This window comes from Bosea sp. BIWAKO-01 (genome assembly GCF_001748145.1).
In the GTDB taxonomy this organism is placed as follows: domain Bacteria; phylum Pseudomonadota; class Alphaproteobacteria; order Rhizobiales; family Beijerinckiaceae; genus Allobosea.
In genome coordinates this window covers 5,942,180-5,998,123 of the sequence record NZ_BCQA01000001.1, presented here as the reverse complement: position 1 = coordinate 5,998,123, position 55,944 = coordinate 5,942,180, and the positions used below count along the sequence as shown (strand labels likewise).

Annotated in this window: 52 protein-coding genes and 1 pseudogene (2 of these 53 only partly in view); 33 read left to right on the top strand and 20 right to left on the bottom strand. The window is 65.5% G+C overall.

All coding sequences use genetic code 11. The features are described from left to right. A protein-coding gene (locus BIWAKO_RS27940) for a LysR substrate-binding domain-containing protein (RefSeq protein ID WP_069882864.1) crosses the window boundary here: on the bottom strand, positions 1–383 show its 5' portion. Its footprint begins 511 nt before the window's first position; only the first 383 of its 894 coding nucleotides appear in the window; its start codon is at positions 381–383; its stop codon lies off the left edge, out of view. Positions 384–537: 154 nt separating this feature from the next. On the opposite strand from BIWAKO_RS27940, the gene BIWAKO_RS27935 reads away from it, so the two are divergent. Continuing rightward, positions 538–1,578: an aromatic ring-hydroxylating dioxygenase subunit alpha gene (locus BIWAKO_RS27935; protein ID WP_069881427.1), complete on the top strand. Its 1,041-nt coding sequence runs from the start codon at positions 538–540 to the stop codon at positions 1,576–1,578. A gap of 10 nt (positions 1,579–1,588) precedes the next feature. Beyond that, positions 1,589–2,701 carry a 2Fe-2S iron-sulfur cluster-binding protein gene (locus BIWAKO_RS27930; RefSeq protein ID WP_069881426.1) on the top strand — a complete coding sequence of 371 codons (1,113 nt, stop codon included), beginning with the start codon at positions 1,589–1,591 and terminating at the stop codon, positions 2,699–2,701. Between the two features lie 124 nt (positions 2,702–2,825). Here BIWAKO_RS27930 and BIWAKO_RS27925 read toward each other — a convergent pair whose 3' ends face one another. The 3 genes from BIWAKO_RS27925 to BIWAKO_RS36130 form a co-directional block, all read right to left on the bottom strand. Further along, entirely contained in the window at positions 2,826–3,302 is a 477-nt protein-coding gene (locus tag BIWAKO_RS27925; protein WP_069881425.1) for a GNAT family N-acetyltransferase, read from the bottom strand. 109 nt (positions 3,303–3,411) lie between these two features. Beyond that, positions 3,412–3,864 (bottom strand): DUF2721 domain-containing protein, encoded by a 453-nt coding sequence (locus tag BIWAKO_RS27920; protein ID WP_069881424.1) that lies wholly within the window; start codon positions 3,862–3,864, stop codon positions 3,412–3,414. 576 nt (positions 3,865–4,440) lie between these two features. Next, positions 4,441–4,809 carry a hypothetical protein gene (locus BIWAKO_RS36130; RefSeq protein WP_176733419.1) on the bottom strand — a complete coding sequence of 123 codons (369 nt, stop codon included), beginning with the start codon at positions 4,807–4,809 and terminating at the stop codon, positions 4,441–4,443. A 206-nt stretch (positions 4,810–5,015) separates the two neighbouring features. Between BIWAKO_RS36130 and BIWAKO_RS27905 the strand changes: the two genes are divergently transcribed. The 10 genes and pseudogenes from BIWAKO_RS27905 (at position 5,016) to BIWAKO_RS27865 (ending at position 14,701) form a co-directional block, all read left to right on the top strand. Beyond that, positions 5,016–5,798, top strand: a complete 783-nt coding sequence (locus BIWAKO_RS27905; RefSeq protein WP_069881422.1) for an alpha/beta fold hydrolase — start codon at positions 5,016–5,018, stop codon at positions 5,796–5,798. Positions 5,799–6,458: 660 nt separating this feature from the next. Next, complete coding sequence (locus BIWAKO_RS27900; protein ID WP_069881421.1) at positions 6,459–7,376, top strand: MBL fold metallo-hydrolase; 918 nt, start codon at positions 6,459–6,461, stop codon at positions 7,374–7,376. A gap of 147 nt (positions 7,377–7,523) precedes the next feature. After that, positions 7,524–8,276, top strand: a complete 753-nt coding sequence (locus BIWAKO_RS27895) for an SDR family oxidoreductase (RefSeq protein WP_069881420.1) — start codon at positions 7,524–7,526, stop codon at positions 8,274–8,276. A gap of 62 nt (positions 8,277–8,338) precedes the next feature. Continuing rightward, on the top strand, positions 8,339–8,764 hold the full coding sequence (locus BIWAKO_RS27890) for a cupin domain-containing protein (protein ID WP_069881419.1): 426 nt from the start codon (positions 8,339–8,341) through the stop codon (positions 8,762–8,764). A gap of 99 nt (positions 8,765–8,863) precedes the next feature. Then, positions 8,864–9,811: a mechanosensitive ion channel family protein gene (locus tag BIWAKO_RS27885; RefSeq protein ID WP_069881418.1), complete on the top strand. Its 948-nt coding sequence runs from the start codon at positions 8,864–8,866 to the stop codon at positions 9,809–9,811. Between the two features lie 241 nt (positions 9,812–10,052). Continuing rightward, positions 10,053–11,063: pseudogene (locus BIWAKO_RS37585) on the top strand (PAS domain-containing protein); the annotation flags it as partial. Further along, positions 11,037–12,995 carry a PAS domain-containing protein gene (locus tag BIWAKO_RS27880; protein ID WP_465247429.1) on the top strand — a complete coding sequence of 653 codons (1,959 nt, stop codon included), beginning with the start codon at positions 11,037–11,039 and terminating at the stop codon, positions 12,993–12,995. The pseudogene BIWAKO_RS37585 and the gene BIWAKO_RS27880, both read left to right, overlap by 27 nt. Beyond that, a complete protein-coding gene (locus BIWAKO_RS27875) occupies positions 12,985–13,626 on the top strand; it encodes a response regulator transcription factor (protein ID WP_069881416.1) in 642 nt (213 codons plus the stop codon). Before BIWAKO_RS27880 ends, BIWAKO_RS27875 begins: the two co-directional genes overlap by 11 nt. Before the next feature lie 2 nt (positions 13,627–13,628). After that, the gene (locus BIWAKO_RS27870) at positions 13,629–13,991 is read left to right on the top strand and encodes a response regulator (protein WP_069881415.1); all 363 of its coding nucleotides are present in this window, start codon (positions 13,629–13,631) and stop codon (positions 13,989–13,991) included. 17 nt (positions 13,992–14,008) lie between these two features. Next, a complete protein-coding gene (locus BIWAKO_RS27865; protein ID WP_069882863.1) occupies positions 14,009–14,701 on the top strand; it encodes a response regulator transcription factor in 693 nt (230 codons plus the stop codon). 133 nt (positions 14,702–14,834) lie between these two features. Here the strand turns inward: BIWAKO_RS27865 and BIWAKO_RS27860 are convergent, their stop codons facing one another. Then, a complete protein-coding gene (locus tag BIWAKO_RS27860; protein WP_069882862.1) occupies positions 14,835–15,572 on the bottom strand; it encodes an SDR family NAD(P)-dependent oxidoreductase in 738 nt (245 codons plus the stop codon). A 274-nt stretch (positions 15,573–15,846) separates the two neighbouring features. Here BIWAKO_RS27860 and BIWAKO_RS27855 point away from each other — a divergent pair, with 274 nt between their 5' ends. Continuing rightward, positions 15,847–16,830, top strand: a complete 984-nt coding sequence (locus BIWAKO_RS27855) for an alpha/beta fold hydrolase (protein ID WP_371332103.1) — start codon at positions 15,847–15,849, stop codon at positions 16,828–16,830. A gap of 100 nt (positions 16,831–16,930) precedes the next feature. Here BIWAKO_RS27855 and BIWAKO_RS27850 read toward each other — a convergent pair whose 3' ends face one another. From BIWAKO_RS27850 to BIWAKO_RS27840, 3 genes are all read right to left on the bottom strand, one after another. Beyond that, positions 16,931–20,131 (bottom strand): efflux RND transporter permease subunit, encoded by a 3,201-nt coding sequence (locus BIWAKO_RS27850; protein ID WP_069881413.1) that lies wholly within the window; start codon positions 20,129–20,131, stop codon positions 16,931–16,933. Between the two features lie 8 nt (positions 20,132–20,139). Beyond that, entirely contained in the window at positions 20,140–21,252 is a 1,113-nt protein-coding gene (locus BIWAKO_RS27845; protein WP_141740416.1) for an efflux RND transporter periplasmic adaptor subunit, read from the bottom strand. Between the two features lie 107 nt (positions 21,253–21,359). Further along, the gene (locus BIWAKO_RS27840) at positions 21,360–21,932 is read right to left on the bottom strand and encodes a TetR/AcrR family transcriptional regulator (RefSeq protein ID WP_069881411.1); all 573 of its coding nucleotides are present in this window, start codon (positions 21,930–21,932) and stop codon (positions 21,360–21,362) included. 364 nt (positions 21,933–22,296) lie between these two features. Between BIWAKO_RS27840 and BIWAKO_RS27835 the strand changes: the two genes are divergently transcribed. Continuing rightward, positions 22,297–23,283 (top strand): ABC transporter transmembrane domain-containing protein, encoded by a 987-nt coding sequence (locus BIWAKO_RS27835; RefSeq protein WP_176733418.1) that lies wholly within the window; start codon positions 22,297–22,299, stop codon positions 23,281–23,283. A gap of 296 nt (positions 23,284–23,579) precedes the next feature. On the opposite strand, the gene BIWAKO_RS27830 is transcribed toward BIWAKO_RS27835, so the two are convergent. From BIWAKO_RS27830 to bcsA, 5 genes are all read right to left on the bottom strand, one after another. Continuing rightward, a complete protein-coding gene (locus BIWAKO_RS27830; protein ID WP_069881410.1) occupies positions 23,580–24,248 on the bottom strand; it encodes a GGDEF domain-containing protein in 669 nt (222 codons plus the stop codon). Positions 24,249–24,369: 121 nt separating this feature from the next. Then, complete coding sequence (locus BIWAKO_RS27825; RefSeq protein ID WP_069881409.1) at positions 24,370–26,166, bottom strand: hypothetical protein; 1,797 nt, start codon at positions 26,164–26,166, stop codon at positions 24,370–24,372. Further along, the gene (locus tag BIWAKO_RS27820) at positions 26,157–27,329 is read right to left on the bottom strand and encodes a family 8 glycosyl hydrolase (RefSeq protein ID WP_069881408.1); all 1,173 of its coding nucleotides are present in this window, start codon (positions 27,327–27,329) and stop codon (positions 26,157–26,159) included. The genes BIWAKO_RS27825 and BIWAKO_RS27820 overlap by 10 nt, the downstream gene beginning before the upstream one ends. Continuing rightward, positions 27,329–29,698, bottom strand: a complete 2,370-nt coding sequence (locus BIWAKO_RS27815) for a cellulose biosynthesis cyclic di-GMP-binding regulatory protein BcsB (RefSeq protein ID WP_084651914.1) — start codon at positions 29,696–29,698, stop codon at positions 27,329–27,331. The genes BIWAKO_RS27820 and BIWAKO_RS27815 overlap by 1 nt, the downstream gene beginning before the upstream one ends. A gap of 76 nt (positions 29,699–29,774) precedes the next feature. Further along, complete coding sequence (bcsA, locus tag BIWAKO_RS27810; RefSeq protein WP_074471620.1) at positions 29,775–32,003, bottom strand: UDP-forming cellulose synthase catalytic subunit; 2,229 nt, start codon at positions 32,001–32,003, stop codon at positions 29,775–29,777. Positions 32,004–32,650: 647 nt separating this feature from the next. Between bcsA and BIWAKO_RS27805 the strand changes: the two genes are divergently transcribed. Then, positions 32,651–32,998, top strand: coding sequence for a GNAT family N-acetyltransferase (locus BIWAKO_RS27805; protein ID WP_084651912.1), 348 nt, complete (start codon positions 32,651–32,653; stop codon positions 32,996–32,998). Positions 32,999–33,212: 214 nt separating this feature from the next. Here BIWAKO_RS27805 and BIWAKO_RS27800 read toward each other — a convergent pair whose 3' ends face one another. Then, entirely contained in the window at positions 33,213–34,058 is an 846-nt protein-coding gene (locus BIWAKO_RS27800; RefSeq protein WP_069881405.1) for an alpha/beta hydrolase, read from the bottom strand. Positions 34,059–34,360: 302 nt separating this feature from the next. Here BIWAKO_RS27800 and BIWAKO_RS27795 point away from each other — a divergent pair, with 302 nt between their 5' ends. From BIWAKO_RS27795 to BIWAKO_RS27785, 3 genes are all read left to right on the top strand, one after another. Beyond that, the gene (locus BIWAKO_RS27795; protein WP_141740260.1) at positions 34,361–34,681 is read left to right on the top strand and encodes a hypothetical protein; all 321 of its coding nucleotides are present in this window, start codon (positions 34,361–34,363) and stop codon (positions 34,679–34,681) included. Positions 34,682–35,142: 461 nt separating this feature from the next. Continuing rightward, complete coding sequence (locus BIWAKO_RS27790; RefSeq protein ID WP_069881403.1) at positions 35,143–35,685, top strand: P-loop NTPase family protein; 543 nt, start codon at positions 35,143–35,145, stop codon at positions 35,683–35,685. Beyond that, positions 35,682–36,059 (top strand): nuclear transport factor 2 family protein, encoded by a 378-nt coding sequence (locus BIWAKO_RS27785; RefSeq protein ID WP_069881402.1) that lies wholly within the window; start codon positions 35,682–35,684, stop codon positions 36,057–36,059. The genes BIWAKO_RS27790 and BIWAKO_RS27785 overlap by 4 nt, the downstream gene beginning before the upstream one ends. A 152-nt stretch (positions 36,060–36,211) precedes the next feature. Here BIWAKO_RS27785 and BIWAKO_RS27780 read toward each other — a convergent pair whose 3' ends face one another. Both BIWAKO_RS27780 and BIWAKO_RS27775 read right to left on the bottom strand, forming a co-directional pair. Continuing rightward, the gene (locus BIWAKO_RS27780; protein WP_069881401.1) at positions 36,212–36,904 is read right to left on the bottom strand and encodes an acid phosphatase; all 693 of its coding nucleotides are present in this window, start codon (positions 36,902–36,904) and stop codon (positions 36,212–36,214) included. A gap of 186 nt (positions 36,905–37,090) precedes the next feature. Beyond that, positions 37,091–37,435, bottom strand: a complete 345-nt coding sequence (locus BIWAKO_RS27775; protein WP_069881400.1) for a hypothetical protein — start codon at positions 37,433–37,435, stop codon at positions 37,091–37,093. A gap of 873 nt (positions 37,436–38,308) precedes the next feature. On the opposite strand from BIWAKO_RS27775, the gene BIWAKO_RS27770 reads away from it, so the two are divergent. The 9 genes from BIWAKO_RS27770 (at position 38,309) to BIWAKO_RS27730 (ending at position 46,631) form a co-directional block, all read left to right on the top strand. Next, entirely contained in the window at positions 38,309–39,028 is a 720-nt protein-coding gene (locus BIWAKO_RS27770; RefSeq protein WP_069881399.1) for an amino acid ABC transporter permease, read from the top strand. Further along, positions 39,025–39,681, top strand: a complete 657-nt coding sequence (locus BIWAKO_RS27765) for an amino acid ABC transporter permease (RefSeq protein ID WP_069881398.1) — start codon at positions 39,025–39,027, stop codon at positions 39,679–39,681. The genes BIWAKO_RS27770 and BIWAKO_RS27765 overlap by 4 nt, the downstream gene beginning before the upstream one ends. After that, positions 39,678–40,406 (top strand): amino acid ABC transporter ATP-binding protein, encoded by a 729-nt coding sequence (locus tag BIWAKO_RS27760; RefSeq protein WP_069881397.1) that lies wholly within the window; start codon positions 39,678–39,680, stop codon positions 40,404–40,406. Before BIWAKO_RS27765 ends, BIWAKO_RS27760 begins: the two co-directional genes overlap by 4 nt. A gap of 9 nt (positions 40,407–40,415) precedes the next feature. Next, entirely contained in the window at positions 40,416–41,012 is a 597-nt protein-coding gene (locus BIWAKO_RS27755; protein WP_069881396.1) for a helix-turn-helix domain-containing protein, read from the top strand. 121 nt (positions 41,013–41,133) lie between these two features. Next, complete coding sequence (locus tag BIWAKO_RS27750; protein ID WP_069881395.1) at positions 41,134–42,204, top strand: NAD/NADP octopine/nopaline dehydrogenase family protein; 1,071 nt, start codon at positions 41,134–41,136, stop codon at positions 42,202–42,204. A 53-nt stretch (positions 42,205–42,257) separates the two neighbouring features. Then, positions 42,258–43,127: an amino acid ABC transporter substrate-binding protein gene (locus BIWAKO_RS27745; protein WP_069881394.1), complete on the top strand. Its 870-nt coding sequence runs from the start codon at positions 42,258–42,260 to the stop codon at positions 43,125–43,127. A gap of 253 nt (positions 43,128–43,380) precedes the next feature. Beyond that, positions 43,381–44,394, top strand: coding sequence for a hypothetical protein (locus BIWAKO_RS27740; protein ID WP_069881393.1), 1,014 nt, complete (start codon positions 43,381–43,383; stop codon positions 44,392–44,394). A gap of 29 nt (positions 44,395–44,423) precedes the next feature. After that, on the top strand, positions 44,424–45,620 hold the full coding sequence (locus BIWAKO_RS27735) for a M23 family metallopeptidase (protein ID WP_069881392.1): 1,197 nt from the start codon (positions 44,424–44,426) through the stop codon (positions 45,618–45,620). A gap of 183 nt (positions 45,621–45,803) precedes the next feature. Beyond that, the gene (locus tag BIWAKO_RS27730; protein WP_069882859.1) at positions 45,804–46,631 is read left to right on the top strand and encodes a universal stress protein; all 828 of its coding nucleotides are present in this window, start codon (positions 45,804–45,806) and stop codon (positions 46,629–46,631) included. Positions 46,632–46,750: 119 nt separating this feature from the next. On the opposite strand, the gene BIWAKO_RS27725 is transcribed toward BIWAKO_RS27730, so the two are convergent. Beyond that, positions 46,751–47,917 (bottom strand): ATP-binding protein, encoded by a 1,167-nt coding sequence (locus BIWAKO_RS27725; protein ID WP_069881391.1) that lies wholly within the window; start codon positions 47,915–47,917, stop codon positions 46,751–46,753. Positions 47,918–48,414: 497 nt separating this feature from the next. Here BIWAKO_RS27725 and BIWAKO_RS37175 point away from each other — a divergent pair, with 497 nt between their 5' ends. Next, the gene (locus tag BIWAKO_RS37175) at positions 48,415–48,540 is read left to right on the top strand and encodes a hypothetical protein (RefSeq protein ID WP_274533596.1); all 126 of its coding nucleotides are present in this window, start codon (positions 48,415–48,417) and stop codon (positions 48,538–48,540) included. 279 nt (positions 48,541–48,819) lie between these two features. Here BIWAKO_RS37175 and BIWAKO_RS27720 read toward each other — a convergent pair whose 3' ends face one another. After that, entirely contained in the window at positions 48,820–49,002 is a 183-nt protein-coding gene (locus BIWAKO_RS27720) for a hypothetical protein (RefSeq protein WP_141740259.1), read from the bottom strand. Positions 49,003–49,089: 87 nt separating this feature from the next. Then, positions 49,090–49,470: an ACT domain-containing protein gene (locus BIWAKO_RS27715; protein WP_069881389.1), complete on the bottom strand. Its 381-nt coding sequence runs from the start codon at positions 49,468–49,470 to the stop codon at positions 49,090–49,092. Positions 49,471–49,802: 332 nt separating this feature from the next. Here BIWAKO_RS27715 and BIWAKO_RS27710 point away from each other — a divergent pair, with 332 nt between their 5' ends. Next, complete coding sequence (locus BIWAKO_RS27710; RefSeq protein ID WP_069881388.1) at positions 49,803–50,306, top strand: YciE/YciF ferroxidase family protein; 504 nt, start codon at positions 49,803–49,805, stop codon at positions 50,304–50,306. Positions 50,307–50,441: 135 nt separating this feature from the next. Here BIWAKO_RS27710 and BIWAKO_RS27705 read toward each other — a convergent pair whose 3' ends face one another. Continuing rightward, positions 50,442–51,464: a methyltransferase gene (locus BIWAKO_RS27705; RefSeq protein WP_069881387.1), complete on the bottom strand. Its 1,023-nt coding sequence runs from the start codon at positions 51,462–51,464 to the stop codon at positions 50,442–50,444. 352 nt (positions 51,465–51,816) lie between these two features. Here BIWAKO_RS27705 and BIWAKO_RS27695 point away from each other — a divergent pair, with 352 nt between their 5' ends. The 4 genes from BIWAKO_RS27695 to BIWAKO_RS27680 form a co-directional block, all read left to right on the top strand. After that, positions 51,817–53,445, top strand: coding sequence for a peptide ABC transporter substrate-binding protein (locus BIWAKO_RS27695; protein ID WP_069881385.1), 1,629 nt, complete (start codon positions 51,817–51,819; stop codon positions 53,443–53,445). 185 nt (positions 53,446–53,630) lie between these two features. Further along, entirely contained in the window at positions 53,631–54,410 is a 780-nt protein-coding gene (locus tag BIWAKO_RS27690; protein ID WP_201788658.1) for an ABC transporter permease, read from the top strand. Further along, positions 54,403–55,314, top strand: coding sequence for an ABC transporter permease (locus tag BIWAKO_RS27685; RefSeq protein ID WP_069881384.1), 912 nt, complete (start codon positions 54,403–54,405; stop codon positions 55,312–55,314). Before BIWAKO_RS27690 ends, BIWAKO_RS27685 begins: the two co-directional genes overlap by 8 nt. 5 nt (positions 55,315–55,319) lie before the next feature. After that, positions 55,320–55,944, top strand: partial view of an ABC transporter ATP-binding protein gene (locus BIWAKO_RS27680; RefSeq protein WP_244523567.1) — the 5' portion only. It continues 413 nt past the right edge of the window; only the first 625 of its 1,038 coding nucleotides appear in the window; the start codon lies at positions 55,320–55,322; its stop codon lies off the right edge, out of view.

The following is a 55,944-nucleotide window of genomic DNA, read 5'->3' as shown; positions in this document are numbered from 1 at the left end:
TGGTGCAGGACGGGCTCGGCCTCGGCGCCGATCAACCGAACCCTGGCGGCCGGATGCAGGGCGTGCCAGTCGAAGAGTTTGGGGCCGATCCAGCGGCTTGCCACCGACGCCAGGCAGCTCACGACGAGGCCGGCATTCGCCCGTGCGCGATCAAGGGCGGCATGGGTCTGGCGAAGATCGTCGAAGGCCGCGGTCAGGCCCTTCTGGTACATCCTTCCCCAGGAGGTGAGTTCGACCCCGTTGCCGCTCCGCTCGAGCAGGCGCAGCCCGAGATGTTGCTCCAGCTTGCGGATCTGCTGGCTGATCGCGCCGGGCGAGACGCCGAGTTCAAGGGCAGCCTTGGTGACGCTGCCATGTCGCGACACATGTTCGAAGGCCTGCATGGCTTTCAAGGGCAGCTGTTTCTGCACGGCTTCCCTTTCAGCGGCGGCAGTCCTTCATTTTAGTTTTTCTAACAAGGAACGCAATTCATAACGCTTCGTCAGCGACAGCGGCGCGCATAACAATTGGCGTGTCAATGGGGTGGGAAAAGCCGACATGTTCCTGAAAAACGCTTGGTACGTCGCTGGCTGGGATCGGGAGATCGTGGATCAGCTGCATCCGACGACGATGCTCTCTGAGAACATCGTCCTGTATCGCCGAAGGGACGGCACATTGGCCGCGCTGGAGGATGCCTGCCCGCATCGCAAGCTGCCCTTGTCGATGGGGCGCATCAAGGGCGACACGGTCGAGTGCGGCTATCACGGGCTGACCTTCGACGGCAGCGGCACCTGCACCCGGGTTCCGGGCGCGGAGCGCATCCCGCATGTGGCGCGCGTCCGTTCCTACCCGGTGGCGGAGCGCTACGGGCTGGTCTGGGTCTGGATGGGGGATCCGGCCCTGGCCGACCCTGCCACGATCTTCGCCGTCGATCACTGGGGCGATCCGGCCTGGGGCATCAACCAGGGCGACGGCATGACGATCGACTGCAACTATCTCTACATGACCGACAACCTGCTCGACCCTTCGCATGTCGCCTGGGTTCACCAATCCTCCTTCGGCGGCGCCGGAACCGAGGAGACGCCGCTCGAGACGACGGTCAACGAGGACGGCGTCACCGTCTGGCGCTGGATGCCGGACGCGCCGCCCGCGCCCTTCTACGCACCGTTCCTGAAGTTCAGCGGGCATTGCGACCGCAAGCAGCATTACGAAGTGCGCTATCCCAGCAACGCGATCATCAAGGCCATCTTCGCGCCGGCGGGGACCGGCGGCGAAGACCGGCCATTCCACCAGGACGTCTTCCTGATGGACAGCTATAATTTCATGACCCCGATCGATGAGCGCCGGACCCGCTATTACTGGTTCCAGATGCGCAATTTCGCGCCGGACGATGCCGAGATTTCGGCACGGTTCGCGGCCTCGGTCAGGGGCGCCTTCGAGGAGGATCGCGCTGTGCTGACTGCGGTGCAGAAGGGCATGGACGAGAAGCGCACACCGAATCTCGACCTCAAGATCGACAAGGGCCCGCTGCGCTTCCGCCGGAGGCTGGCGCAGCTCATCGAGGCCGAGCAGGCCGCTTCGCTCGCCGCCGCGGAATAGGGCGTCATCGGTGAACGCGCCTCTGACGAGCGGCTTTCGCGAGCTCGCGGTTCTCGCCAAAAAGCGCGAGAGCAGCACGATCACGTCCTTCGAGCTCGCCCCGGTCAAGCGGGAACAATGGCGCCCGTTCAGGCCGGGCCAGTTCCTTGTGCTGCGTTGCGCGTCTCCCTCCGAGGGTCGGTTCGTGCCACGCACCTACAGCGTGTCGTCGCCTCCGGCGGAGACGGGGCGCTACCGGATCACCGTGAAGCGCGAGGCTGCTCCATCCGCGGGGCTGCCTGACGGGATCGGTTCCTGTTTCCTGCATGACGAGGTCGAGGTCGGCGATATCCTCTTGGCGGATGGGCCACGCGGAGACTTCGTCCTGCGCGAGGACAGCGCGCGTCCCGTCCTGCTGCTGAGCGGCGGCGTCGGGTTGACGCCCCTGGTCTCGATGCTGCACGCGCTCGCCGCCGATGCCGGCAGGCGCGTCTTCTTCATCCATGCCTGCGACAATGGCGAGGTCCATGCGCTAGCCGACGAGGTCGATGCCATCGCGGCGCAGCATCCCCATGTCGGCGTGCATTGTTGCTACCGGTTCCCGACGGAAGCCGACCGGAGGGCTGGCCGCTTTCACAGCGAAGGCCTCGTCTCCCGCGAGCTGCTCCAGAGCCTGCTGCCGCTTGACGATTACGACGTCTATCTCTGCGGGCCACCGCCCTTCATGGACGCCATTCATGGCCTGGTCCGCTCGCTCGGCATCGCGCCGGATCGTATCGCGACCGAGGTCTTCGGAGGCTCCGGCCGCGCAGGCGCCGCACGGGCCGCCAACGGGGCAAGCAGCCCCGACACTGCCGCTCCGCCGGTTGCATCGCCTGCGGAGGCAACCGGGCCGCTCGTCGAATTCCGCAGGTCGGGCCGCAGCGTCGCATGGAACCCGGCAGCCGAATCCCTGCTGGCCTTCGCGGAGGACAGCGGCCTCGACCCTGAATTCTCCTGTCGCTCGGGGATCTGCGGCACCTGCCGGACCGGCATCATCGCAGGCGAGGTCGACTATTTCGAAGAGCCGCTCGACCCGCCCGGCGATGGCCAGATCCTGCTGTGTTGCGCACGGCCGAAGGGCAACCTCGTGCTCGACCTGTGAACCCGAAGTGCCGACAGGCAAGCCGGTGATGCAGAGAGCCCGGGCAGTCGCGGCGGGCCACCTGAAGGCATGCGCGGTCTGGACTGCCGCCAAGGCAATCCAGACCGCGCGACCGGACCAGTAATCAGGCGGGGCTCTGCGCAGCGGGACGCTCCAGGAAGCAATGGATCTCCGAACGGCCGGTCTCGACAAAGCCATGCCGCAGGTAGAGCGAGCGAACCGGGTTCCAGTGCAGGTGTTCCAGCCGCACGGGCAGGGCGCGTTCATCCGCAAGCGCCAGGCAATGGCGCAGGATGGCCGTACCGGTGCCGCGCCCGTGAAAGGCCGGAAGCAGATAGAATTCCCCAAACCTGACATGGTCCGGCATCAGCATCAGGGACAGCGTCCCGATCGCTTCACCCGCGCGCATGATCATGAAGAACGGCTTGGCCTGGAAGTGACGCTCGTGCAGATCCCGCTGGAATGCCTCATCCCAGGCCCAGCGGCGGCGGATATGCGGCCCCATGGCCGCCCGCTTGGCCTCGAACGCGGCGTCGCTCGCCTCCCGGGTCCGGGACAGGCGGGGAAACGTGTAGGCAGGCGGGAGATCGGGCAGGTCCATGAGGCGGAAGCCTAGCGCTGTTTCAGGATTGCCTGGGGGGCCTACCTTTGCCCGTATCCGACCCCGACGAACCTCGGCAACCTCTCTCGCGCGCCGTCCCGGACAAAGATCAGTCCTGTCTCGCCGTTGCGCGGGCTATTTTCATCTGCCGTACCATGTTCCTTGCCGAAAAAAGCAACTCAACCAGGAATGCGGCAAGAGACCCAATGAGCAGGACTATAGATCCGCCAAAAAACCAGAATACATTCTCTTCGCGGAACCCAAATTGCAGCGCTCCTGCAAGCAAGTTCAGGATTGCTCCACCAGTGAAGAACCCTGACGAAACCCCCAATACCAGCGCAATTTCAAGTGCGAGCACACGTCTCTGCAGATATGAGAGCTGCACGAGCGATATCTTGTCCTGTTCGCTCCGGTCCGCGATATCGTTCAGCCGGTCGGATACCCGTCCAAGGCGCGCTGCGAACATATTCACGAAACCTGCCGTGCCCGCCAATAGGAACACGGGAGCAAGAGATGTTTGTATGATGGAGGCGAAGTCTCTGACGACGGTCGGTGTGTTCATTGGTGCGTTTTACCGCGCGCCCATGTGTAGGGCAAAGGTGCGTAATGCTTCCAGGTGGGATGCCCTGCGCGCGTTTCTCTTTGACCATCCGAAAAAGGCTGTTCCCCGGGCAGGCACGGCGGGCCGAGAGGCTGGCGCTACCGTTTGCCGGCGATGTTGCGAGCGGTATTATCAGGCGGCGCTCGATACTGGCGCATGGCCTGCCTATCGCTCAAACCCGCCGATACCCTGCACCCGATAGCCTGCTGCCGCCGTGCTTGCCGAGAGCCGGAAGGACGGCCACGGGCGGGGGCGGCGAGCCCTGCGCAGGGCTTAGCGCTGTCGACCCTATGCCAAGGGATAGGCCAGCCTGACATTTATCGAGAATGGACGCCGGCAGGCCCAATGGTGCTCCAGGCTTTTGGCTTGAAGAATTCCTCTCGTTTCCCGGCGCTGCCAGCCTGCTCCGCGCTGTTCCCGGCGGCATGGTGGCCGGCGCCCTTCAGCGAGAGGCGACGATGAAAGAACTCTTCATGAGCGAGGCCATCCTGCCTCCCAACCGGGTCGCCCCTGCGGCGGTCATCACCATGGTGGCCTTCAACGGGATAATTCCTGTCCGCGAATGGCCTCTTCATGCTCATCGCCCCCCTGGCCTGGTACGAACTGGTGCCGGGCGTGACCGACACCGGCTTCTTCAACCAGCATTTCGTTCGCGACATCGGGATGATCCAGCTCTTCCTCGGCGTCGCCTTCGGTCTCGGCCTGGTCCTGCCCGAGCGACGCCTCGGGTTGTGGGCCCGCCGCCACGTCCTGGGTTTGCGCGCACGCGCTCTTCCATTTCTGGGAGGTTGCGGTCGGGATCTGCTCGCCCGCGGTGATTCCGCGGGACTTTCCGGCGGTGACGCTTCCGGCTCTTCTCGGATTGGCGCTGACCTTCTGGGCGCTACGGCGCTCCCCGGCAGGCAAGGCGGCGGCCGCCTGAGGTGGGGCGCTTCCAGCCGGCCGATCGTTGCGCCCCGTCCTGTCCTGCCATCGGTCCAGCAGGACCTGGATCTTCGGATGGGTTGGCCAACTCCCTGAACAGATAGGCGCTGCCACGCGCGGTGCCCATGCTCATCCCGAACCTCGGACAATTCAGGAGAACACCCATGAGCAGGAGACCATCGATGAGAATGAATGTCTTCGTCCTGGCCGCCGCCGCGACGCTGGCCGGAGCGGCAGGACAATCGGCGCAGGCGGCGCCGCAGGCCAGGCCGACCATCATCCTGGTGCACGGCGCCTTCGCCGAATCCGCGAGCTGGAATGCGGTGATCGCGCGGTTGAACAGGCGCGGCTACGACACCATCGCCGCCGCCAATCCGCTGCGCAGCGTGAAGGGGGACGCGGCGGAAGTCGCAACGATCATCCGCTCGATCCCTGGCCCGGTGGTGCTGGTCGGCCATTCCTATGGCGGCCCGGTGATCACCGAGGCTGCGAATGGGCAAGCGAATGTGAAGGCGCTGGTCTATGTGGCCGGGTTTGCGCCGGAGGCGGGGGAATCCAGCCTGTCCCTCTCCGGCAAGTTCCCGGGAAGCACGCTGGGAAGCGCCCTCCAGCCCGTCGCATTGCCGGGTGGTGGACGCAATCTCTATATCAGGCCGGACACGTTCCGGGCGCAGTTCGCGGCCGATGTTCCAGGCGGGCAGGCGGCACTGATGGCCGCGACCCAGCGCCCCGTCGCCGAGGCCGCGCTGACGGAGCCCTCCGGCGTGCCGTCGTGGAAGGCGCTGCCGTCCTACATGATCTACGGCACGGGTGATCGGAACATCCCGCCGGCGGTGATGGATTTCATGGCGCAGCGCGCGCGGTCGGTGAAGACCGTTGTGGTCAAGGGCGCGTCCCACGCCCTGATGATATCGCGTCCCCCCCCCGCCGAGGTCGCCGCCCTGATTGAGCTGGCTGCCTCGCCGCGGTGAACCGGCGGCTGCGGGGGCGGACCCCCGCAGCCCTCGCGCCCTCAGCCCTGCCGGTCAATCGGGCCGGGCTTGCTCGATCGATATCGGGGCGCCCTTCCAAAGCCGATAAGCTTTCCAGGCAATGGCCTGGACGCCATGGAACGTCATCGCGCTCCCGCGCCGAAACACAATCAGGCGGTGGCAATCCCAATCCCGCTTGGGTGTCATGACGCTTAGTCGCGGCTGCCGGCTGCCCTCCGGCCGCGCAATCCGAACCGTCTGCCGGCGTTCCAGGGCTGGATCAGCGCAGCTGGCGCCAGGACGGGCTGCGTCGCGCCGGCTCAAAGCCCAACCATCCCCCAACATTCAAACCAAGCCGCTCGACGAGGGCGGATCATCGCCGCTTCGGGTCGCAGGCGGCGCATTCTGATGGCGCTCTCCGAGGCTGCCAGCTGATGCCGCGTCTGACGCTCCGGTTTGCATTCCGTCGATCGCCATTCGCGATTGATGGTCCGCCGCCGTGCCGCAGAATTCGCCCAGTATTCGACACCCCATCAACTGATGATGCGGACCTATAACATGGTATGGTTCACCCTATCCTCAGACCCAATCGACCGCTTGGACGGCTCAACCTAGCGTCGTCGATGCCGTGAATGGAACGGTGGTCAGTAGGAGACAGACATGAGCCTGGACATCGCCTCACGCCCCGCCACGCCGGGGCCCGAAGAATTGGTGCCATCGCGCTACGCGGTGCGGATCGGCGAGATTGACGTGCTGGTGGTCAGCGACGGGGTGCTGCCGCTTCCCACCAAGATGCTGGGACACAACGCCGAGCCGGCCGCGCGGGCGGCCTGGCTGAACGACATGTTCCTGCCGCCCGACGCTTTCGACTGGTCGCTGAACGTGGTCGTGGTCCGCAGTGGCAGCCAGACCATCCTCATCGACGCCGGGCTGGGCCTGGACCCGAACCTGAACCTGCCGCGGGCAGGGCAGCTGGTCAGGCGACTGGAGGCGGCCGGCATCGATCTCGCATCGGTCACCGACGTGGTGCTGACCCATATGCACATGGACCATATCGGCGGGCTCCTCGTCGACGGGGTGAAGGACCGGCTGCGTCCGGACCTGCGGATCCATGTGGCGGCGGCCGAGATCACGTTCTGGGAGTCGCCCGACTTCACCCACGCCGTCATGCCGCCGGGGTTCCCGGACGCGCTCCGGGCAGCCGCGAAGCGGTTCGCGCAAGATTATCGCGAGCAGTTGCGGCCGTTCGATGAGACGCACGAGGTGGCGCCAGGCGTGGTTGTTCATCGCACCGGAGGCCACACGCCCGGGCACAGCGTCGTCCGCCTGGCATCCGGCGCAGACCGCCTGACATTCGCCGGAGATGCCGTTTTTGCGGTCGGGTTCGACCACCCCGACTGGCACAACGGTTTCGAACACGCCCCCGAGGAGGCGGCCCGCGTTCGTGTCCGTCTCTTGACGGAGCTCGCCGCGACCGGCGAACAGCTGGTCGCCACCCACCTGCCATTCCCCTCCGTCGGCCGCGTGGCGGTCGAGGGCGATGCCTTCCGCTTCGTCCCGGTCTTCTGGGACTACTGACGACCTCTTTGGTCGGGGCCGAACCAGGGCGTGCAGCCTCCGAGCCCATGCCCGGTTTGGCCGACGAGCCCGGCCTCGATGAGGCCGCTCGCCCTCAGGGCCTATCGAACGGCGTGCCGCATGGACGGCCGCGAAAGGAGACATCTCATGAAAATCGTCATCATCGGTGGCACCGGCCTGATCGGTTCCAAGACCGCGGAGCGCCTGCGCAAGCAGGGGCACGAGGTCATTGCGGCGGCCCCCAATACCGGCGTCAATACGATAACCGGTGAAGGCTTGGCGGAGGCCCTCAAGGCGGCCGAGGTGGTCATCGACCTCGCGAACTCGCCATCCTTCGAGGACAAGGCCGTGCTCGAATTCTTCCGGGTTTCGGGAGGGAACCTGATGGCTGCGGCAAAGCAGGCCGGCGTGAAGCACCATGTCGCGCTCTCCATCGTCGGCGCCGACCGGCTGCCCGATAGCGGCTATCTCCGCGCCAAGGTCGCGCAGGAAAAGATCGTCAGGGAATCCGGCATTCCCTATACGATCCTGCGGTCCACGCAGTTCCTGGAATTCCTCGGCGGCATCGCCCAGGCCGGCACGGTCGGCGACACGACCCGCCTGTCGACGGGCAACCTCCAGCCGATCGCGTCCGACGATGTCGCCGATTTCGTGGCGCAGGCCGCCCTGGCCGCCCCGGCCAATGGCATCATCGAAATCGCCGGCCCGGAACGCGCGCGGCTTTGCGATTTCGTCGCGCGCTACCTCAAGGCGATCGGAGACAGCCGCGCCGTCGTCGCAGATCCCGATGCCCAGTATTTCGGGACCAGATTGGAGGACGGCTCACTCGTCTCCGACGACAAGCCCCGCCTCGGCCGCATCGATTTCGAGCGCTGGTTCGCGACCGCTCCGCGCAAGTAACCGCCTGCGCATGGGCCGCATCCGATGCGGCCCGGTGCCTGAACCATGAAAGGACGCTGGATATGATCAAGCTGTTAGGGTCTGCGGTCGTGTTGACGGCCCTTCTGTCGGGGCCGGCCCTGGCGCATGACACGCCCGGGGGCGGGGAGGGCGCAAAGGTCACGTTGGTCTATGACCATGTCCTGCCGAACGTGCCCGGTAAGAGCATGAGGGGCGTTCTCGTGGAGTACGCTCCGGGCGGCTTTTCGGAGGGCCACACCCATCCGACCTCCGCCTTCATCTACGCGACCGTCCTCGAAGGGGTGATCCGCAGTCAGGTCAATGATGGCCCCGTCAAAGACTATCGGGCCGGCGAAAGCTTTTCGGAGCTGCCGGGAGACCGCCACGGCGTCAGCGAAAACGCCAGCAAGACGCAACCCGCAAAACTGCTCGCTGTCTTCGTGGTCGATACCGCCCAGCAGGAGCTGACATTCCCGCTCAAGAAATAGAGGAACAGGCCAGGTGCACGATCCGGTTGCACGATCCGGCAGCCCGATCCGGTGCCTGGCCGCCCTTCGGCATGACCAACCGCTATCGGTGAATCCCCCATGTTCGGTGATGACCACTTCCTGTCGCTTGTCCTGATCAACGTGCTCGGTGCTGCCGGCATCGTCGTGTGGCACGTTCAGGGCTGCAACCGGCCGACCGGTCGCCTGATCGTCCAGATCCTGTTCTTCACCGGCATGAGCCTGATGCTCAGCATTGGAGACATCGCTCCACATCAGCCCGATCGCATCTACACCGAGGGTTTTGCTCCGCTGCTCGCCAAATCGGCGCTGATCCTCTGGTGGACCCATCTCGCGTGGACGATCATCGGCTTCATCCACATCTATGTCAGGCTCAATCGCAAGCCGAGGGAAGCGCATCTCATCCTGGATATGGCCGTTGCCGTCATCTATCTCGGCGTGGCGCTGTCGGTCATGGGGTTCGTCTTCGGCATGCCGATAGCCACCCTGGCGACGACCTCGGGCGTCGTCGCCGTCATCCTGGGCCTGGCGTTGCAGAATACGCTCGGCGATGTCTTTTCCGGCATCGCCCTGACGCTCGGCAAGGCCTACGCGATCGGTGACTGGGTCCAGTTGAGCGACGGCACTGCGGGCCGTGTCACCGAAACCAACTGGCGCTCCACCAACCTGCTGACCGGGGTGAACAATGTCGTCGTGCTGCCGAACAGCGTGCTCGCCAAACAGAGCCTGACCAGCCTGAGCCGCCCTGACGAGTCGCACCTCATCACCCTGAGTCTGCGCTTTGCCGCGGGGCAAAGGCCATGCGTCGTCGAAGAGGTCATGCGCTCCGTGCTCGAGACCAGTACCCGGATCGTCAAGGACCCGGCGCCGGCCGTTGCCCTGAAGGCCATCGATGCGGCTGCGATCGACGTGGAGTTGCAGTTCCGTGTCGCGAGCCTCGCCATGGGGATATCCGCCAGGAACGAGATCATCGACCTCATCCATGACCAATGCGGTGCACGCGGTCTTTCGCTGGCGATGCCCGCTTAAGGCCGCAGCAGGGCGCCAGCGGAAACTGGCGGCGGGCATCCTGCGCGTGCTGGCGCGCGCCCGTCCGATGCGACTTGCAACCCGCCTGCACAGCGACGTGCAAGTCATGGATTTCCATAAGTGCGGGCGAGGCGTCCCGGCGTTAGGTTTTCCTGAGTTTGCCAGCCGTGTCTTCGAGGACTGGTGCTAGTGAAGCTGTGACGGTTTCCAGGCATTCCGTCCCCGGAGGGAGCAGCCGACCATGATCGCAGCGCTTCATCGAACGCCGTCGGCCCTGATCGTCGGGACGCTGGCTCTGGGTTTGTCAGCTTGCTGGCTGGCCGGAACTCCCTTCGGCCTCCTGGCTCCGCTCGGCGCAGTCTTTCTCCATGCGCGCGGCCATCTGCTTGTGTCGCTCTGGGCCGCGCTGCTCGCCGCCCTTGCCGGGGCGACCGTCGCCGCGCTTCTGTATCCGGGCGCCATTCGGGAGGCCGCGCTGTCGCTCGGGGCCTTCCTCCTGGTTGCCGCTTGCATCGGCGTGCTGGTTTTCCGCGAGCCGGCCCGCCCCAACGCTCGGGTCGGGACAGTGCCGCGGCAAGCGCCTGGCGGTTCGGACGGGTTCGGAGCTGCTCCGGGCGAGGCGGCCGAGAGTGCCGTCCACCCGGAGGACAGGGCTGCGATCGCACAGGCGGGGGCCTACGCATTCTGGACCGGTGTGCCCCAGGTGACGAGCTATCGGCTGCGCCAGCCGGACGGCAGCTATCGCTGGGCCGAGCTGCGTGCCGAGCCGGGCTATGGCGTCAGCGTGAATGTCGACGCCATGGTCTCCAGGCCGGGCGACCGCTGGACCATCGCGCAATCCCTCGGCGAGACCGTGGACGCGGTCAGTGCAGCCAAGGTGATCGAGAGCCTGCACGGCAAGGCCTGGGCCTTCGACGCGATGGGCAAATTCACCTATGTGACGCCTGCCGCACAGGTCGCCATCGACATGGCCCTGGAGGATCTCAACCGCCGTCTCGGCGAGCGTGAATTCATCGATGGCGGCGAGGCCGGCTGGATGCGCGGCGTCCATCCCGAGGATGTCGACAGGGCAGCCTCGACCCTGCGCCATTGCCTGAAGACGGGCGAGCCGTGGAACATCGAGTATCGGATGCTGCGCGCGACGGGCCACTATGTCTGGCACCGCATCTCGGCGCGGCCGACGCGGGATGGCGAGGGACGCATCACAGGCTGGTTCGGCACCTCGATCGACATCGACGTCTACAAGAAGACCGAGGCCGCCCTGCGCGAGAGGGAGCAGCATCTCGCGCAGTTGATCGACACGGTCCCGGCCATGATCTGGAGCATGACGGCGGAGGGCCGGCCCGCCTATCTCAACAAGCGGATGATGGAGGTGACCGGCGCCACGCTAGACACGGTCACCGCGCCCGATGGGGCTCTGTCGCTGAGAAAGATGATCCACCCCAACTATCTGGAGCTGGCGGAGCAGACCTTCATCAAGTCCGTCGTGACGGGCGCTCCGTACGCCATGAAATACCTTCAGCACCGCGCCGACGGCACCTATCGATGGACCGAGACGCGTGCGGAAGCCTTGCGTGACGATACGGGCAAGATCGTTCGGTGGTACGGCGTATCCGTCGATATCCATGATCTGATCACCACGCAGACGGAGCTGAATTTCCGGAAGCAGGAATTGACGCGGCTGGTCGATCTGGTGCCGAGCTTCATCTGGCGGCTGACGCCAACGGGCGAGCCGAACTTCTTCAACCGCCGCTTCACGGATTTCCTGGGTCTTGACGATGGCGGCCTTGAACAGCCTCGGACGGAGCCATACGCGGCGGCCCTGAAGGCCGCCATCCATCCCGACGACGCCGATCGCCTCTGGGCCGAACTGAAGCATTGCCTGCGCTGCGGCCAGGCCTTTTCGATGCGCTACCGCCTGCGCCGCCATGATGGCGTCTATCGCTGGATGGACGGGCGCGCGGAGCCGCTCCGCGATGAAGGCGGCGGCATCGTCCAATGGTACGGCCTGTCCCACGACATCGACGATCAGCTTCGGGTGGAGGAGGCGCTCAGGGAGAGCGAGCGTTCGCTGCGTCAGCTGGTCGAGACGCTGCCTGCCCTCATTTACTGCGCCGCACCGGACGGGGCGCCGATCTACCGAAGCGAGAAGCTGCGCGAATTTCTCGGCTTCGGGCTCGGGGACAAGCTCGGCGACGAGGATGACGAGGGCAGGGCAGGCCTGGCCGGTACCCTCGAGGCGATCATCCATCCCGACGACCTCCCCGACGTCAAAGAGAAATATGGGTTCTCGCTGGCGACGGGCTCCTCCTATGCGATGAAGCACCGCCTGCGCCGGGCGGATGGCGCGTTTCGCTGGGTCGAGACGCGAACCGCGGCGATGCGGAATGTCGAGGGGGAAATCGTCCAGTGGAACGGCATCTGCTTCGAGATCGAAGATCAGGTGCGTGCGCAGGAGGCGCTGACATTGACGCAGGAACGCCTGGCGCGCGCAGCCCAGGCCGCAAGCCTTGCAGAGCTCTCCGCCTCGATTGCCCATGAGGTCAACCAGCCGCTCGCCGCCGTGGTCGCCAATTCCCATGCCTGCCAGCGCTGGCTCACCTCGGACCCGCCCAATCTGGAGCGGGCGCAGAAGACCGTCGAGCGCATCATCCGCGACGCGAATTCCGCCGCCGACGTCGTCGGTAGGGTCCGCGCCCTGTTCAGGCAGACGGGCGAGGCGCGAGACCCCTGCCAGCTCGACGCCATTCTCCATGAGGCCCGGGGCTTGATGACGGAAGAGGCGACCCGGCGCCGCCTCCGCATCGAGGTCGATGTCGAGGCCGGGCTTCCGCCGCTGGACCTGGACCGGACCCAGATCCAGCAGGTTCTCGTCAATCTGATCCGCAACGGCCTGGAGGCGATGGAGCCGGCGCAGCGCGGGGTGCTTCGCATCCGATGCCTGCGCGCCGGCGATCAGATCCGCACCGAAGTCCGGGACACGGGTGCGGGTATCGCCGCTCCTGAAAGGGTGTTCGAGCCCTTTTTCTCAACGAAACCCAATGGAATGGGCATGGGCTTGGCCATCTCTAGAACAATCATCGAATCCCATGGCGGGCGTCTCTGGGCCGAGAACAATCAGCCCGGCGGGGCGACGTTCATCTTCACCCTGCCCGTTGAAACGAAGGCGGATCATGACCGCTGACGATATGATCGTGTTCATCGTCGACGACGACGCCGCTCTTCGGGAGGCGCTGGGCGAGCTGCTGGCGGCCAACGGCGTCCCGTCCATCCCGTTCGAGACGGCCGGCGACTATATCGGCGCGGCCAAGCCTGATCTCCCGGCCTGCCTGATCCTCGACGTCGAGCTTCCCGATATCAACGGGCTCGCGCTGCAAAGGCAGATCGCACAGGGAAATCATCCGCCGATCGTGTTCATCACGGGGCATGGCGACATTCCGTCGTCGGTCGCCGCCATCAAGCATGGCGCCGTCGATTTCCTGACCAAGCCCTTCAGCGATGTGGCGCTCATGAGCGCGATCCGCGCGGCGATCGCGCAGGATCTGGAAACCAGGGCGAAGCGCGGCGAACTCGCACTTCTGAGGCAGCGCTATCGCGAGCTCTCCCCTCGGGAGCGCGAAGTCCTGCCTCTCGTGGTGAGCGGGCTCCTCAACAAGCAGGCGGCGGCCGCGCTCGGCATCAGCGAAGTCACCCTTCAGATCCACAGAAGGAACGTCATGCAGAAAATGTCGGCGTCATCGCTCGCCGACCTGGTGCGAATTGCGGAGCGGTTGGAAATCCCGATCCAGCATTCGCGCCGGATGGGAGGAGCCTGAGCGTGAGCAAGCAGAGACATGTCGTGGCCGTGGTCGATGACGATCCGAGATTGCTCGAGTCGCTCGAGGACCTGCTCGAGTCGGCCGGCTATGCGGTTCGCAGCTTCCCCTCCGCGGCAGGGCTGATCGGGGCGGGCCTCTCCGGGCTGGATCTCCTCATCACCGATATCGGCATGCCGGGGATGGACGGCTTCGAGCTGCGTGACCTCGTAAACCGGGAACGCCCGAACCTGCCAGTCTTTCTCATCACCGGGCGCCACGAGATCGCCGGGCAGATCAGGGCGCGCGCCGTGGAGAGCTTCTTCTGCAAGCCCTTCGACGGCCAGGCCCTGCTCACGGCGATCGCGAGAGCCCTGCGTCAATAGAGAGGTGGAAGGTGGACATGATCATTGACCGCTCGCTTGCCCGAAATTCCATGCAGCGCTTGGCCCAGCGCCAGGCCGAGACGGAGCAGCCCCTCGTCATCATCGTCGATGACGACGCTTCGGTGCGAGAAGCGTTGTCCGAGCTGATGCTGTCGGCCGGCTTCGAGGCGGTGTCGTTCGGATCGACACAGGCCTTGCTGGAGAGCGGCGCGCTCGACAAGCCGGGGTGCCTGATCCTTGACGTGCGCATGCCCGGCTCCAGCGGGCTCGACCTCCAGCGCCAGCTGACAGCGAATGGACATCCCAAGCCGATCATCTTCCTGACCGCGCATGGCGACATCCCCATGACCGTTCAGGCCATGAAGGCCGGCGCGGTCGACTTCCTGATGAAGCCGGTCCGCGACCAGACGCTACTGGACGCCGTCAGCGCCGCGATTGCGCTGGATGCGGCGCGACGGGCGGAAGCGGCGAGGGTCAAGGGCCATGCCGAGCGCCTGCGGACCCTGACGCCGCGGGAGCGCGAGATCATTCAGGAGGTCGCGCGCGGCCGTCTCAACAAGCAGATTGCCTTCGACCTCGGCATCAGCGAGGTGACGGTCAAGCTGCACAGGGGCAACCTGATGCGGAAGATGGAGGTCGCCTCCATCGGCGAGCTGATCCGGGCCTGGGAGGCGCTCCCGGTCGGACTGCGCGAGGCGCAGGCAGCCTAGGCGATGCGGAGCTGAAGCACCGCTCCCGGGGATGCTCCAGTCTTGGCGAAGGTGGCGGCGTGGTCATCCCGCCGCCGCGCCGCGATCATCGAGATTTGCGGCGCGAGGGAGGCCGCAGGAGCCTCTGCGGCGATCAGGTCAGCGAGATGCCGCCGTCGACGGCGAGGTTGACGCCCGTGACGAATGCGCCCTCGGCGGAGCAGAGAAAGAGGGCTGCCTGCGCGAGCTCCTCGGCCTTGCCCATCCGGCCGAACGGGATCATCCGCGCGGCCTGCGGCTGCGCTTCGGGAGCGACGCCGAGCTTTGCGAGGATCGGCGTGTCGGTCGGGCCGGGGCTGAGCACATTCACGCGGATGCGCCGATCCTTGAACTCCAGCGCCCAGTTGCGGGCGAACGCCTCGATCGCGGCCTTGCTGCCGGCGTAAACCGCGTGGCCTTCCAGCACCTTGCGGCTCGCGATCGAGCTCGTCAGCAGGATCGCGCCGCCGTCACGCAGCAACGGGGCCATCGTCTGCACACCGAAGAAGGTACCGCGCGCATTGGTGAGGAATTGCGCGTCATAGTCAGCCATAGTCACGGCGGAACTGGGCTGAATACGGATGCCGCCCGCATTCGCCACATAGATATCGGCCTGTCCGAACCGCTCCGCGACCAGCGCGGCGACACGTTCATGCGTGGCGAGGTCGGCAACGTCACCGGCAAGGCCTATGACCTGACGCCCCAGTGCCGTGGCCGCTTCGTTGACGGCGGTTTCGCGCCGTCCGACGATTACGACCTTCGCGCCTTCGGCTGCGAAGAGGCGCGCCGTCGCGAAGCCGATGCCGCTATTGCCGCCGGTGATCACGGCGATCTTGTTCGACAGTTTTCCCATGTGGACCTCCATTTGGATGATCCGAAGCTGGGCCGGTCTGCGCCGAAATCAAATCATGCGGAAGGTATTATATCCTATACCTCCGTATAGAGTGGATCGACCTGGGGCGTATTGATCGGAAACGATAATATTTTCAGGATTGAATTGCCTCGAAAGCCACCAGTTGCGTGAGTCTTTCTACGGTTTCGGGGTCGATGCCTCGGGATATCCGCGATGAATTCGTCTTCCTGAAGTCTTCAGGTCGTTGCTGAATATTTTAGCCTTGGAGGCGTCAATGCCGAACAAAGCCTTTGCCTGCACGCCCGACCTCACTCGGCGGGATCTCCTGCGCGGCACGGCCGGCGTGGCAGCGGCCGGAGCGCTTCCGTTCCCGGCTTTCGCACGACCCGCCATCGCGTCCCCTCACAACAGCAGAAGGAGCCAACGCATGAACTATGTGACGACCAAGGATGGCGTCGAGATCTTCTACAAGGACTGGGGCCCGAAATCAGCCCAGCCGCTGGTCTTTCACCATGGCTGGCCGCTCAGTTCGGACGACTGGGACGCCCAGATGCTCTTCTTCCTGGCGCAGGGCTTCCGGGTCGTCGCTCACGACCGGCGTGGACATGGCCGCTCCAGCCAGGTCAGCGAGGGCCATGACATGGACCATTACGCCGCCGACGCCGCGGCCGTCATCGAGCATCTCGACCTGCGCAATGCCGTCCATATCGGCCATTCCACGGGCGGGGGCGAGGCGACGCGCTATGTCGCGCGCCATGGCCGAAGCCGCACCGCAAAGCTCGTCCTGATCGGTGCGGTCCCGCCGATCATGGTCAAGACGGAGCGCAATCCTGGCGGCCTGCCGATCGAAGTATTCGATGGCCTTCGGAGCAGTCTCGCTGCCAATCGCAGCAAGTTCTACACCGATTTCGCGTCGGGACCGTTCTATGGCTTCAATCGGGCCGGGGTCGAGACGGATCCCAGCATCGTCCAGAACTGGTGGCGCCAGGGCATGACGGGAGCCGCCAAGGCCCACTACGAGGGCATCAAGGCCTTTTCCGAGACCGATTTCACCGAGGACCTCAAGATCATCGAGGCGCCGACTCTCGTGATGCATGGTGATGACGACCAGATCGTGCCGATCGGCGATAGCGCGCCTCTCTCGGCCAAGCTGCTGAAGCGGGCAACGTTGAATATCTACAACAAGTTGCCGCACGGCATGGCGACCACCCACGCCGATATTGTCAACAAGGACATCCTCGCCTTCATCCGAGGTTGACGATCGAGGACGAGGCGGCGAACGAAACCGCCTCGTTCTCGTTGCAGTCCCCGGGCGTCAGGCGCGGCTCTCCGAAGCCGGGCGCGACCTCGCTCGCAGGTCAGGCCGAGGAGCTTGCCGGCGCGACCGCCGCCCCACCGACTGGCTCCTGAGACCGGGCAGCCGTTGCTGCTGCGGCGGCCTCTGCGTCGCCGTCCTCCTGCTCGCCCGGCCGCTTTGTCCTGAGCAGCTTGAGAACGAACACGAAGAAGACCGGGACGAAGAAGATCGCGAGCACGGTGGCCGAGATCATGCCGCCAAGCACGCCGGTGCCGAGCGCGTTCTGGCTGGCGGCGCTCGGGCCGGTCGCCATCGCCAGCGGCACGACGCCGAGCGCGAAGGCAAGCGAGGTCATGATGATCGGCCGGAACCGGACCTTGGCCGCGTCCGTCGCCGAATCCAGCAGCGACCGGCCCTCCGCATAATAATCCCTGGCGAACTCGACGATCAGGATCGCGTTCTTGGCGGAGAGGCCGATGATCGCGATCAGGCCGACCTTGAAGTAGATGTCGTTGGGCATCCCGCGCAGCATCACGGCGAGCACGCAGCCGATGATGCCGAGCGGCACGACCAGCATCACCGAGAGCGGGATCGACCAGCTTTCGTAGAGACCGGCGAGCAGCAGGAAGACGAACAGGATGCTGAGCGCAAACAGCATGGGCGCCTGCGAGCCGGACTTGATCTCCTCCAGCGATTGCCCGGTCCATTCGAAGCCGAACCCGCCCGGGACTTCGGCGACGAGCCGCTCCATCTCCGCGATGGCTGCGCCCGAGGACTGGCCGGGAGCCGGCTCGCCGGTGATCCGGACGGTCGGATAGCCGTTATAGCCCACGATCTGCGGAGCGCCCTTTTGCCACTGCGCGATCGCGAAGGATGACAGCGGAACCATCCCGCCCTGCGCGTTGCGGACGTTGAGCTTGAGCAGGTCCTCCGTCTGGAGGCGGTCGCGGTCGCGGCCCTGGACGATCACCCGCTGCATGCGTCCGGCGTTCGGGTGGTCATTGACATAGGACGAGCCGAGATTGGCCGTGATCGTGGTGTTGATGTCGGTGAAGGTGACGCCGAACGTGTTGGCCTTCTCGCGGTCGATGACGAGCAGAAGCTGCGCGGCGTCGGGCATGCCCTCGACGCGCAGGCCCGTGACGACCTTGCTCTTGGCGGCCCGGGCAAGCAGGTCCGCGGCCGCATTGGCGAGCGCCCGCTGGCCGGCGCCGGCGCGGTCCTGGAGGCGGAAGGCAAAGCCGTTCGTCGTGCCGAAACCTTCGATCGGCGGCGGCGACAGGGCAAAGGTCGTTGCATCCTTCAGGCTGAACAGCTGGGCATTCGCGCGGTCCGCCACGGCCTGGGCCGTGCTGTCGGCGCCACGTTCGCTCCAGTCCTTCAGCGTCACGAAGGCAAGCGCGGCGTTCGCGCCATTGCCGGAGAAGCTGAAGCCCTGGATCGCCACGACATTGGCGACGGCGGGGTCGGCCTGGAAGATGCCTTCGATCTGCTTGATCGAGGCGAGCGTACGGTTGGCGCTTGCTTCCGGCGGCCCTTGGATGTCGACGATGACATAGCCCTGGTCCTCGTTTGGCACGAAAGCGCTGGGCAGCTTGACGAAGAGGTAGCCGAGCCCGACGACGAGCGCGAGATAGACCACCATGACGCGGCCGGCCCGCTTCGCCAGGCTGACGACGCTGCGGGAATAGCCCGCGGTCATGCGCTCGAAATTGCGGTTGAACCAGCCGCCGAGCCCCTTCTTCTCGTGATGCCCCCTGGCGATTGGCTTCAGGAACGTCGCGCACAAGGCCGGCGTCAGCGACAAGGCCAGGAAGGCCGAGAACAGGATCGAGACGACCATGGTCAGGCTGAACTGGCGGTAGATGATGCCGGTCGAGCCGGGGAAGAAGGCCATCGGGATGAAGACGCTGGCGAGCACGAGCGTGATGCCGAGGATCGCGCCGGTGATCTGGCCCATGGCCTTCTGCGTCGCCGCGCGCGGGGACAGGCCTTCCTCGGCCATGATGCGCTCGACATTCTCGACGACGACGATGGCGTCGTCGACGAGGATGCCGATGGCGAGCACCATCGCAAACATCGTCAGCACGTTGATCGAGAACCCGGTCGCGTACATGACCGCGCAGGTGCCGAGCAGCGCGACCGGCACGACCAGTGTCGGGATCACGGTGTAGCGGATGTTCTGGAGGAAGATCAGCATCACGATGAAGACGAGCCCGACCGCCTCCAGCAGCGTGAACAGCACCTTCTTGATCGAGGCCGAGACGAAGGGACTGGTGTCGTAGGGAATCGACTGCTCGACGCCCTTGGGGAAGAAGCGCGAAAGTTCGGCGAGCTTGGTGCGGATCGCCTGCGAGGTCGCGACCGCGTTGCCGGTGGACGAGAGCTGGATGCCCACCGCCGCGCTCGGCTTGCCGTTGAGACGGCTGCTGAAATTGTAGTTCTCCGCGCCAAGCTCGATGCGCGCGACGTCGCGAAGGCGAACGGTGCTGCCGTCGGCATTGGCACGCAGCACGATCTCGCCGAACTCGTCCGCATTGGCGAGCTGGCCCTTGACGAGCACGGTCGCGGTCAGGTCCTGGCTGACCGGGTTCGGCGCGGCGCCGATCTGGCCGGCCGCCACCTGGGCGTTCTGCGCGCCGATCGCGGCCGTGATGTCGTCGGCGGTCAGTTTCAGGCCGACCATCTTCACCGGGTCGATCCAGACGCGCATGGCGCGCTGGGCCGCGAAGAGCTGCGCCCGGCCGACGCCCTCGATGCGCCGAAGCTCGCCGAGCACATTGCGGTTGAGGTAGTCGCCGAGCGCGACCTCGTCCATCTGCCCGTCGAGCGAAGTCAGCGAGACGATCATCAGGAAGCCCGCCGACGCCTCCTCGACGGAAACGCCCTGCGTGGTGACAGCCCGCGGCAGCCGGGATTCGACCCGCTTGATCGCGTTCTGGACCTTGACCGAAGCCTGGTCGATATCCGTGCCGGGCTGGAAAGTCGCGTTGATCGAGACCGAGCCGGAGGTATCCGAGGTCGACTCGAAATAGATCAGCCCGGCGACGCCGTTCAGCTCTTCCTCGATCAGGCGGGTCACGCCCTGGTAGATCTCCTGGGGCGAGGCGCCGGGATAGGCGGTCGAGATCGAGAGCTGCGGCGGCGCGACCTTGGGGTACTGCGCGATCGGCAGGAAGGGCAGGGCCAGCGCGCCGGCAATGCAGATGAACAGCGCGAAGACCCAGGCGAGGATCGGCCGCCGAATGAAGAACTGTGCCATGTCAGGACCTATCGGCTCTTCGAGCCATCGGCATCGGTCGCGGGCGACCAGGGCTCCGGCGCCAGTTTGGCGCCGGGCTGGAGTTTCTGGACGCCGTCGACGGCGACCTTCTCGCCGGCCTTGAGGCCGGACAGGACAAGCCAGTCGGAGCCGATGGCCTCGCCAAGCTCGACGTCGCGCGCCTCGGCGGTATTGTCAGGCGTGATCACGTAGACCTGGGCTCGGCCCTCCTGCGTGCGGAGGATGGCGCGCTGCGGCACGGTGATCGCGCCCTCGCGGACCGCCTGCTCGAGGCGGACCCGGACATACATGCCGGGCAGCAGATCGCCCTTCGCATTCGGGAACTCGGCACGCAGCGTCACCTGGCCGGTCGTCGCATCGACGCTGGCACTGGCAAACAGCAGGGAACCGGCCTGCGCATAGGTCGCGCCGTCGTCGAAGACCAGCTCGACGCGGGCCTTGCCCGGCTCCGGGCTGGCGAGCTTGCCGGCATCGACCGCGCGCTTCAGCGCCAGGAGTTCCTGCGCCGACTGGGTGAAATCCGCGTAGACCGGGTCGATCTGCTGGATCAGGGCCAGGTTCTGGGTGGCGTCGGCGGTGACGAGCGCTCCCTCCGTGACCAGTGCTGCCCCGATGATGCCGGTGATGGGGGCCCGGACCTGCGTGTAGTCCAGATTGATCTTCGCCTCCGCCAGCGCGGCCTCGGCCAGCCCGACATCGGCGTTGGCCTGGGCGAGCGCCAGTTCCGCGTTCTCGAAATTGATCCCGCTCGCCACCTCGCGCTCGCGCAGCGTCTTCTGGCGCGCGAGCTGCTGCTCGGAATTGGCCTTGCCGGCCTTGGCCTTCTGGAGGGCGGCCTGCGCGCTCGCGACCCTGACCTCGAAGAGTTTTGGATCGATCCGGTAGAGCACGTCGCCCTGCTTGACGAGCGTGCCCTGCTGGAAGACGCGCTCCAGCAGGATGCCCGAGACCCGGGCGCGGACTTCCGCGACACGCGTCGCGGCAATGCGGCCGGGCAGGTCGCGGACGACCGGAACGGCGCGCGGCGCGATCTGAAGGACGGCGACGGCCGGCGGCGGCATCTGGGACGGGTCCTGGGCGCTCGCCGTCGCCACCGTCATGGACAGGATGAGCGCGAGGGCTCCAAGCCGACACAAGAGGGGGCGGCGCAAAAGGGATTGCTCCCCGACCTTCGACAGGCGGGAAGGGGCAGAAACAGAGTGGGAATTCATGGGGAAGCCGGATTCTCGGAGATGCGTTCGAAGATGCTTTTGATGCCGTTCAGGATGGCGGCGCGTTCGGATGGCTCGAACTCGCGGAAGCCCTGATATTCGATGGATGAGAGCCCGAAGAGGGCGAGATAGGCCATCAGGGAGGCGAAGGGCTTTTCGGTCCCGGTCTGGATCGCGTCGAGGTCGCGGGAGAGCCAGTCGCGCATGCTGCGCTGAAAGGCATCCTCATGGGAGGCCGCCGCGCTGACCGCCATCGCGATGGCGCGTTCGTCTTCGGAAGGCTGGCCGGCGGCGGTGGCCTCGATCCTGCCGAACAGTTCTGGATTCGGGGTGGCAGCGGCTGCCACGACCGCAGCGGCAACCTTCGTCTCGTCGGCCTTGATGATCCGCTCGATCAGAGCCTCCAGCACGGCGCCTTTGGACTTGTAGTCATAGAGGACGCTGGATTTTGCGATGCCCGCCTCCTTGGCGACGGCATCGATCGAGAGGCCAGCCGCGCCGCGGCTGAGCACGACCCGCTCCGCTGCGTTCAGGACCTCTTCCGGATCGTGCTTTCTGTGTCTGCCCATGGCGTTCCCTGGCAAAGGCGCGAAACCGGCTTGCCCTCAATACGTGATTTATATACGAACGTTCGTACGGAAAAACAACCCTTTCCGCGAAAGAGGCGAGGGGCGGGAATATGGTATCGCGCGGCCCGATTTCCACGCGCGATGAGGGACTGGCCCGTCCATCGCCCCATGCGGCGGGCCAGTCCCCTTGATCAAAACACTTGGATTGCCCGAACATTGCCGAACGGGTCGAGGGTGGAAGACGCTCGGCGTGTCTTGGAGTATCCTCGTTCGGGTGTGGGCGTGATGCGACAAACCCCCGAGGCGGGGAACATGTCTGCCGGGCCGTTCGTTCCCTGTCGCCCAGGCTTCGACAAGGTCCCCCGTGAGCAGCATCCTTCTTCCCCTTCTCAGGCGGATCAGGCCGAGCGAGGCCTCCACCGCGACGATCGCGTCCGACCAGACGCTGAGCCGTTTCGTCTGGCGCGCCAGCGGCGTCCATCAGTTCTATGTCGGGCTGATCGCGATAGCGGTGGCCTTGCTGAATTTCGCGCCGATCGATCTGCAGAGGCGGATCGTCGACGTAGCGATTGCCGACAGGGATGTCCGGATGCTGCTGCTCTTCGGCCTGCTCTATCTCGCGATCGTCCTGATCCAGGCTGCGCTGAAATATGCGCTTCTCGTCTATCAGGGTTGGGTCAGCGAAAGCGTCGTGAAGAACTCGCGCGACCGGTTGACGATCGTCGCATCGAAGCGGGCCTCTCCGGACGACCACACCAGCGGACAGACGGTCAATGTCATTGGCCGGGAGATCGACGGTGTCGGCGGCTTCGTCGGGGTCGGCATCTCGGAATTCGTGGTCAATCTGACGTTTCTCTGCGTGATCATGGCCTATATGCTCTACATCCAGCCGCTGATTGCGCTGATCAGCCTGGTCTTCCTGCTGCCGCAGGTCTTCCTCGCGCTCTACATGCAGGCCGACCTCAACATCCTGGTCGAAAGGCAGGTCGGGCTGGTCCGCAAGCTGGGCGATGAAACCGTCGCCCAGACCGGGAGCCACTCCAGGGAGACCGCGAAAGAATCCGCCACGATCCGTGCGATCTTCCGCAATCGCATCCGGTTCTATTTCCTGAAATACGGCCTCAAGACCTTGCTCAACATCGCAAACGCGATCGGACCGCTGATGGTTCTCCTCGTCGGCGGCTGGATGGTGATCCACGGGCGGACCACGATCGGCACCGTCGTTGCCTTCATGTCGGGCCTCGAGCGCCTTTCGAACCCCTTGCGCGACCTGCTCAGCTTCTACCGGGAGTACCAGCAGGCGAAGGTCCAATACCAGATGATCGGACGCTGGGTCGAAGGCAAGACATAGAGCCGGACGGAAGGCCGTTGCGCGCTCCCTCCCTGGTCAAGGCACGGGCAATCATGTGACTAAGCTGCCGATCGCCCGCTCGCGCCGCCGCGGAGCTCGGTGAGATCGACCGACTTCTGCCATGCTATGCTGTCGTGCGAGACCGTCCGACCTGACGCCCGGCCAGCGGATCCGGCTCTGGTGGCTCCCGCTGTGCGAGACGTTCAAGCGATCAGGATGGGGCCGGTCCTTGGCGCTTGACGGCCATGTGTCGGCGGCCCTGCGTGCGGATGCCCGGCCTGCGACCAGGCCTCCGCTCAGCCGAGGACGTAGATCGTTCGCGAGGCGCGCTTCTGGCGATACATCGCCTGGTCGGCCTCATGCAGCGCACACTGCCCCTTGTTGGGCTCGATTGCGGAGACCCCGACGGAGACCGGCACCGGGATCACGACGTCGCCCAGGCGGTATTCCAGCCGCCCCACGGCCTCGCGCAGGCGTTCGGCGCGCAACCGCGCACCCTCCAGGTCGATATTCGCGAGAATGATCGCGAACTCGTCGCCGCCGGTCCGGGCGACGAAATCCGATGCCCTGACCTGGCTTCGCAGGCATTGCGCGACCGCAACGATGACGCCGTCGCCGACGCCATGTCCGTAAAGATCGTTGATTGCCTTGAAGCGGTCGATGTCGAAGATGGCGACCGCCGCAGCCGTGCCGTAGCGCGCGGCACGGTCGACCGTCCGCCGCATCTCGTCGTCGAAGGCGCGGCGATTGGCGAGGCCGCTCAAGGCGTCGATATGGGCCAGCCGCGTCATCTCATCGAGACGCTGCCTTGCCTCCCGGAGTTCCAGTTCGAGCTGGAGGATGCGCGCCGCCTGCGTCTCGCCGGCCAGCCTGCGCAGGGCGGCGAGCGACGGAATCTTGCTTCTGGCCTTGCGCGAGGCTCGGATGGCTTTGGAGGCGAAGCCTCCGACGGACTGTCCACGCATGACATCAACCCTCAGGCCTTGCTCTGGCGCCGGCTGTTCGCTCGCAGGGCGAGACATCGTCTCGCCCTGCGCCCGGGATGTGTCGCGATCCGACCCGGGATTTCGAACGGGTTCCCTCTGGTCAGTCATACCAGCGGTGAGCCATGCTCTTGTTGGCGATATAGGAGAGGAACGCGCCATGATCGGCGCCCTTGGCACTGGCGTTCTGCTTGAAGATCTTCTCGGAGTCGGCAAAGTTGTTGGCGTTGAAATGCGCCCAGCCGCGCAGAATCTGCATGCCCTTGTCGAGGCGCTGCTGGTTGCGGTCCATCAGCGCGGCCGCTTCCTTGTAATTGCCCGTCTCGTAGAGCTTGACCGCCTCGCGAACGACGCCCGAGGGGGCACCGCCACCACGCCCGCTCGATCGCTTGCCGCTGGCCACGACACGGCCATGATCGACCTGCGCCAGCTTGGCGATGGCGGGGAAGCGTTCCTTGTTGGCGGCCACGAAGGCGGCATAGTCCTTGCGGTCCCCCAGCCTCTGCATGCTGAGCGCGAGACCGAGCACATTCTCCTCGCTTTCGCCCCAGCTCACCGATTTCTCGAACCAGCCGCGGGCCTCGCTGAACTTGCTGCCGTGAAAATAGTACCAGCCCAGCGCCTGCGCGCCGTTGCCGGATTTCTCGCCGTCGACGACCTCCTCGATGCGCCGGATTTCGTCGGCGGCAGAAGGTGGCGCATCGGGCTTCGTCAGCGCGGTCGCGGCGATCTCGATATAGGCCTTGCGGATCAGCGGCCCGACGCTGCGGTTCTGGTAGGCGAGGCTGCGCGCCTGTGCGAGTTCACCGAGATTCCTCAGGGCCAGGATATGGCCTTCCAGAAGCTTGGCATCCTTTGATGCGTCGTAGCCGAGCTTGAACCAGTCGCGGGCCTTCGCATAGTCCTTGGCCTGGAAGGCATACCAGCCGAGCAGGCCGGCATCATTGGCATTCTTGCCGCTGCGGGCGGAGGCCTCGATCAGCTTCAGCTCGCGCTCGGACGGTGTCGGCGCCGTCTGCCCGGCTGTGATCGCGCCGATATCGCGGCGGATCATGTCGAGCCTGACCGTGTCGAACTCGCCGCCGCCATTGCGGCCGCGCTTGCCCGCGGCGATCAGCTTGTTCAGGTCCTCCTCGGTCAGGATCAGGGCGGCTTTCTGCACCGTCGCCAGGCGCTGGCCGGCATTGTCGCAATTCGCCAGGATATAGCGGTAGGCAGTCATCGCCTGATCCCGGTCCGCAAGCGAGCCCGAAGCCTCCGCGACGCGCCAGAGCACATCGATCTCGCGGCAGGTCAGGAGGTCCTGGCTCTCCATGGCGAGCGCCACGACCTGTTCCCAGTCGCGCTCCTCCGAGGCCGCGACGATGGCCTGGCGCCGCTCGGCGCTGTTGACCTTGGCGGCGAGGTCGACCGAAGGCGAATAGTCGGGATACTCGGCCTTCAAGGCCTCGATCTGTTCCCTGAGTTCGCCGAGCTGGCCCTGGGCATAGAGGTCCCAGAGGCGCTGCTCATCGACCTGCGTTGTCCTCGCCGCAAAGAGGTCCTCCGGCGGCTGCCAGCTCGGGGAGAGCGTCTTCAGGCGCCGGATCTCGGCTGCGACACGGGCCGTCTGCCCCTCCGATGCGTAATAGCGCAGCGCGCTTTCATCGACGAGTTTTTGCGCGGGCGCGGCCGGCCTGGCCTCGCTCTGCTGCGGCCGCACGAGCTTGAGGCCCTGCTCGTTGCGTGGCAGGGCGGCCGTGCGGGCCGGGGTCGCCATGGGCAGCGGCGCAGGGTCCCTGGCCTCGCGGCTCGCGGGGGCGGCGCTAGGAGCGATGGCAAACGGAGCGGTCTGCGCCATGGCGAGGCCGAAATAGCCCACCATGGCGGTTGCGACGAGAAGCGTTGACCTCAGAGACATTGCGGCCTCCTTTCACTGATCGCTAACAGGCTGAGTAATCCGAGAGTAGAGGGGTAGTAGAGTTCGTTGTTCCGCGTAGCGAGCTCGGTCGGAACCGGCTTGTTGTTTGCGACGCATTGAACAAGTGCGAAGACCATCTTGTATCCGGCCGCGTCGAGGGGCTCCCTGGCCTTCCCGTCGTCGATCTCGATGACGAAGGGCCCGATATTCTCGTTCTGGTTCCACATCGTGAGATAGGGCAGCAGATGGTCGGTCGCCGCACGCGACGACCAGGCGAGATAAAGCGGGATGCGGATGGCGTTGTAGCCGAAGCTCCGCTCGAATTGGGCCGCCGGCGCAGAACGCTGCGCCCCGACGGAGAGCCATTCCGGTGGCAGTTTCAGCGGCCCGAAGCGGCTCTCCCGCAGCAGCGCCAGCCCGGAGCGGCGCAATGCCGCCCAATCCTGTGCGGGGTCGAGCTTCTGCAGGCGGTCGATTGCCGGGAAGATCCAGTAGGACAGATTGACGATCGGCCCATCGGGCTGTTCCTTGGCCCCGAAGCCGACCGCGCCGGGGAGAAGCACCGGCCCGACGCGACTGCCGACGACGTTCTGCCTGAACACAGCCGCCGTGATCTTCTGCATCGCCTGCGTGTAGCGCGGCTCCTCCCAGCGGATTCCCGCTTCGCCCAGCGCCCAGGCGATCAGGATGTCGCCATCGCTGGCGTTGTTGGTATCCGTCACATTGGGCTTCGCATCGGCCTGCCAGCGCCACGCGGAGAGCCCGTCCGGGCGCACGCCGAGCTCCCGGGATGTCCAGGCCCAGAGCCGGTCGAAGGTCTCGCGGTCCTGGGCTGCCGCCGCCAGGACCATGGCATAGCCCTGGCCCTCGGAATGAGAGATCCCGCCATTGCCATTGTCGATGACGCGCCCCTCGGGCGTGATGAAGCGGTCGCGATAGGCCGGCCACAGCCGGACCAGAAGCTCGGCGCCGCGCGGCTTGGCGGGGAGGGGCGCTGCACTCCTGGTCGTGCTTGCCTTGGTCATGTCCGTTTTGGCCGCCGCCAGGCCGATCGTCGCCTTGTCGTCCTGCGCCGTCCCGCTCGCGTTCAAGGGGCTGGCCAGGCAAAGCCCGGCCAGCGTTGCGCCGCCCAGCATCCGCGAGAGGCCCGAAAGGCGTCGCATCACGCCCGCCTTGCGCGCAGCGCAATGGTTGTCGTCAGGGCCAGGAGCGCGACAAGCCCCCCGAGGATCGCCAGGTAATAGGACGGGTTGAGCGAGAGCCAGCCAGCCGCGACGAGGCGGATATTGCCCGGCGAGCGGTCGCTGATCGCCGAATAGACCCGCTCCTGCACACCGAGATTGGTCGGCCCCCAGTCATCGATCCGCACGCGGGCGGCCTCGCCGTTCAGGCGCGACCAGAATTGATCGGTGGTCGCCTTTTCCACGAGGGCGACGAAGGCGGCCGGGTCGGCGCCGAGCACGGCGGTCTGGACGACGGGCCTGGTCGAAGGCTCGAAGAAGGCGCTGAGCGCCGAGCTGCCACCATGGCGCTGGGCGGTCTGCCTGATCTCCAGGGCATCGGTCGTGTCGTCGAAGCTGCGCGCCGCGTTGCCGTCGCGCGCCTTGTCGAGCAGGCCGAAATTCTCCAGCCATGTCGCGATGCCACGGAGATCGCTGGCTTTCGGGAGCCAGTTGCGGGACGCCCCGTCGGTCGCGCCGCCCGCGCTCCTGACGAGATCGGAGGCGGTGGCCGGGCTGCTGATGCCGGGGATCAGCGACTGGGCGGTGCCATCGGTCTGCGTCGTGCCCTCTCCGGCGGCGGCGGCAAGGCGCGTGCGGGCGGTGGCCACGTTGGCCGGCTGGTCGCCGGCGCCTCCGGCGACGGGCGTGCCCAGCCCGCTCGGCTCGCGCGGGGCCTCCGAGGGCGCGCCGAAGAAGATGCCGGCTTCGGCGGCATTGTCGAGCGGGCGGAACCGGAAGCTCGTGTTGAGCGGCATCTGGGCGCTCGCAACCATCCGCCCGATCATGGTCAGGGCGCCGTCGAGATAGGCGGGATCCCTGGCGGAAACCCCGATCGCGAGCGGCGTGTCGGCATCGGTATAGGGCAGGCTGAGGCCGAGCGTCGCCGAGAGATTGGGATAGGAGGCAGCGCGCGCCAGCCTGTCGAAGCTGATGCTGCTGCCAGCCCCGATGATCAGCCGCGCGGCCGGGGCATGGGCGAGCGTCGCGTCGCAGGCGGCTTTCGCATCGCTCATCAGCGCCTCGACCGTGACGATGTTCGCGCCGGGCTTGAAGCTTTCGAGCGGCAGCTCGATCGTCCGGCCGTTGAGACCGCCGCGGCCCGGATTCATGATCGGTACGATCGCGGCCACCTGGTCGTTGATGCTGACGCTGATGCGCTGGTCGAGGCTCGCCCTGCCGGCAAAGCTGCTATCCAGCGTCAGGCGCGCGGCGCCATGGGGCGCGGGAAAGAAATCGGCCGGCAGCACGAGCCGCGAACTCATCTGCATGAGATGGCCGTCGAAGGCGCGGGTCTCCAGGCCGAGATCGCCGAAGGTCAGGCTGCTGCCATTGCCGATCCGGCGGCCGATCAGGTTGGCGAGCGCGCGCTGGCCGGCCCGCGAGCCGGGCCTTTCCGCCTGCGCAGCAAAGGCCTCGAGGCGCCGGATGCTGAGATTGAGGTCGATCTCCGGCGAGCCGATGATCGAGACGACCGCACGCGACGGGTCGCTCTCCTGGTTGATGTAAAGGCCGATCTCCGGCGCCAGGCGCAGCCCTGCACCGGCCGGGGAGACGCCGCCCAGAACGAGATCGATGCCGGGGCCGGTGCCGGGCGTGGAGGCGACCTCGATCGAGGGATGCATGATGGCGCCGGCGAGGATCAGGGCGTTCGCCGCCCGCATGGCCTGGTCGAGCGCGGCGGTGTCGAACCCGTCCGGCAGGCGCAGGCGGATCGGCGTGCGCCCGGCCGCCAGCCCTGCGAGCATCGGCAGTTCGGCCAGGCCGCGCACGGACGGGGTCGGCGCGATGTTCACCAGACCGGTATGGGCCGGCGAGATCTGCGTCCACAATTCATAGGTCGCGTCGATGCTGCAATCGACGCGGTGGCGCTGGTTGGCCGTGAAGCGGATGGCGTTGACGCCCGGCACGAGCACGCCGGGCGGAATGGCAAAAACGGCCTGTCCGGTTTCCGTCGTCGCATTCAGCGCGATGTCGCCGATCAGCTGGTCATTGATCCGGACGGACAGCCGCGAGACCTCGGGAAGGTTCGAGACCGTATTGGAAAAGCCGACCCGGAAGGCCTGGGCGCGCAGGGCATCCGTCGGCGACAGGAAGACCGTCCGTTCGGTGGAAGCGAATTCGCCGCGAAGGGTAAGGTCCTCGGCGGAGGCCGCGATCGACCGGAACGGCAGGTCGGCGGGAGGCTTGGCCGCCAGGCGCGGCTGCGGCGCGCGTGTCCGCATGGGCGCTGCATCGGCCTGGGCATGGGCCCCCTGCGAGGAAAGCCCGACGGCGCCGGCAATCAGCAAGGCGCTTAGACGCGTAACCATGGTGAGAACTCCACGACGATGATCGGCTCGGTGGCGGCGGGCCCACCTGGCGGGGCCCGCCGGAGCGAAGGCGTGGTCAGGAGCGAACGGGCACACCGTCTGCGCCCATGGCCACCGGCCGGATGGGGATGGCTGGGACGGCAGCCTGCGTCGGCGGATTGCGCCGGAACGCGGCGAAGAACAGCCCGCGCAGGGTCTGGGTGAAACTCCAGCCCAGCGTCTCTGCGCTCACGAGCACCAGGTTGCGGCGCTTGTGGCGGCGTGCGCGCATGGCCCGCATCGACGAGAGGTCGGCATAGGCGACATCGGCGATCAGCCGATAGCGATCGGCGCCGATGCCGGTGAAGCGCACGCCATAGACACGTTCTCCCTCGGTGCTGACGGCCGAGGCGATCAGGACCGGCACCTCGTAGGATGCGCCGGCGCCGTCGGCCGCCACCCGCAGCGTCGCTGCCTGGCGCCCAGGGGCGATCGGCTGCTTCAGGATGCCGCCGGCCAGAAGCCTGACGCCGCCGATCGAGGCATCCGTCAGCCGCACCGGCACGGCTTCGCCATTGACGATCAGTTCGCCGGTGCGATCGGTGGCCAGACGCTGCACCTTGCGGCGCTCGCGACGCTCCGAGACCGCGCCGAGCGCAATGCCCGCCAGGACCAGGTTGAAGATGTTCCAGGCGCCCACGACCAGGAGCAGGCCGCGCGAGGCCGGCTCGTTGATATAGCGGATCACCGTATAACCGGCGCCGGCCGCGAGGATGCCGAACATGATGTAGAAGGGCAGCGCCAGGCCCGAGAGATGGTCGTCGTCGAGGACGGCGCCCTTCTGCGTGACGTTGAACTTCGGTGCGCGCGGGTTGACGATGACGCCGGCCAGCGCCCTGACCAGATAGAGCGACTGCACGTATTCGTAGAGTTCCGAAACCCAGGGCCATCGCAGCCGGCCATACATGTAGTTCTGCATCATCATGACGGCGACGATGTAGAACGCGGTATAGGCGACGAATTGCTGCGGCGACGTGTGGTAGATCTGCATGTTGAAGAAAATGAAGAACAGCGGCGAGATCATGAACGCCAGCCGCGGCAACGGAAACAGCCAGAAGAGATTGCTCGAGGCGTAGCAGAGCTTCTGGGGCAGGTTCAGTCCACGATTGAGGAGCGGGTTCTTCAGCATGAAGATCTGCATCATGCCCTGGCACCAGCGCGAGCGCTGGCCGATGAAGGATTCGAATGTTTCGGGCTGCAGGCCCGCGATCAGCGGCGTCTCGACATAGAGGCTCTTCCAGCCGCGGGCATGGAGCTCGAGCGCCGTCTCGCAATCCTCGGTGATCGAGACGCCGGCAAAACCGCCGACCTCCTCGAGCGCCGAGCGCCGTAATACGGCAGCCGAGCCGCAGAAAAAGGCCGAGTTCCAGCTGTCGAGCCCCCGCTGGACCTCGCCATAGAACATCTCGTTCTCGGAGGGCATGCGGCTGAAGGTCGAGAGATTGCGCTCGATCGGGTCGGCATTGATGAAGAAATGCGGCGTTTGGACCAGGAACAGCCGAGGCTCCCTGGCGAAATGCCCGACCGTCTCGCGCAGGAACTCGCGGGCCGGCACGTGGTCGGCATCGAAGACGACGACGAGATCGGAGGTCGAATAGGCGAGGCCGTTATTGAGATTGCCGGCCTTGGCGTGGACATTGCGCTCGCGTGTCAGGTAGCGCACGCCGAGTTCGACGCAGAGCTGCTGCATCGAGCGTCGGCGTTCGGCCGCTTCCGCCGCCTTCCCGGCGTTCGCCGAGTAGACCTTCTCGTCCGTGCCGCCATCGTCGAGCAGATAGACCGTGAGCCGGTCGCTGGGGTAGTCCATGCGCTTGGCAGCGGCGAGCGTCACCGCGACGAGATCGCGCTCCTCGTTATAGGATGGCACGAAGACATCGACGCTCGGCAGTTCGTTGCCCGGAAGCTGCGGTGCTCTGGGACGCCGGATCGACTGGGCATTGACGAACAATCCGAGCCCGAGGATCACGATGTAATACAATTCCGCCGCCAGCAGCAGGATAGCTGGAACGAAATCCCAGACCTGATCGACGCTCGGAAGCGTCTCGGTCAGGCGCCAATGCAAGTATCTGATGATAACGACCGAGGCCGATGCCAGAAAGACATGCCGCCAGAGACCAGTCAACCGGAGCGTGCTGATGGTGAACATCACGGCGATCATCAGAAGGCTGAGCGCAAATTGAAGCTTTATACCGGTCGGCTGCGTCAAGAATATCGCGAAGAGGGCGGCAGCTACGAGCCATGACATAAATATGACAGATCTAAACAAGATCGCCTCCCGCTTACGTCGCGAAATTTCGAAATTACTTCGATATTGTTTTTATCGTTTCTTTTGTGCATCTGCGAAAGAGCAAAAATTAAGCAGATGTTAATCGCTGATCATATGGGTTAACTGTGGAGATGCTGAAATTATTGGTATTGCATTCCGAGCGTAATGGATGTCGATATAGTCGGATCGTGACGCGGCGATTCAAGATATGTTGCGATGCAGCATGTAGTAACACTCGATTGTTGTGAAGCGTTATGGATAGTTATTTCGTTCACGCATATGTTGTTCGGCGCCGTCATGTCATTTTTATTTCTTCAAGGAATCTCTTGTTTGATTCCTGCTTCGAGCCAACGAGCGTAGAATCAGACATTAATTCGCTGCGAATTCACGGGTCCGTAATTGAAGCCAGCTAATATACAGTTTGCCTAAAATTTAATCTGAATTGACGTCTTATTGACGCTTGCCGTTCCCTGCGACAGAAACGCGCCGAAGCACCGGGATGGTCGACGATCTCCATCAGGCGTCCTTCACTTTCACGGGCAGGCCGTCCGCCCGGCTTCCGTCCCGGCACAAACTGCGCGGCCGGCAGGGAACTCGTGCGGCGAGCAGGGTTCATCGCGAATGGTGTCCGTGCCGACGGAGAGAGCATGCCGAGCGAACCGATGAGCCAGGCCCCACCTTCGATCCGCGACGAGCCCGGGCATAATCGCCTGGTCATGGATGTTCCCGGCGGCCAGGCTTTCGCGACATACCGGCGTATCGACGGCTATCTCGTGGTCTCGCATACCGAGGTTCCACCGGCTCTGCGCGGTCGAGGCCTCGGCTCCGAACTGGCGCGCGGGGTGTTCGAGTTTGCCCGCGGCCGGGGCGAGAAGATCGTGCCGGTCTGCTCCTTCCTGGCGAACTGGGCAAGCCTCCATCCGGAATACCAGGACGTGCTCGCCGGCCGTGCGGAGCAGCGCGATGATCGATCACATCTCGGTGGGAACCAATGACGTCGCCCGGCCCGCGCCTTCTATGACGCGGTTCTGGCGGAGCTTGGACTGCGGCTGCTGAGCAGCAGCGAGCGTGCCGCCGATTATGGCGTGAGTTCGATCCTGTTCAGCATCGAGACACCGCATAACGGCCAGCGAGCAATGGCAACGGAAGCAGTATTGCCTTCTCCGCCGGCCAGCGTGCCATCGTCGATGCCTTAAGGGCGTCGTCGGATCAGCCGCGCGCGCTGATGAACCCGACGACGTCATCCAGGACCGGTGCGCGCCATCGCAGCGCCACGGACATCGCTGCAATGGTGTCGGCGTGTCCGAGCCCGGGATAGATTTTCAACGCAACGGTTTTCGCCCCCGCCTTGGTGAGCGCGTCGGCAAGTTGCTTGCTGTTGCGCGGCGGAACCGTGGTGTCATCGGAACCAGTTGCCAGGAAGATCGGGGGCGCATCGCGACGGGCAAAGCTGATCGGCTGGGTTTGGGCAGGGTCCCGGGCATTCCCGAACGCGGCCCTGGTGACATCGATAACGAGGGGCAGGAAATCATAGGGCCCGGAGAGCCCGACGGCCGAGCGGATAGCGCTTGGGCTAAGTCCGGCGGCCGCGAGATATCTCCTGTCGAGAGCGAGCATCATGGCATTATAGGCACCGGCCGAGTGCCCGACGAGTTCGATCCGTTGCGGCGCACCGCCGTAACGGGTGATCGTGTCGTGCACGACGCGGAGCGCCCGCGCGCCGTCCTCGATGAAGGCGGGGAAGCGGACTTCGGGAACGAGGCGATAATCAGCGATGACGGTGACGAAGCCGCGCGCCGAGAACGCGTCCCCGACGAAGGCGTAGGTCTCTTTCTCGCCAGTGGCCCAGGACCCGCCGTGGATGAAGAAGATCACGGGTCTGGCCGTGCCGCCGCCCTGGGGGACATAGATATCCATCCGCTGTCTGGGATGGCGACCATAGGGGATATCGCGCGCGTCTTCCGTCAGAGCGCCCGGGCGGAGCGCGGCGCAGCCCGGAAGTGCCGCAGCCGTGAGAAGGGGGACGAGCGCACGGCGGGAGAACTCGGTCGTCATGGTCGCTACCCCTCACGCCCCGTCGGCGAGAAAACCGCCTTCTAAGTCATTGGTTCCAGTCATATTTGTTCTTTCACGGAAAGCGCTTTGCGCTGCGCCGCATCGCGCCTGACCGGGTGCGGTCCGCTCCGAACGAGTCCGGCCCGCCCATGGCAGAAGAAGCGCGACCTTTGATGGAACCGGTGAGGGGTCACGACGTTTCGTCGACGTACGGCCTCTCGCTCTCCCGTGGGCCGTGCGGCCTAGGGCTCCGCCGAGATTGCCATCCGGCGGAGCCACTCCTTGCAAGCATGGGGCGCGCGATGGTTCCTTCCCCCAGTGAAGCTGCCGAGATCTGGTCGAGCGAGGTCCTTATCCCGATTGCGGGGCGACACTTCCTGTCTCGGCTCGAGGCGATGGAGCGCTGGCTGGGCGAGTGGAACATCCCCTATCAGGTCGTTCCGCCGGTGCCGCATGATGCAGCCCTCGTGCTGCGTTTCCCCAGGGATCGGTTCGCCCGCGCCTTTGCCGCCATGCAGCGCGGAATGCGGCGCGAGGAAGACGCTAGGGCAAGCCGGAGTGGACGGTGTTCGCGGATTTCAAGCTGGACGACATCGATGTCGACGGTGTGCGGCTGCGCGTGAGACGGTCACTCCCTGGCAGATTGCTCCAGCGCCTCCTCGTCGCTGAGACTGCGCCGCCCATGCGAGAACGCGACAATGCTGTCCTTTGGGATGCTAAGCCGGCGAAGAAACGCGGTGACCGCCCGATAATCCGCGAATTCGCAGCCGACCCAGGCGAACATCCCGGCCGTGCCAGCGCCCCTAAGAGCGCGATCATAGGGGGCGTCAGGCGAGGTGCTTGAGCAACGCCGCCACGTCGAGCTGGTCCATGGGTGGCCGGGCAGCATGCGGACGCGGCTTCCGGCTATGATCGCGGCGTTCGTCGGCAACCCGGGCGCCAGCTCGACACCTTCCTGAGGGATCCGGAAGCCGGATATGCCCTGGGCGTCGCTTGCAGGACAAATCGCACAGGCTTACGGACGCTAGCCGCCCGATCCGGCTGGTGCGTGAGCGGGTCGAAACGAGGGAAATGGCCTGCGCCGATGCGACGGATCGTGATCCTGGGGAATGCCGGCAGCGGCAAGTCGACGCTCGCGCGGGCACTGGGCGAGCGTCTCGCCTTGCCGGTCGTGCATCTCGATCGCCTGTTCTGGGAAGCGGGCTGGACGAAGGCCGAGCCCCGGCTCTTTCGGGAGCGGGTGCGGGACGCGCTCTCCGGCGATGCCTGGATCTGCGAAGGCAATTACTCCAGCCAGACCTTCGAACTGAGGCTGCCGCGCGCCGATATCGTCATCTGGCTCGACACCCCGCGGACGACCTGCCTGGCCCGCGTCCTGTGGCGCAGCATCCTGAACCGGCCGCGGCCCGATCTCCCCGATGGCTGCACCGAAAAGCTGGATGCGGAATTCCTGGGCTTCCTCAGATATGTCTGGGCCTTCGATAGGGACAAGCGACCGCAGATCGAGCGCGAGCGGATCGCGACGGCCGCCCATGTCCCTGTGGTCTATCTCCGCGACGTCGGCCAGAGCTCGGCATTTGTGAACGCGGCATCGGTCGGGCAGGGCGGCGCGGGGAGGGCACGGTGAAACAGGATCTCGAGCTGATCAGGGGGCTGGAGGAAGAGCTGTTCAAGCCATCGGTTCGAGCGTCACCTGAAGCGCTTGATCGGCTTCTGGCGGATGGCTTCGTCGAATTCGGTCGATCGGGCGGCGTGTACGAGAAGGCCGCGGTGATCCGAAGTCTGGTCGGGGACAGCTCCGAGCAGCGGGACGTGCCGGCCGCCCGGGATTTCGTTCTCCGATCGCTGGCCGATGACGTGGTTCTGCTGACCTATCTGAGCTTTCGCGTCGCGAATGGCAGGGAAGAGCGGCACACGCTGCGAAGCTCGATCTGGCGGTTCATCGACGGCCGCTGGCAAATGGTCTTTCACCAGGGAACGCCTGCTGGCCCGCAGACCTGACGGGGGCTTCGCGCCGGGGGTTGAGCAGCTTGATGGGGCGCTACCGGCGCTCCTCTTGGACAGCGCGATGACGGCTTCGTCTGCTGGCCGATCGACTGGCACGGGTTCGGAAGGGGAGAGACCCGCCGCCGAACCCGCCTCTCGCTGATCGCTCAGAGGCCGAGCACCTTGCGCAGTTCCGCCTTGGCCGCAGTGAACTCCGTCTGGAAGTCCTGCTGCTCCATGATGCGCGCAGCGATAACCGAGCCTGCGATGCGGCCGGCGTCGATATCGGAGCGATAATGGATGCCGCCGATCACGCGGTTCCAGCCATAGACCCAGGCCCTGTCCATGATCTCGGCGCGCTTTTCCGGAACCATGTTCGACAGCACGATGCCCATCAAGGTCCCCACGGTGGTGTGGCCTGAAGGATAGGCGCCGGAGTTCGAAACCTTCACGACAGGCTTGACCAACGGGCTCGCCTGATGCGGCCGCGGCCGCTTCCAGCTGTCCTTGGCCGGATCGACCACCGCGCCCTCGGTCGCGACGATGCGATCGAAGAAGGCCGAAAAGACGGGCAGGGCTTCGGTCTTGAAGGCCGGTCCCATCACGTCGGCGAAACGCCAGACATCCTCGACGACATCGGCCTGGGCCCGCGCTTCCATCTCAGGAGTGCGCGTAACCTGAATGGTCAGGACCTCACCGATCTCGGCCTTCGTCTGGACCGAGTCCGGCGCCGGAGGCGGCTTCAGGACGGCTGTGAGGTCGATCGTCTTGCCGGTCGCGAAGGGTTTCGCATCCTCGGCATGAACGGGAGAGAAGGCCAGCGTGGCGGCTATCAGAAGAGCGAACGCGATATGGCGCATGGTTGTGGTCCCTGTTGGCCAGGGATCGACGCACCCCAAATATGACAGTGTGATGTAAGCCAAGCTCGCGCCGCGAGGCCCTCTCGCCTTCCGTCGGCGCCCCCCGAATGGCGACGTCTCGAACGATCCGAGCCAGGGGAATTCCGCTGGCCGAGGGACGCATTTGTCTCCAGCGTCCCAAGCGTCTCAATCGTAGGATTCCACCTCGTCCGCTTCGTCATCGTAAAGCAGCTTCATCAGCATGACGTAGCGATCGAGCGAGGCCATGCTGAGATCGCGCAGGCATCTCTCCCGAAGCTTGAGGGCTTCGGCGCGAACGCTTCGCTGCAGTTCAGGCGCGTGGATGCTGAACGCCTCGCTCCAGTCGAGAAGGTGATGCAGGTCCTTGTCCCAGACGGGGCAAGTCCGCGATTGAAATGTCCTGTGCTGCGGGGCGTCCGCCGCGATCGCAGAGGTCGCCGCGATCAAGGCGGCGCATGCAGACGAGAGCAAGGGCAAGAACAGAGGCCCCTGGAACGACCGGCCTGACATCACACTCTCTCCCACTCGAGGATGAAGCCAGGATCGCAGGCGCGCCCAGCCGCTCTGTGTCACCCGAGAAATCCGGGCCCGTATGTGATCTTCATCACATACGGGCCAGGACAGTTCGACAATGGTGACTGGAGGCGACTTCAAACGGGGGGCAAGACGGGGATAAAAAGAATAAATCTTCATAGATTGCATATTAGATAGTATATATTTTGCGATAAATACAAATTATTGTAATTATATTCTTATAATGATGATGTCGTATCTATCTATAAAAGTAATGAGAGAGCGTATTTAATCGTCGAATATCGATCGTTCATTTCCGGTTTTGATTTGATCATGCCCCGATCGTTCCGGGGCCATCCAGAAGGCGCGCGCAGGTTGCCACCCGCAGCCTCGCGCGCCAGCCCTCATCGTGCCCCGGTCCGGATGCAGAGGCTGCGGTTTCTGCCAGTGCTAACTCGTCCTTGTCGGCGATGGTGCCGCGCCAGTCCCGCGCTTGCTGGGATCGCCAACGGACCGGGCCATGCGGCGCATCCTGAGGCGTTCGATGCCGATGATCGCGAACGAGGCTTTTCCAGCACAGGGCTCCTCTGCCGTAAAGTGAGGGGCGAGGCATAAGCTGCCGGCCCCGGGAAGGGGACACCAGGCGCCCGAAGGACATGATCTCCGTGCCCCACGGATTTTGCATGGCAGCCGGCCGATCACTGCCCTGGCCAGTTGCGCCCCGCATGCCTCAATATCCTGCGCCGGCTGTTGACAATCCCCGGTGGCCGATCTCATCATTCCGATATAGCGGAATCTTGGGAGGGATTCGATGGGGACTCGGTGGATGGCAGCGGTCCCTGGATCACGGCTTGGCCGTGCACCCGCGGCATGAATTACCGCTGGAACTGGTCCATCCTCCTGCAGGAGCCCTATTGGGAGTGGCTGTGGAGCGGCGTGCAATGGACACTGGCCATCAGCCTGGCCAGCTGGGTCCTGGCGCTGACGATCGGTCTTGGCGTCGGGATCGCGCGCAGCCTGCCGGCCCGTGGCGCTCGCCTGGTCGCCGGCATCTATATCGACGTCTTCCGCAATATCCCGCCGCTGGTCCAGCTCTTCCTCTGGTTCTTCGTTCTGCCCGAGATCGTGCCCGAATCCATCGGGCTCTGGCTGAAGCGTGATCTGCCTAACCCTGAATTCGTCACAGCGGTCGTCGCGATCGGCCTGTTCGCCGGATCGCGCGTTGCCGAGCAGGTCCGGGCCGGGATCGAGGCAGTCGGAAACCCGCTGCTGCCGGCTGCGCTGGCGACGGGGCTGCGTCCGGTCCAGGCCTTCCGGCTGGTCGTGCTGCCGCTCGGTCTTCGCGCCATCGTCGGGCCGCTGACCTCCGAATTCCTGATCACGATCAAGCTGTCATCGCTGAGCCTGACGATCGGTGTCCTCGAGCTGACGGCGCAGAGCCGCCATGTCGAGAACTATACCTTCCAGGGGCTCGAAGCCTTCACCTTCGCCACTGTCGGCTATCTCGTCATCGGTCTGTGCGTGACGGCGCTGATGCGCTTCATCGACGACCGCATCGGCGGCTCGGCCCTGCGGAAGGCCGCGACATGAACGATTTCGACTGGGGCGTCATCGCCCGCTCCTGGAGCTTCCTCGCCGAGGGCATGGCGCTCAGTGCCCTGCTCGTGCTCGTCGCCACCGTGGGCGGGCTGGTGCTCGGCTTCGGCCTCGCCCTGATGCGGCTCTCCAGCCATCGCTTCATCGCGGCGCCGGCTGCGGCCTATGTCACCGTCATACGCTCCCTGCCGCTCGTGCTGGTGCTGTTCTGGTTCTATTTCCTGATCCCGCTGGCGATCGGCCGGCCGATCGGCTCGCTGATGTCGGCGCTGATCGCCTTCGTGCTGTTCGAGGCCGCCTTCTACTGCGAGATCATCCGCGCGGGCATCGCCAATGTCCGCAAGGGGCAGGCCGAGGCCGGCCTCGCCACCGGTCTGCGCCGCAGCCAGGTGATGCGCCATATCGTCATGCCGCAGGCGCTGCGCGCGATGATGCCGCTGGTCCTGAACCAGATCGTCATCGTCTTCCAGGACACGTCCCTGGTCTATGTCGTGGCGCTGCACGATTTCCTGACGACAGCCAGCATCGTCGCCTCGCGCGATGGCAGGCCGACCGAAATGTATACGCTGGTCGCCGTCGTCTACCTCATCATCTGCCTGTCGGCGACGAAGGCGGTCGAGTTCTACAGGAAGGGCCGCACGACATGATCGCCGTCGAGGACGTCCACAAATCCTATGGCAAGCTGCAGATCCTGCGCGGCTGCTCGGCAACGGTGCGTCAGGGCGAGGTCGTGGTGATCTGCGGTCCATCGGGCTCGGGCAAGAGCACCCTGATCAAATGCGTCAACGGTCTCGTGCCGTTCGAGCGCGGCACGATCACCATCAACGGCGTCTCGGTTTCGGATCCTAAGACCGACCTGCCGGCCCTGCGCTCGCGTATCGGCATGGTCTTCCAGAGCTTCGAGCTCTATCCGCACATGACCGCGCTGGAGAATGTCAGCCTGGCGCAGATCCATGTCCTGAAGCGCTCCCGGGCCGAAGCCGACGAGCGCTCGGAGAAGATCCTGATGCGGGTCGGGCTCGGCAACAAGCTGACGAGCCGGCCGAGCCAGCTCTCCGGAGGCCAGCAGCAGCGCGTCGGCATCGCACGTGCGCTCGCCATGGACCCGGCCGCCATGCTGTTCGATGAGCCGACCTCGGCGCTCGATCCCGAAATGATCAACGAGGTGCTGGAGGTGATGCAGGAACTGGCGCTCGAAGGCATGACCATGATGGTCGTGACGCATGAGATGGGTTTCGCCCAGCGCGTCGCCGACCGGGTGCTGTTCATGGATGGCGGCGAGATTCTCGAAGACACGCCCAAGGCGCAGTTCTTCACCGCCCCGGCGACCGAGCGCGCCAAACAGTTCCTGACCAAGGTCCTGACCCATTAGGCCGCCTTCATGACAGAGCTGAGCGCCCCCCAGATCGGACCGATCCTCCAGCGCCAGCGCAAGGCGCGGGGGTTGACGCTGCAGCAGCTCGCAGCCGTGTCCGGCGTCTCGAAATCGATGCTGTCGCAGATCGAGCGGGGCGAGGCCAATCCGACCTTCGCGGTGCTCTGGAGCCTGACGCGCGGGCTGCAGATCGAGATTTCCGCGCTCCTGCAAGGCAGCGAATCCTCTCCAGGCGGCAGCGCGATCGAGATCGTTCCGCCGGAGCATACGCCGGAGATCCGCAGTGCCGACGGCTCCTGCCAGCTGCGCATCCTCAGCCCGCCGAGCCTGGCTGGCACGGTCGAATGGTATGATGTCGAGATCGCCGGCCATGGCCGGCTCGACAGCGCCGCGCATGCGCCCGGCGCGGTCGAGCATTTCACGGTCCTGTCGGGCCAGTTCGTCATCGCGAGCGGGGCCTCACGCTATCCGGTCAAGGCCGGCGAGACGGCGCGCTATCCCGTGGATGTGCCCCACTCGATCTGCAACGAGCTCGATCAGCCGGCCCGCGGCCTGATGGTTCTGCTCTACCAGAAGGTCCGGCAGGAGCGAGGTTCTACTTGAGCGTGTTCCGTTATAGTGGATTCAACCGGGCCGCCGTAAGGCCTGCATTTTGGCAGGCGCCGGCTTTCGCGCCGGCTTGCCGCCGCCCCTTATCGTCCCCCGATCCAAAGGCCCAGATCCCATGCGCGTGAGTATCCTTGGTGCAGGCGCCGCCGCCTATGGCGCGGCTGCCCAGCTTTCGATCAACGGGCATGATCCCATGCTCTGGTCGCCCTCCGGCCGGGGCACGGTCGAGCTGGCGGCGGGGGCGCCCTTGCGGGCCCGCGGCGCGATCGAGACGAGCATCCACCCCCGCATCGCCCAGAGCGCGAAGGAGGCCGTCACCGAGTCCGACGTGGTGATGCTGGCCATGCCGGGCAATGCTCACAAGATGGCGCTGGAGGCGACCGCCGAACATCTGCGGGAGGGGCAACCGGTCATCATCAGCTCGCACGCCTCCTTCGGGGCGCTTTATCTCTCGCGTCTCCTGGCCGCGCGCGGCATCCGCGCGCCGATCATCGCCTGGGGCACGACGCTGACGACGGGGCGCAAGGCCTCGCCGACCGAGGCCGCCGTCAATTCGCTGCGCTCGAAGATCGACATCGCCACCGTGCCCGAATCCGGGCTCGACGAGGGCCACGCGCTCTGCACCGCCCTGTTCGGCGATCGTTTCGTCAAGCGCGACGGGCTGCTGGCTATCGCGCTCAGCAATCTCAACCCGCAGAACCATCTCGCGATCGCCCTGTTCAATCTCACCCGGATGGAGCGCGGCGAGCGCTGGGGCCAGGCCGAGAACGTCACGCCGGCGGTCGGGCGCGTCATGGAACTGCTCGACGCGGAGCGCCTGGCGATCGCCGAGGCTTTCGAGGTGTCGGTGCGGACGATCAAGGAGCACTACGCCTTTTCCTACCAGCTGCCGGTCGCAAGCATCGCCGAGATGAATGCGGAGCTGCATCAGCGCGGCAATGGCGGCTTCGGCCCGGCGACCTTGACCAGTCGCTATGTGCTCGAGGATGCGCCTTTCGGGCTGCTGCCGACGGTCCTGCTCGGGCGGCTCGCCGGGCGGCCGGCGACGCTGCACGAGGCTGGCCTGACCATGCTGTCTGCCGCCTATGGCCGGGATTTCGTCGGGGATAACGACCTGCTGCCCGCGCTCGGCTTCGAGCAGATGAGCCGCGAGCAGCTGCGGGAGCGGGCCCGCACTGGTTTCTAGAACTCCCGCGCACCGGCCGGTGCGCGGGCAATCGCTACAAAGGGGAGAAGAACATGAAACGGAACCTTGTTGCCGCGCTGGGCGGGCTCTTTGCCTTCGGCCTGGCTGCCACGGCCCAGGCCCAGGAGGTCGACGCGATCGTCAAGAAATTGCGCGACACCAACACCATCACCATGGGGATTCGCGAAACGCTCTATCCCTATGGCTTCCTCGACAATGACAAGAAGCCGTCCGGCTACTCCGTCGAGTTCTGCCAGCGCATCATCGAGGACATCAAGGCGGAGCTGAAGCTGCCCGACCTCAAGGTCAAATATGTGCCGGTCAGCATCCAGAACCGCCAGGCGCTGGTCGCCAATGGCACGGTCGATCTCGAATGCGGCGGCACTGTCAACACCTTCGGCCGCAACAAGCAGGTCGATTTCTCCTCGGTCTCCTATGTCTCGTCGAGCCAGCTGCTCGTCCTGAAGAATTCCGGCATCACCAAATACGAGGACCTGAACGGCAAGATCGTCGCAGTCGCCACCGGCGGCAGCAGCGAGCCTGACCTGAAGAAGCTCATCGCCGAAAAGGGCCTGAACATCCGCATCCAGAATGTCGACGACCACGCCGCGGCGTTGATCTCCGTCGAGACACGGCGTGCCGACGCCTATTTCAGCGATAACGGCGCCTTCTACAGCCTGATCCGGCAGTCGAAGAACCCTGACGCCCTGACCATCGTCGGCACCGAATACGGTTATGCGCCGCAGGGCTTCATGGTGCCCAAGCTCAACCCGACGATTCTCTGGATCGTCAATCACGCCATGGCGAAGATGTTCAAATCAGGCGAGGCCGAAACCCTGTTCAACAAGTGGTTCGGCCCCTTCGGCGCCCAGGTCTCACCGAAGCTCAAGGCCGCCTGGGCGACGCAATCCTACGCGGAGTAAGCAGCCTCAGGCGTTCCGTCCGGCTTCTCAGGAAGCCGGACGGAACGCATCTGCACGGCAGAGAGCCGCCTCTTGAAAACCGGGGCGGCCACGATCCGGGAAACCCAAGGCAGATCAGTCACCTCGCGGATGATCGTGCCGCTCGCAGCGCAATTTAAACCAACACCGCCTGCCACGCTGGTGTCGCGCCCGGCGGTCCACTAGCATCCGCCGGGATCACTCCGCGAGGGCGGGGCAATCCCTGGGGGCGGCCGTGAACCATTTTGGCGTGGAGATCGGCCAGCAGCCCCTCGAACGATCCTGGTTCAACCTTGCGTTGAAGCTGAAACTCACCGCGCTCGCCCTGGGCTGCCCGACCAACAAGGAACTCTGCGCGCGCTTTGCGGCGGTCAATCCGGCCACCTTGTTCGTCACCCAGAACGCCTACAAATGGCTCTCGGGCAAGGCGATGCCGCGCACCTCCAGCGTCTATGAGGATTGGGCAAGCGTGCTCGGCGGTTCGCTGACGGCGCCCTTCCTGGCCTCGTCCTCGTTCGAGGAGTTCCAGCAGGCGATCTGCGCCCGCTTCAGCGTGCCGGAAACCGTGCTCGCGACGCTCAGGAGCGAGGCCGGTCTGCCGCCGCTGCCTGCGGCGGGCCCGGTCTCCCCATCCCCAGCCCGGGCGGGAGCGCGACAGCCCGGCGAACATTGGCTGGCCGGAACCTATCTCGCGATTTCGCCGGCCTGGTCGCGCGTCGAGGCGGGCCGGCTGATTATCGGCGCGATGCGGATCTACGCCGATCCGGTGCAGCAATTGCAGATCAGCTACAGCGAAAACCTGTTCAACCGCCCGGTCGCGATGGAGGGACAGCTGCTCAGCGACGGACGCACGGCGCAGAGCGCCCTGACATGTTCCTATACGCACCGCCTGTTCTTCCTCGCGCTGAACGTGGCCACTCCGCCCGCCAATCTGATCGGCGGCATTCTCAGCGGCGCGGCAGTCCATGATCCCAATGCCCGCGCCGTCGCCTGCCGCATCCTGTTCCTGCGGGCGCATGGCCGCAGCATCGAGGATCTGGCCGCGCGCATGGGCTATCTCGATGCGGACGCGGACGGAATCGAGCACGAGCTGGCCGGCCTGGGCTACCGCGCCGATGCCGCCAGGCGGGGCCTCGCGGCAAGTATCGTCGCCTCGCTCGGCATGCATTCGACCTCCGCGCTTTGCGAAGCCGCCCCCAGGGATTTCACCGATATCGAGCTGACACTCGATCGGTTGGCGCCCGCCTGAGCCCTCGATATCCGCAACAGGACGCTGCGATGGACCCATTGACCAGAATGATGCGTCTTGCGGCGATTGCTGCCGTCCCGCTGTTCTTGCCCGCCGCGGCCTTCGCGCAATCCTCGGCCACCCCGCACCAGGGCGTGACGTTGACGGGGCTCATCGGCAAGGTCCTGTTCACGCCGCAGCCCGTGCTCGGCTCCGATGGTCGCCAGCATATCGTCTATGAGCTGCAGCTCTCGAATGTGACAGGCGAGCGCGTCGTGATGAAGCGGTTCACGCTCTATGGCGACGACGACAAGGAGCCGCTGGCGACGCTCGACGAGGCCGAGATCGCGCGGCGTTTCTCCCCCGCCGGGCGGCGCGGCAATGAGTCGGCGGAGCTGGGCGGCTATCAATACGGGGTCGCGTTTCTCCACATCGCGCTGCCGCAAGGACGTGCGGCGCCGCAACGGCTGACGCATAAGGTCGATGTCTGGTTCGATCAGTTCAAGGCGGATGCCGCGATCCAGCTGGGCCCGACCGCAGTCACGACAGCGGCGCCCCCGGTTCTAGGCCCGCCGCTTCGGGGCGAAAACTATATCGCGGGCGACGGCTGCTGCGATTCCACCCGGCATGTCCGGGCCCTTTTGCCGCTGAACGGCGCCTTTCGTCTTGCCCAGCGCTTCGCCATCGATTGGGAGAAGCTTGGCGGGGATGGCCGATTGTTCGCGGGCGATCGCAAACAGGTCGCGAGCTATCACATCTATGGCCAGCCCATCCTGGCGGTGAGCGACGGCACCATCGTCGACATGCGCGCCGATCTTGCCGATCAGGTCCCCGGAGCGCTTCCTGACGGGCTGCCGATCGGCGAGGCTGACGGCAATTTCGCGGTGCTGGATATCGGCGGTGGCGCCTTCGTGCTCTACGCCCATATGCAGCCCGGCAGCGTCCGCGTCAGGACCGGCGACAGGGTGCGCCGCGGCGATGTCATCGGCGCGGTCGGCAATACCGGCAACAGTTCGGAGCCGCATCTGCATCTGCACGTCATGGACGGGCCCTCGCCACTTCTCGCCAATGGCCTGCCCTATGTCTTCGAGGCCGCCACGGTGAAGGCGGTCGATCTGGCGGGCACAGCCGATTTCGACCGGGCGGCGGAAACCGGCTCGCCCGTCAGCCTGACGCCGCTCGTGCCGCCTCTGGCGATCAAGCTGGCGCTGCCGCTTGATCTCACTGTTGTCGACTGGGCCAACTGAACGGCCGCGGCGAAGGGGATCGCGGGCCCCGGTCCGACGCCTGGTAGTCCCTTGCGGCTGTCACGCCACCCGGCGCGTCGAAGGCGACAAACCTGCGCCGGCTGGGGCCACCGGATGATCGCGGCAGGCCGCCATGCTATCCAAGGCGCCGAAGAGATCATCGCGATTCCGGGAGTTGTTCACATGGCCGAGACGAGCAAGGCGCCTCCCGTTGAAGTCCTGATCGCCAGTGATTTCTCGGCCAGGGCCGATCGCCCGCTCGAACGCGCCCTGCGCCTTGCGGAGGCATGGCGGGCGAGGCTCGCCATCGCCCATGTCCTTGAGGACGCGGTTCCGAACCTGGCGGAAACGACCGCCCGGCTGCGCGCCGAGCTGCCGCCGGCGGCGGCGCAGGCAGAGTTGGTCGTCCGGGTGGGCTCGGCTCCGAGCGTGCTGGCGGATCTGGCGGTGGAGCGCCGCAGCGGCGTCATCATCACTGGCGTCGCGCGCTTCAACAGCCTCGGCGACTATGTCACCGGGACGGCGGTCGACCATATCGTGCGCCATGCCACCGTGCCGGTGCTGGTCGTCCGCAAGCGGGCGGAACGCCCCTATGACCGCATCCTCGTCGCCACGGATTTCTCCGAATCCTCGCGCGCGGCCTTGCTGACCGCCGCCGCGCTCTTTCCGGAGGCGCGCCTCCTGCTGCTGCACGTCAGCCCGCAGGCGGCGGCCGGCCGCTACAAGGTCGAGGGCGCGGCGGACCATCTGCACGCCGAGGCCGCCGAGGGCATGACGGAGTTCCTCGCGGCGGCAGAGCTTCCGCAGGCCGTGCGGGAGCGCATCGAGCCTGTCCTGGACGATGGGGCCGTGGTCAACGTGATCAAGCGGCAGGTGCAGGAGACCGGCGTCAGTCTCGTCGTCGTCGGCGCGCATCGCAGCCGGGGGCTGGTGCAGGATGCGATCGGCAGCCATGCCGAAGGCGTGCTCCGGGGCGTCGATGCGGATGTGCTGCTGGTCCGGGAGGCCTGAACCGCGCGAGCCTGCCGCACCCAAGCCGCAGCTCACCGCGTCTGGGCCCGGGTTCCGGTTGGGGCCGGAGGAGATGCGGGCTCCTCAAGTCCGCGTCTTCCCTAAGCCCGTGTCTTGCCTCACGCCCGCGTCTTGGCCATCGCGGCGAGCGCCTTTGCGTCCCTGAGCAGGCGGATGACGGGGAGGGCGGTGTCGTCCCGTGTCGGCAGGCCGAGCGCCTCGGCGATGGTGTCGCGCCACTCCTCTGCCTCGCTCGGGTCGCTGACGACCCAGACCGTGCGGCGCGTCCTGAAGCGCTCGATGCCGACGATCGCGAGCTGGTTGAAGACGATTTTGCGCAACGCGCGCTGGTCGGCAGGACGCTTGATGGTGGCCTCGGCTGCGGTCTCGGTCTTCGGCTCTGGCAGAGGCGGCTCGACCAAGAGCGCATCGACATCATCGACGATGAGAAGGTCGACATTGCGCCAGGGCCAGAGAATGCGGCCATCCTGTTCCTCGAGCGGAGGGTGGTGCGTGTCGGCATCCTCTTTGCGCTCCATCGCGGCTTCGAACAGCTTCACCAGGGTGGTGTAGCGTGCGATTCCGAGCCGGAAGGCGTATTCGGTGCCGATGCCGCAGGCGAGGCAGGTCTTGCCCGAGCCGACCGTGCCGGTGAGCAGCACATGCGGAAAACGCGGCGCATTTGCGCCCTTCCTCGGCGGCTCCGAGAGGGCGATCAGCGCGTCGCGGTAGCCGGGATCGGGCTTTTCGATGGTCGAGCAGAGATTGGTCAGGCGGAACAGGAAGGGCAGGCCGACCTGCTGGAAGGTCATCTTGCGCCTCACCCACCAGAGCACCAGCAGCGTGGCCGGGACGAGCATGACCAAGAGCGCCACGATGGCCTGGACACCGCCGAGCCCCGAAGCGCCGGCGACCGCCGCCCCCGCGCCGATGAAGAACAGCGCGGTCGCGACATTCCACCAGAGCTCCGTCCGATTGAAGGGGAAGAGCGGGCCCTGGCGCCCCTTCTCGCGGACGATGTCGAGCACCTCCTTGACGATCCAGAGCAGCATATTGAGCAGGGCCGCGATGATCGCAGTCTTCCAGGCCGGGAGATCGGTGAAGAGGGCGGCGAGTATCCAGCTGAACAGGAAGGTGATTTGGAAGCCGAGGCCGAAATGCCCGAACTGATCGGCGGTCCAAACATAGCTGACGGTCGGAGTCTGCTGCACATCCTTGCCGAACCAGTCATATCGCAATTGCGATACGATCTCCTTGAGTGAGGGTGGCGTAAGCTTCTTGTCCATGGGGCCGCATCTCGCTCAGTGAACGCAGAAACGTCGAATTCGCTGGAATGTCAGGGAAAGGCAGGCGGGGGATAAGCTTGCGCCGATGCTAACAGCTTCATGGAAGCCGGCAAGCGCGCCGTTACGTCAGGGTGAGAACCGGCAGGGAACGCTGTCCGCGCGGCCGCGCGTTGCTGCACCCGTGCCGCTGGAAGCCCGGCATGGGCGCGACACTCGCCTATCGGCTTTCGGGGATTCCGTTTCGCGGACAGCCACTCAGCACTTGACGAATGCGCCTTCGCTGGCATGGCCTGGCCCGGTAGCGCGGCCGCCGGTGAAGGCCCATTGATGCCGACTTCAAGCATCGGCCGGAATCCTGGGAAGCCACCTCGATAGCGCTTGCCGAGAGAGCACGATGCCGCTCGGCGCTATTATCGGGAAGCAACACGGAACCCGAGCGTACCGTTCGAGGTTAGTACAAAAGTTGCACTCCTCATCGATGTCGGGCGAAACCTGTCATGCGCTCGCGCTTTCTCGACATCCTGATCTGGCTCAGCGTACTGGCGCTTGTGGCCGGCTTCGGGGTCAGGATGTTGCGAAGCGTGCCCAGCGTCCAGGACGCGCCACGCATCTATCGGAACTGAGCCCTGCCCAGCCCCGCCATGGCCGAGGGCAGGCCAGGCTCTCAGCCCGGCTTCTTCGGATCAGGCTGGCCCCCATGACTGATCGTGCCCCCATGTCTGATCGTGGCGGCGCTGTCATGCTCATCGGCCTCGAACGGAGCATGCGGCCCGGTCTGATGCTGTGACAAGGGGCTCGGGCCCGGCCGTCGCTGTTCCGGCGCGCCCGATTGTCCTGGTCGCTGCGCCGTCCGATAAGGCACCGGCGCGTCGGTGTGCTTCACGGCTGTCATCGTCATCACCTCAGGTTTCGCAGATGCCGGGAGGAGGGCGCTCGGCTGCCTTCTCGGGGCTCTGCCCCGTGGGGGCGCGATCGCGCATCCGCTCGCCGCGAGCGTCCTGGCTCTTGCCCTGCCCGCCCTGTCCGTGGGGGAGGATGGGGGCGGCATCCGTCGTGGGGATCTTCCGTCCGTAACCGTCTCGCATGGTGGCCTCCGTGTTGTCAGGCCCGGCTCCCGCAGGAAACGCCGGGCCCTGAGCGAGGTTCCACGACAATGGCGGTCCGGTCATCATTCAGATGAGCGAATGGCCGGCACCTCCCAGAAGCGCGCGCGCCCTGTCCCTGTCGGCCTGTTTCACCATCAGATGATCGCCGTCGAATGTCGAGACGACAAAGATGCCGACGCCATTGGCCGAGAGCGGCTCTATGACCGACAGGACGATGCCGGTCTGGCCGAATGCGAACGGTCCGATGAATTTGAACGCGATCCAGTCTTCGTCGGTCTGCACCCCATCCGGAATGCGCTCGCGCAAGCAGACGATCGACAGTTCGTCATCTGTCCGGCTGATGCTCACGAAACCCAAGCCGTCTGCCCAGGCGGGAAACGCGCTTGCGTGGTGCAGGCGCGCAATCGCGTAGCTGCCGCCGAGTTCCTTCAGCGAAATTGCTGTCATCGTTCATCTCCAGGGCAATAAAAAACCTGCCGGGCGAGTGCTGGCAGGTCACGGGTCGTTCGAGACTGACGGGGGATTGGTCACAATCGTCGTCGCCGGACAGCCGCGCTACGCCGCGCCAGGGCAGCGCGTCGACGTCGTGCGCGGAGCGTCAGGATCGAGCCGGTCATGGGCCAAAGCTGCCGCTGGCGGCATCATCTGTCAATTCAGCCCATTGGCCTCGTCCCGCCGAAGTCCGCCATGCCGTGGAACAGGCTGGGGAGCGATACGTTGGTGCGGAAGAAAGCGCGCCAGAGCCGATCGGCGTCGGCGGGGGTATCCAGGAGGATGGAATGGGACTTTTTTCCAAGGACATCAAGACGATGGATGATCTCTTTGTCCACACGCTTCAGGATATCTATTACGCGGAAAAGCAGATCCACAAGTCGCTGCCGAAGATGATCGAGAAGGCCACGGACACCCAGCTTAAACAGGGGCTCACCGCCCATCGCGGCGAAACCGAAGGGCATATCAAGCGGCTCGAACAGGTCTTCAAGCAACATGGCGCGGAGGCCAAGGGGGTGGATTGTCCGGCGATCGACGGCATCCTTGAAGAAGCCGACGAGGTCATGGGCGAGGTCGCCGACAAGCAGGTGGTCGATGCCGCGATCATCGCCTGCGCCCAGGCGGTGGAGCATTACGAGATCACGCGCTACGGCACATTGACGGCCTGGGCGAAGCAGCTTGGCCGGAACGATTGCGCCACCCTGCTGCAGCAGAATCTCGACGAGGAATTCGCGGCCGACAAGAAGCTGACCAAACTCGCCGAATCCGGGATCAACCGGAAGGCGGCCTAAGCCGCCGCCCCGCGCCCTGCGCAGCCTTTTGCTCCGAGGGGCTGTGCCAGTCGCCCCGCCGCTCCTGGCCCCGCCGTTTCCATGGGATGCGGCGGGGTTCTTCGTCTGGCGAACGCGACCTGTCCTCCGGGGCAGCTATTTATAAGCGATCGCGGCGCTCGACGGGCCGGCCAGCGCCATGGTCTCGAACCTCCGGAAGCCGACCTCGCGGCACCAACCCTCGAAGTCTGCAGCGGAATAATCGAAGGCATCGCCGAACTCGATCAGCATGTTGAGGGACATCATCAGGCCGAAGGCATTCTCGCGCCTGGCATTGTCGATGAGCGACTCGATCACCACGAAGGCGCCGCCCGGCGGCAGGGCGTCATAGGCTTTGCGGATCAGCGCCTTCTTCTTCTCCAGGTTCCAGTCATGCAGGATCATCCCCATGGTGATGACATCCGCCCTGGGCAGTGGATCCGCGAAGAAGTCGCCGCCGACCGCCGCGACCCAGTCGCTCAGGCCCGCCTGCTCGATCCGGCGCAGGGCGATCGGCACGACCTTTGGCAGATCGAAGCTGGTGCAGCGCATATGCGGATGCGCGGCGGCGACCATGCAGGAGAGCTGCCCGGTCGCGCCGCCGACATCGCAGAGGCTGCTGAATCTTGAGAAATCGAAAGCTTCCGCAAACAGTTTGAAATTGCCGGCCGAGATGCCCGACATCGCATTCATGAACTGCTCGAGCCGCGCCGGGTCGGCATAGAGCGTGGCGAAGACCGATTCTCCGGAATGCCTGGTCTCGTTCTGCGGCTTGCCGGTTTTCAGGGCCTCGGTGAGGTCCCCCCAGAAGCGGTAGAGGCGCGCATTCGCCATTTCCAGGATGCCGCCGATATAGGCGGGGCTGTTCCGGTCCAGGAAGAAGGCGCTGTCGGGGGTATTCGCATAGCGCGCCCCGGGGCCGTCACCGTCGCGGTCGAGAAATCGGAGCGCGACCAGCGCATCGGGAAAATCCGGGATGGCGCGCGGACTGAGCTGCAAGGCCGCAGCGATCTCCTCAGCCGTCATCGGCAGCCTGGCGAGCGTCGTGAAAAGCCCCAGCTCGACGGCCGAAAGCAGCGTCTTCGAGGCAAAGAACCCCATCCCGACCTGCATGATATGCGACGGATCAAGCCCGGACATGATGGCCCTCGTGCTCGTCGGTATCGCCTCGGGGAGCCATGGCTCCCGGCGACACCGATCCTAGCACAAGTGGCCGCCAGCCCGCGCTCCCGGCCCGCTCGGCCCGGGATGTGCGGCTGCCAGATGTATATCATTTCCGCATAGAGATGTTCCGTAAAAGAATTTTTCCGTATTTCCTCGCGGTTCTATCCTCTGGCTTCTCCGTCCTGCGGCCCCGGTCCTGGACGGCTCCGGGCGGCGCTCCGCTCCAAGATCAGAAGAGCCAGGGCCAGCACCTGAGGCTGGCGGCTAGGTACCTTTGCGACGACGGCGCGGCGTTCCAGCGGAGCGTTGCCGATTCTGGGAGTGGAACATGAAACAGAGCAGGTTTTTGGTTGGCGCTGCGTTGCAGGCTGCTGCGATGGTGGGTGCCCTTGCAGCGGGTACGACCGCCGGTCAGGCCCAGACGTCGCAGCCGGGTTGGGTCTCGGTTTCGGCCTGCACGCCGGCAGGCCCGCTGATTCCGACCAACACGAACGAGACCTGCGGCTCCGATATCCTGCAGCCGATCCTCGCCGGGCTGGTGGCGAACGACGCCAAGACCGGTGCGATCATCGACGATATCGCCCTGTCGATCACGACCACCGACAACACGACCTGGACGATCAAGCTCCGGCCCGGGCGCAAGTTCCATGATGGCACCGAGGTTCTGGCCAGGAACTTCGTCGATGCCTGGAACTGGGCTGCCTACGGGCCGAACGGTCAGTCGAACAACGACTGGTTCTCGATCATCACAGGCTATGGCGATCTCAATCCGAAGGCGGCCAAGGGTGAGAAGCCCCCGGTTCCCGCGACCAAGGCGATGAGCGGGCTCAAGGTCATCAACGACCATGAATTCCAGGTCGAGCTGAAGCTTCCCGTGCCGGTCTTCAAGTCTCAGCTGAGCTACAAGGCCTTCTACCCAATGCCGGACAGCTTCTTCGCCGATCCTGCGGCGTTCGGCAGGAAACCGATCGGTGCCGGGCCGTTCCAGCTCGTCTCCGGCACGCCCGATACCGGCTACAAGCTCGCGGCCTTCCCCGGCTATGGCGGGCCGGCCAAGCCGTCGATCAAGGGCGTCGATCTCAGGATCTATACGAGCCGGGAGGCGGCCTATAACGATCTCGTCGCCGGCAATCTCGACCTGTTGCGCGACATTCCGGCCTCAAAACTCGTCGCCGATCTCTGGAAGCGCGATCTGCGCGGCCGCGCCGTGATCCAGCCCCGCGCCAACATCCAGGCGCTCGGCATGCCCTATACCGATGCCAACCAGCAAATGCTGAAGCCGGCGATCCGGCAGGCGCTGTCGATGGCGATCGACCGCAAGTCGATCGTCGATATTCTCTTCAACGGCATCGGTCAGCCCGCGACCGGCTGGGTGCCGCCCGGCGTCGAGGGCTACCAGGCTGGCGCCTGCGGCGAGTATTGCAGCTTCAACCCCGAAAAGGCCAAGGACCTGCTGGCCAAGGCGGGCGGCTACAAGGGCGATATCAAGCTCTATTACGCCGGCGACAGCGAGGTGAAATCCGCAATGGATGCGGTCTGCAACAGCATCCAGAACGTGCTTGGCCTCACCTGCGTCACCTCGGCCTTGTCAGACAACGCCACGTTCCGCTCCTATACCCGCTCCGGCAAGGTCGACGGCCCGTTCCCATCGAACTGGACCATGGACTACCCGTCGATCGATAATGCACTCGTGCCGCTCTACTCCAAGGAGGGCACCTCCAACCGCGGCGCCTATGAGAGCGCGGCCTTCGACGCCCTGCTGGACAAGGCTGCGAAGGAAGATTCAGCCACCGCGATCAAGACCTATCAGGAGGCCGAGCGGCTGCTGACGGCCGACATGCCGCGCGTGCCGCTGTGGAACCCCGCCATGACCGTCGGGCATTCCCCGAAGGTGCGCCAGGTCACGCTCTATACGAACGGCCGCATCGACTACTCCGCGCTGGCGCTGAAGGAATGATGCGGGGCACCCGTCACGGCTGGGAAACGCGAGCAACGTCATGACAGGCTATATCCTGCGCCGGCTCCTGCAGTTCATTCCGGTGTTCCTGGGCACGACCTTCATCGTGTTCTTCCTGGCCTGGGGCATGCCGGGATCCGCTGGCGGGCAAATGCGGCGATCGCGAGTGCCCCGAGGCCTTCGTCGTGGCCGCAACCGAGGAGTTCAAGCTCGATCAGCCCCTGATCGTCCGCTACGGCTATTATCTCGCCGATCTCGGACGCGGCTATCTCGGGCACTCCTTCACGGGGCGGGACGTGTCGGAGCAACTGCTCGCGGCCTTTCCCGCCACGATCCGCCTGGCACTGCTGGCCGTGCTGATCGAGGTGCTGCTCGGGGTGACGATCGGCGTCTTCGCGGCGCTGCGGCCAGGCAGGACCTTCGACACCACGACCACGCTGATCGGGCTGGTCATCATCGCCTTCCCGGGCTTCGTCGTCGCCAACCTGGCGCAGCTCGTCTTCGGCGTGCGGCTCGGCTGGTTCCCGGTGACGGTGAGCGATCCCACCAGCCTGTACGAGCTGTTGCTGCCGGCGATCGTCCTGGCGCTGGCGCATCAGGTCACGCTGTCGCGGCTGACGCGGTCGGCGGTGATCGAGAGCATGCAAAGCGACTATGTGCGCACTGCCCGCACCAAGGGCCTCAGCGAAGCGCGTGTCGTCGGCGTGCACGCCCTGCGCAACAGCCTGATCCCGGCCGTGACCTATGTCGGCAAGGACATTGGCGGCCTGATGGCCGGGGCCGTCGTCGTCGAGGGGGTGTTCAACATCAGCGGCGTCGGCGGATTGATCGTCCAGTCGATCCGCAGCCATGACGGCATCACCATCGTCGGCGCCGTCACCGTGATCGTGGTCGCCTATCTCGTCATCAATCTCCTCGTCGACCTCTCCTACGCGCTCCTGGACCCACGGATCCATTATGACTGATCTGCTTCAGGCCACGCCGCTCGCTGGCAAAGACGGCGTGGAGCCGCGTCGGCGCAACCGCTCGCTCACCGGCGAGGCGCTGGCTCTCCTCGGCAAGTCGCCGCTCGTCTGGGTCGCGCTCGTGGTGCTCGCGATCCTCGCCGTGATGGCGCTCGCGCCCGGCCTCTTCACCAATGTCGATCCGCAGCGCTGCATCCTGCTGAATTCGCGCAAGCCGCCGGCCTATGGCAGCTGGTTCGGGTTCGACATCCAGGGCTGCGACGTCTTCGCCCGGACGGTCTATGGCGCCCGCGCCTCGTTGTCGGTGGCGCTCCTCGCGACGCTCGGGAGCACCCTGATCGGCGGAGCCCTGGGGCTCGTGGCCGGCTTCAACGGCGGCGTGATCGATGCGGTGATCTCGCGCGTCACCGATGTCGTGCTCGGCCTGCCCACGCTGCTCGGGGCGATCGTCATCCTCGCCACGCTGGGCAATACGGGTGGCGGTGTGCTGCGCCTGGCGCTGGTGCTCTCGCTGCTGGGCTGGGCCACCGAGGCGCGGCTGATGCGCGCCAGCGTGCTGCAGATCCGGAACGCCGAATATGTCCGCGCCGCGCGCGTTGCCGGGGCGAGCAGCACCTGGATCGCGCTGCGCCATGTGCTGCCGAACGCGGTCGCCCCGCTGCTCGTCCTCGCGACGCTCTCGCTCGGCAGCTATGTCGGGACCGAAGCGACGCTCTCCTATCTCGGGCTCGGCCTGCAGCCGCCGACCATCTCCTGGGGCACCGCGATCAGCGATGCCCAGCCCTATCTCGCCAGCGCGCCGCATATGCTGATGTTCCCGAGCCTGGTGCTGACCGTGACCGTCCTGGCCCTGGTCATGCTCGGCGAAGCCGTCCGCCGCGCCTTCGACCCTCGCTCGCGGTGAAAACCATGCCCGGCAGCACGATGACTGGCTTCAAGACAATCAGTGGCGGGGAGCCGCTTCTCGAGGTGGAGGCGCTCTCGGTGGCGCTCGGGCGCGGGCCGCGCGCGGTCCCGATCGTGGCGGACCTGTCCTTTCAGGTGCGCCCCGGCGAGGTGGTCGCCGTGATCGGTGAATCCGGCGCCGGCAAGAGCATGTCCGCCCTTGCGGTCATGGACATCCTGCCGCCGGCCGCAGGCGTGACCGGCGGAAGCATCCGCTTCATGGGCGAGGACCTTTTGACCATGCCGGCGCAGCGGCGGCGGATGCTCCGGGGTTCCAGAATGGCGATGGTGCATCAGGATGCGCCGACCGCGCTCAATCCGGTCTATTCCATCGGCTGGCAGATCGCCGAGATGTTCCGGGTCCATCGCGGGGCGACCGCGGCTGACGCAAGGCGCGAGGCCATCGCCCTGATGAAGAAGGTCGGCCTGCCGAACGCCGAGGAGCGGGCAGGCGCCTATCCGCATCAATTCTCGGGCGGCATGCGCCAGCGCGCCATGATCGCGATGGCGATCGCGCTCGAGCCTGCCTTCCTGATCGCGGACGAGCCGACCACGGCGCTGGACGTCACGGTCCAGCGCCAGATTCTCG

Bases quoted from the DNA above. Each gene is read 5' to 3' on its own strand.
- BIWAKO_RS27895 (WP_069881420.1), top strand. From the start codon at position 7,524: ATGAAAATCGTCATCATCGGTGGCACCGGCCTGATCGGTTCCAAGACC.
- BIWAKO_RS27825 (WP_069881409.1), bottom strand. From the start codon at position 26,166: ATGTCTCTGAGGTCAACGCTTCTCGTCGCAACCGCCATGGTGGGCTAT.
- BIWAKO_RS27840 (WP_069881411.1), bottom strand. From the start codon at position 21,932: ATGGGCAGACACAGAAAGCACGATCCGGAAGAGGTCCTGAACGCAGCG.
- BIWAKO_RS27755 (WP_069881396.1), top strand. From the start codon at position 40,416: ATGACAGAGCTGAGCGCCCCCCAGATCGGACCGATCCTCCAGCGCCAG.
- BIWAKO_RS27735 (WP_069881392.1), top strand. From the start codon at position 44,424: ATGGACCCATTGACCAGAATGATGCGTCTTGCGGCGATTGCTGCCGTC.
- BIWAKO_RS27715 (WP_069881389.1), bottom strand. From the start codon at position 49,470: ATGACAGCAATTTCGCTGAAGGAACTCGGCGGCAGCTACGCGATTGCG.
- BIWAKO_RS27705 (WP_069881387.1), bottom strand. From the start codon at position 51,464: ATGTCCGGGCTTGATCCGTCGCATATCATGCAGGTCGGGATGGGGTTC.
- BIWAKO_RS27795 (WP_141740260.1), top strand. From the start codon at position 34,361: ATGGTTCCTTCCCCCAGTGAAGCTGCCGAGATCTGGTCGAGCGAGGTC.
- BIWAKO_RS27890 (WP_069881419.1), top strand. From the start codon at position 8,339: ATGATCAAGCTGTTAGGGTCTGCGGTCGTGTTGACGGCCCTTCTGTCG.
- BIWAKO_RS27830 (WP_069881410.1), bottom strand. From the start codon at position 24,248: ATGCGTGGACAGTCCGTCGGAGGCTTCGCCTCCAAAGCCATCCGAGCC.
- BIWAKO_RS27885 (WP_069881418.1), top strand. From the start codon at position 8,864: ATGTTCGGTGATGACCACTTCCTGTCGCTTGTCCTGATCAACGTGCTC.
- BIWAKO_RS27865 (WP_069882863.1), top strand. From the start codon at position 14,009: ATGATCATTGACCGCTCGCTTGCCCGAAATTCCATGCAGCGCTTGGCC.
- BIWAKO_RS27920 (WP_069881424.1), bottom strand. From the start codon at position 3,864: ATGAACACACCGACCGTCGTCAGAGACTTCGCCTCCATCATACAAACA.
- BIWAKO_RS27720 (WP_141740259.1), bottom strand. From the start codon at position 49,002: ATGCGAGACGGTTACGGACGGAAGATCCCCACGACGGATGCCGCCCCC.
- BIWAKO_RS27845 (WP_141740416.1), bottom strand. From the start codon at position 21,252: ATGACGGTGGCGACGGCGAGCGCCCAGGACCCGTCCCAGATGCCGCCG.
- BIWAKO_RS27805 (WP_084651912.1), top strand. From the start codon at position 32,651: ATGCCGAGCGAACCGATGAGCCAGGCCCCACCTTCGATCCGCGACGAG.
- BIWAKO_RS27925 (WP_069881425.1), bottom strand. From the start codon at position 3,302: ATGGACCTGCCCGATCTCCCGCCTGCCTACACGTTTCCCCGCCTGTCC.
- BIWAKO_RS27855 (WP_371332103.1), top strand. From the start codon at position 15,847: ATGCCGAACAAAGCCTTTGCCTGCACGCCCGACCTCACTCGGCGGGAT.
- BIWAKO_RS27730 (WP_069882859.1), top strand. From the start codon at position 45,804: ATGGCCGAGACGAGCAAGGCGCCTCCCGTTGAAGTCCTGATCGCCAGT.
- BIWAKO_RS27685 (WP_069881384.1), top strand. From the start codon at position 54,403: ATGACTGATCTGCTTCAGGCCACGCCGCTCGCTGGCAAAGACGGCGTG.
- BIWAKO_RS27850 (WP_069881413.1), bottom strand. From the start codon at position 20,131: ATGGCACAGTTCTTCATTCGGCGGCCGATCCTCGCCTGGGTCTTCGCG.
- BIWAKO_RS27905 (WP_069881422.1), top strand. From the start codon at position 5,016: ATGAATGTCTTCGTCCTGGCCGCCGCCGCGACGCTGGCCGGAGCGGCA.
- BIWAKO_RS27750 (WP_069881395.1), top strand. From the start codon at position 41,134: ATGCGCGTGAGTATCCTTGGTGCAGGCGCCGCCGCCTATGGCGCGGCT.
- BIWAKO_RS27770 (WP_069881399.1), top strand. From the start codon at position 38,309: ATGAATTACCGCTGGAACTGGTCCATCCTCCTGCAGGAGCCCTATTGG.
- BIWAKO_RS27775 (WP_069881400.1), bottom strand. From the start codon at position 37,435: ATGTCAGGCCGGTCGTTCCAGGGGCCTCTGTTCTTGCCCTTGCTCTCG.
- BIWAKO_RS27800 (WP_069881405.1), bottom strand. From the start codon at position 34,058: ATGACGACCGAGTTCTCCCGCCGTGCGCTCGTCCCCCTTCTCACGGCT.
- BIWAKO_RS37175 (WP_274533596.1), top strand. From the start codon at position 48,415: ATGCGCTCGCGCTTTCTCGACATCCTGATCTGGCTCAGCGTACTGGCG.
- BIWAKO_RS27815 (WP_084651914.1), bottom strand. From the start codon at position 29,698: ATGGTTACGCGTCTAAGCGCCTTGCTGATTGCCGGCGCCGTCGGGCTT.
- BIWAKO_RS27760 (WP_069881397.1), top strand. From the start codon at position 39,678: ATGATCGCCGTCGAGGACGTCCACAAATCCTATGGCAAGCTGCAGATC.
- BIWAKO_RS27725 (WP_069881391.1), bottom strand. From the start codon at position 47,917: ATGGACAAGAAGCTTACGCCACCCTCACTCAAGGAGATCGTATCGCAA.
- BIWAKO_RS27820 (WP_069881408.1), bottom strand. From the start codon at position 27,329: ATGCGACGCCTTTCGGGCCTCTCGCGGATGCTGGGCGGCGCAACGCTG.
- BIWAKO_RS27765 (WP_069881398.1), top strand. From the start codon at position 39,025: ATGAACGATTTCGACTGGGGCGTCATCGCCCGCTCCTGGAGCTTCCTC.
- BIWAKO_RS27780 (WP_069881401.1), bottom strand. From the start codon at position 36,904: ATGCGCCATATCGCGTTCGCTCTTCTGATAGCCGCCACGCTGGCCTTC.
- BIWAKO_RS27935 (WP_069881427.1), top strand. From the start codon at position 538: ATGTTCCTGAAAAACGCTTGGTACGTCGCTGGCTGGGATCGGGAGATC.
- BIWAKO_RS27745 (WP_069881394.1), top strand. From the start codon at position 42,258: ATGAAACGGAACCTTGTTGCCGCGCTGGGCGGGCTCTTTGCCTTCGGC.
- BIWAKO_RS27900 (WP_069881421.1), top strand. From the start codon at position 6,459: ATGAGCCTGGACATCGCCTCACGCCCCGCCACGCCGGGGCCCGAAGAA.
- BIWAKO_RS27790 (WP_069881403.1), top strand. From the start codon at position 35,143: ATGCGACGGATCGTGATCCTGGGGAATGCCGGCAGCGGCAAGTCGACG.
- BIWAKO_RS27875 (WP_069881416.1), top strand. From the start codon at position 12,985: ATGACCGCTGACGATATGATCGTGTTCATCGTCGACGACGACGCCGCT.
- BIWAKO_RS27710 (WP_069881388.1), top strand. From the start codon at position 49,803: ATGGGACTTTTTTCCAAGGACATCAAGACGATGGATGATCTCTTTGTC.
- BIWAKO_RS27695 (WP_069881385.1), top strand. From the start codon at position 51,817: ATGAAACAGAGCAGGTTTTTGGTTGGCGCTGCGTTGCAGGCTGCTGCG.
- BIWAKO_RS27860 (WP_069882862.1), bottom strand. From the start codon at position 15,572: ATGGGAAAACTGTCGAACAAGATCGCCGTGATCACCGGCGGCAATAGC.